Consider the following 54732-nt stretch of genomic DNA (forward strand, 5'->3'; position numbering starts at 1 on the left):
GCCGCCGGTGTCGTCGTCGATCTCCTCGATCGGCTTGCGACGGAACAGTGTGGCCCTCGGCGTCTCTGCCATGCGGACCACTCTGCACCTCGGTGGGGCGGCGCGTGCGTGCGGCCGCAGTTTCCGGGCTTGGGGCCGCGTGGGAATCTCGACACCGCAGAGGTCGATCGACGCCCGTGGTGTCGAACGATGCGGACGCAGTGGATGCGTGCCGCACTCTTCGACACCGCAGAAGTCGATCGACCGGCGCACTGTCGATCCGGACGCAGCGCTCCACCGCGGACCACCCCAGACGCAGCCCCCCGTCAGCGCGTGGAGTACGGCGACCAGAACGGAGCCGGCAGCGCGCCACCCGTCGCCATGAAGAGCACCTGGTAGAGCAACGCCACCAGCCCGATCCCACCGAGCACGATGCCGACCCACGCCCACACACGCGGAGCACGTCGACGCCCCGAGATCGCGATCGCCCGCCACCCGCTGAGCAGTCCCACGACGCCGAACACCACGGCCAGCACGACGTGCCGGACCGTCGACTCCGAGGGGATCACGAGCCCGAGGTACAGCGCGATGCACCCCAGCAGGACCGCCACGAACGCCGGGGCGGCCGGCGGTTCCTGGTCGCGGGTCCGGACTGCCATGCTCCGAACCTACCGAGGCGCCGAGATGTCCGGGAGACGCCGGTTCGAGGGCCAGCGCCGAACCTCGGTGCGCCCGGCCGGGCATGCTGGTGCCATGCGTTCGTTCGTCCGTGTCCTGCTCGGGCTCGCGCTGGTCTTCGCCGGCACGAGCCACCTCTCCTTCGCGCGACAGGACTTCCGCGCCCAGGTGCCGGACTTCGTCCCCCTGGACACCGACACCACCGTGCTGGCCTCGGGCGTCGCCGAGGTCGGCCTCGGGTCGGCGCTCGTCCTTGCCTCGCGCCGTCGTCGGCTCGTCGGGACGATCGCTGCCCTGTTCTTCGTCGCCGTCTTCCCCGGGAACATCTCGCAGTGGCTGAACCGCCGCAGCGCCTTCGGACTCGACTCCGACGAGAAGCGCATCGTCCGCCTGTTCGGGCAGCCCCTCCTCATCGCCGCGGCACTCTGGTCGACGCGCGGCGGCGCACGGCGCCCCTGATGGACGCGCGGGTGGCCGACCCAGACCCGCCCGGTGCGGTCCAGCCCGGCGGGTCCGGCCCGTCCGGCAGGTCCAGCCGGGAGGCTCGACACCCCCTGGTCGGCGGCCGTCGCGTCGCGGACATGGTCGCCACCATCGCCCTGCTCACGATCGCGACGGCGGCTGCGGTCCTCGCGGGGTGGGGGATCGTGTTCCTGTCGCTCGCGTTCCACTCGTGCATCGCTCCGGGGAACCGGTGCGACGAGACCCTCGGCGGCACCGTCGTCTACGCGGGGCCGACCGTCGTCGCGCTGGTCCTGGTGCTGACGATCGTGTTCTCGGTGCTGCGCCTCGTCCGACGGCGCATGGCGTGGCCGATCGCGGCGGTCGGGCTGGTCGCCGTCGTGGCGGCGTTCTTCGCGGCGCTGTTGCTGGTGGACAGCGCGATCAGCCACGGGATCTAGCCGGTTCCTCCACAGGCCGCTGTTCAGCGTGCGTTGTGCACCGATCGCGCTCGTCGCCCCGCTCGGGGGAAGGGTTCCGCGAGCGTTGAGGCATGCCAGACACCGACGTGCTCGACCGACTCGAGCAGACCACAGTCCGTACCGATGACGACGTCGTCGACCTCGTCGTCGCGCTCATCGAACGCCCGATCCGACGACAGTGCTGGGTGCTGTTCATCGGCCGCGACGGCGTCCCGATCCGCCTCGTGATCCCCATCGCCGACCTGCCCTACCAACCCGACGACCACGTCGAGGACTTCGCCGCGCTCGTCGCCGACGTCGTCGAACAGGTCGACGCCGCAGATGTCGTGCTCGCCTGGGAACGACCCGGCGCCACGGCCCTGTTCCCGGTCGACTGGGAGTGGGTCGATGCGATGGCGTGCGTCCTCGACGAGCACCACGTGCGGCTCCGCGGACAGGTCGTGGTGCACGACGCCGGCGCCGCGATGATCGAGTTCGACGAGGACGACGTCGTCGAGGCGGTGGCGTGACGTGCCACGCAAGCGCCGACTACCCCTGTGGCGCCGTGTCCGGGACGCTCTCCCCGGTGAGGCCCTCGACGACCTGCTTCGCGCTCGGCCAGAACTTCGCGTAGTGGTCCGGGTCGGCGTTCACCTGGACGGCGTGGGCCATCTGCGTCGGGGTCATCGACTTCCACCCGGGGATCTTCACGAGCTTCGCGTAGAACATCGACGCCGCCGTGTACGGGTCCATCCGCTGCTCGTACGTGCCCCACGCGCCGTTGTCGCGCTGCTGGAAGAGCCCTCGGCTGTCCGGGCCGACGGCGTCACCGTGGTCCAGGTTGACCAGGCCGGACTCGCCGATCGCCGTCATCACGCCGACGGCTTGCGTGTGGGGCCCGATGCCGAGTGCCTCCGCGGCCTCGATCACGTACGCCGCGTTCACCAGGCGGTCCTGGCAGTAGCCGGCGACGGGCCCCTCGGGGACGACGATCCCACCGATGGTCTTCGACGCCGCTGCCGGGCAGGTCACCGCACGCGGGGTCGAGGACGAGCCGGCGATCCCGGACAACGAGTTCACCGCGATGACCACGAGCACCACGACGCCGATCCCGACGGCCACGATGCCGGCGCCGAACACGGACGCCAGGGTGATGCCGACGCGGTGCATGCACGGGTCCTCTCGTCCGGGGTGCCAGGACGAGGGTACGAGGACTCGCTGAGAAGCACAGCACTCCCACGGCCCCAGTACGGGTCAGCACCGGACGTGTCAGCGCTTGTGCTCGTCCTCGTGCACCACCTTCGTCGGCTCCGTGACCAGGCCGGTCGGCGCCTTCTCGGTCTGCTTCCGGCCGTGCGTGAACCACGTGACGACCCACAGCAGGATCCCGAGCGCCAGCAGCGCGCCGGCGATCTGGTACTGCTCGATGTCGCGCCCGGACGAGAACGGCAGCACCAGCCACAGGCACGTGATCACACCGATGACCGGGATCACCACCCCGGCCTTGAAGTGCTTGTGGTCGACCTTGTCGCGTCGCAGCACCAGCACGGCCAGGTTCACGACGGCGAACACCGAGAGCAGCAGGAGCGACGTCGTCCCACCGAGGACGACCACGATGGGGGAGTCCGGGCTGAGCGACACCCAGCCGATCAGGGCCAGCGAGATCACGGTCGTGAAGACGATCGCGGTGGACGGGGTGCGGCGGGTGCGCGACACCTTCCCGAGGAACCCGGGCAGGACGCCCTGCTTGCTCATGCCGTAGAGCAGCCGGGACGCCATCATCATGTTGATCAGGGCGGTGTTGGCGACGGCGAACATCGAGATGAACGGCAGCAGGTCGGCGATCGGGAAGTCCGGCGCGGCGGTCTGCACCACGGTGACCAGCGGCGTCTCGTTGCCGGCGAGCTCACCGATCGGCACGACCGCGACCGCGCAGATGGACACCAGCACGTAGATGACGGCCGTGATGCCGAGGCCGGTGAGCATCACCTTGGGGAAGATCCGCGAGGGGTCCTTCGTCTCCTCGGCCATGTTCACCGAGTCCTCGAAGCCGACCATCGCGAAGAACGCCAGCGACGTCGCGGTGGACACCGAGAGCAGCAGGCTCTTCTCCTCCGGGGTCTCGAACATCACCACCCGCGAGAAGTCCGCGTTGCCGCCGGCGATCGCCCAGAAGCCGATCAGGATCACCATCACCAGACCGCTCAGCTCCACGAGGGTGAGCACGACGTTGGTCTTCACGCTCTCGCTGACACCACGGAAGTTGATCGCCATCACCGCGAGCATGAACCCCATCGCGATGAGCATCACCACGGCGTTCGGCAGCTCGAGGCCGAAGCCGGCGCCGAGGTTCGCGGCGAAGGCCCTGGACGCGGTGGACGCAGACGTGATGCCGGAGCACATCACGATGAAGGTGACGATGAACGTGACGAAATGGATCCCGAACGCCTTGTGCACGTACAGGGCAGCACCGGCCGTCTGCGGGTACTTCGTGACGAGTTCCAGGTACGAGAACGCGGTGAGCAGGGCGACCGCGAACGCGATGAGGAACGGGAGCCACGCTGCTCCGCCGACCTCGGCCGCGACCTGACCCGTGAGGGCGTAGACACCCGTACCGAGGATGTCTCCGACGATGAACAGCAGCAGGAGCTTGGGTCCGATGACGCGGCGGAGCTCGGGCTGCTCCGTGTCCGGCCGCTCGGTCTTGGTGGTGGTCATGCACCACCCTCTACCGAACCGGCTTCCCTGTCCGGGTTCTCAGGGTTCTCCCCGCCGATCGCAACATCTCCGTGTCCTGCCGGAAACCGGTCGCTCCGGGACGGGCACGGATACGATCCGCTGCATGTACGACGAGTCGAACACCACCGAGGAACCAGTCGAGTTCGCGGACTTCAACGCGAAGCTGCTCGTGCTCGACGTGCTCTGCTACGACCTGGACGTGATCGACCCGTACGACGGGGACTCCGCGGACGAGTCCGACGAGGACCTCGACGTCGAGGGGCAGGACGACCGGGCGCGCGAGTACTACGACGACCTCGACCTGTTGCCGTCGCAGCTGTCCCTCGTCACCGAGGTCACCGTCGACTCCGCGCTCGAGATCCTGCAGGACGTGCACCCCGGCTGGGAGGGCTCCGACGACCGCTACGACCCGCAGAACTGGGATGATGTGCTCGACCTCCCGGCGCTCCACACCGTGTACGTCGCCACACGCCTGCCCCCGCACGTCGCCGATGCCCTCGCCGCGAAGGGTGTCGACATCCAGTCCGCCTGACCTCGCGCCCGACCACGCAGGCGGGCTCAGCGGGACAGCGCCGCCAGCTGCTCCGTGAACTGCCGCGCCCCACCCTGCGCCGGGTGCCGCACCGCGATCGCGTCGATGCCCGCGGACGCCAACGCGCCCTGCGCCTTCCGCCCGACGGCGACCACACGGGACACCCCGAGCGCCGACAGCAACGCCAGTGCGACCGGAGCCCCGTCGCGCACCTCGGCCGGCCGGGGCGTCCGGTTCGTCAGCCGGTCCCCGGCGACGAACGGATGGTGCGGGAAGATCGCCCACGCCACGGGGAGCGGTCCGTGCCAGCCCTCGAGCGCTGCGTGCACGACCCGCGACGATGCCTCCCACGGCGCGGTCGGGGACGGCGGCGCGAGGTACTCAGGCCCGAGCTCGCGGACGCTGGTGAACGGCACGCCGGTGTTCGTCATGCCGCGCCACCCGGGAGCCTCGGCCACGAGCAGCGTGTCCGCCCCGGGCCCCACGGTGTCGAGGTACCGGGACAGGTTCGCCCGACGCAGCCGCCCCTCCGGGGTGCCCTCGGAGTACAGCGCCTCGGCATCGTCCGCGACCGGCACGGCGTCGAGCGCTGCCCAGAACCCGTCGAGCCCCGTCACGCCGCACCTCCACGTCCGCGAGACGTCCCGGTGCCCGCGAGACGCCGCGGAATCCGGCGGCGTCTCGTGCGGACGGCGGTGTCTCGCGACGGCCCCGGTGCCACGAGCCGAGTCACAGCCCCCGCCCGAGCACCCGGCGGTACACGTGCTCGAGTCCCGCAGCCGACCGCTCCCAGCTCAGCCGCTCGGCGTGCTCCCGCCCCGCTGCCGACAGTGCAGCGGCGTACGAGGGCTCCGTCAGGATCCGCTCGATCTCCGCCGCCCAGACCTCCGGCGACCGCGACTCGAGCACGACCCCGGTCTCGCCGTCGACCACGGCCTCCCGCAGGCCCCCGGCGGCCGCGGCCACGACGGGCACCCCGGAAGCGGAGCCCTCGAGCGCGACGAGCCCGTACGTCTCCGAGTGCGACGGGACCAGGACGGCGGCAGCGCCCCGGAACAGCAACGCCAGGTCGGCCCGCGACTGCGGGCCGATGAAGGTCACCCGGTCGGCCACGCCGTGCTCGGCGGCAAGCCGACGCAGTTCGGCGACGTAGTCACCGGCCTCGCTCGAGGAGTCGCCGGCGATGACCAGGGTGGGTCGGACCTCCGGCGCGATGCCCGCGATCGCCTCGATGGCCAGGTCGAGCCCCTTCAACGGCTGCACGCGCGCCGCCGCGACGACGTACGGGACGTCGGCCCGACGCGCGTCCGGCGCAGCCGGGCGGAACACGGAGCCGTCGACCCCCGGCGGCACGATCCACACCCGGGCCGGGTCGCCGCCGAGGCGCGTGCGGACCGTGTCGGCCTCGGCCTCGCTGACCACGACGACGGCGTCGGAGTCCCGCGCGAGCGTCGACTCGCCCGCCATCCGGCCCGCCGACTCTGGCCGCTCGCCCTCGGAGAGCGGCGACGCGGAGTCCGCAGCGATGGAGTGGAAGGACTGCACGTGCGGGATGCCGCGCTGCCGGGCCACGGGCAGGGCCGCGGCGCCGGAGAACCAGTGGTGCGAGTGCAGGACGTCGAACGGACCGAGCGCCGCGAGCTCGGTGCGGAACGGCTCGATGAACGCGTCGTGCTCGCCCTTCGGCACCGGCTGCGCAGGACCGGCGGAGAGGAACCGCAGGCAGACACCCGGCACGAGCGACACCGAGTCCGGCTGTGTCGGGGACGACCGGCGGGTGATGATCTCCACGTGGTGGCCACGGTCCGCGAGCGCCTCGGCCTGGTGCCGGACGACGACGTTCATGCCGCCGACCTCACCGGAACCGGGTTCGTCGCCGGGGGAGGTGTGCAGCGAGACCAGCCCGATGCGCAGGGGTTCGGAGGTCCTCGTCACACGCCCAACCCTAGCCTCGGGGCCGCCGCTGCGACCCGCGAGCCGGGGTGACGACGACCGGCTTGCGGCCCGCCTCGTCGACCGGATCGGACGGGAGGCCCGGGTCACCTCCCAGGATCTGCACGCGCTGGTCGCCGTGCCGGTCCCAGAACGCGGCCGTCCAGGCACACAGGACGCCGTCCAGCAGGTCCTCCCGGTGCTTGTGCGTGGGACCGTGGAGCACCGAAGGCTCCCGGAGCGCTGCGGTCAGCGGATGCGAGTCGAGGTCGAGGGGCGGGTCGAGCGGCGTCTCCCGGAGTCGCCGGACCAGGTCGTCGAACGCGACGGCACGCCGGGCCCTGGCCGTCGCCGCCGGGACGGACATGTCCAGGCGCTTGTAGCGCGGACGTTCGTCGTCGTAGCCGAGCTCCTCGACGCCGACGAGGGTCGTGTACGGGTAGCACTCGAACACCACGGACCCCTCGCGCTCCCGCATCGCCGCCGTGTCGCTGACGTACCCGACGCCGAGCGCCGTGAGCCGGTCGAGCAGCCGGGCCCCGGCGCTCGCCGCGGACGCGAGGTTCGTCGGGTTCGCCGCGACCTTCCACCTGCCGTAGCGCTGGCCGACCTGTCGCTCCGCCTCCCGGATGCCGGTCGGGTTCGTCACGACGAGCGACGCGTCGACGCCGATGAGCGTGCGCGGGCCGAGGTGCTGCACGATCCACTCGGTGACCTCGTCGACGCCGCGGGCCCAGCCGGCGTCGAGCACCCGTCCGTGCGCGTCGAGTGCTGCGAGCCCGGTCTCGTTCGGTCGCCGGGTCGCGGTCCCGAGCCCCCACGCCAGGTCCACTCCGAGGTACGCGCTCACCCACCCATCCTGCCTGCGCGCTCGAGCATCCGCAGACTCGGGACCTCGAGAACCATGATCGAGTGCGCAGACGACGCGCTCCGCTGGCCGCCCGCCCACGACTTCAGCTCACTCGCGGCCAACGTGAGGTCCAGTGTTCGCGAGGCATCGATGCGCCCAGGACGGGGGCTGTCGCAGATCTTGATCCTCACTCAGGATGAGGGGTCGATCTGGGGAGGAAGGGTGTCATGCGCTGGAGCGGGTTGACCACGAAGACGAAGGCGACTGTCGTGGTCGTCGTTGCTGGGGTGCTGTGGTTGGGCGGGGTCGGGTCCGCGGTCGGCGTGATCGGCGCCGTCGCCGGGAGCCCAGCGGCCGTCGTGGAGTCGACGGCCTCACCCTCTGCAACTGCCTCGCCGTCGCCAACGCGCACGGTCACCCCGTCGCCGACCCCTGTCGTGACCGTGACAGAGGTGGACGAAGAGTCGCCCATCCCGTTCGACACGGCGACGGTGGAGGACCCGAGCCTTGCGAAGGGTCAGACGAAGCTCCGGACTGCTGGCGTCAACGGGGTCCTGACGACGACGTACCGGATCACCGAAACCGACGGCGTCGAAATCCACCGTGAGAAGACCAACGAAACCGTCACCACGCCGCCCGTCACGGAGGTCACGGCCGTGGGCACCTATGTTGCTCCGGCAGCGGCCGACCCTTCGCCCGCCGACCCGCCTCCGGTCGCGCCCGAGCAGCAGAACCAGGGCACCATCACCCCGGGAGCCTTCTGCGCCGACGCACAGAGCGGCGCCGTGGCGCAGGCGGCGAACGGTCGTTCGTACCAGTGCGGGGGAAAGGGGCCGGACGCGAACGGCCATCTGCACTGGAACACCATGTGACGCGGGAGTAGGTTCCGCTGCATGGCGAGCGAAGCGACGACGCTGACCGTACCCGGCCCCCACGGCGACCGGGAGGTCCGGCTGTCGAGCCCGTCGCGGGTGCTCTGGCCGGACGCCGGCATCACGAAGCTCGACCTCGCGAACTACCTGGTCGAGGTCGGCGACGCCTTCGTCCGGGCCAACGGCGACCGTCCGGTCTCCCTGCAGCGGTTCCCGGGCGGCGTCGACGGCGAGCAGTTCTTCTCGAAGAACCCGCCGAAGGGCGCGCCCGACTACGTCCGCTCGGTCACGGTGACCTACCCGAGTGCCCGGAAGCACCCGCAGCTCGTGCTCGACGAGCCGGCCGTCGCGGTGTGGGCGGCGCAGATGAACACCGTCGTGTTCCACCCGTGGGCCTCCCGCGCCGAGGACAGCGACCACCCGGACCAGCTCCGCATCGACCTCGACCCGCAGCCGGGGACGGACTTCCACGACGCGGTCCCGGCGGCCGAGGAGCTGCGGAAGGTGCTCGACGAGGTCGGGCTGACCGCGTGGATCAAGACCAGCGGCAACCGCGGACTGCACGTGTTCGCGCCGATCCGGCCCGAGTACGAGTTCCTCGACGTGCGGCACGCGGTGATCGCGGCGGCGCGGGAACTCGAGCGCCGGATGCCCGACCAAGTGACGACGGCGTGGTGGAAGGAAGAGCGCGGCCAACGGGTCTTCGTCGACTTCAACCAGGCGAACCGGGACCGCACCATGGCCGGCGCCTACAGTCCGCGGGCGCTGCCGCACGCCTCGGTCTCGGCCCCGATCCGGTGGGAGGAGCTCCGGGACGCGGACCCGACGACGTACACGATCCTGACGATGCCGGTGCGCCTCCGGACGACCGGGGACCCGTGGGAGTCGATGGGCGCGGAGTCGGCCTCGATCGCACCGCTGCTGGCGTGGTGGGAGCGCGACGTCGAGAACGGGCTCGGCGAACTGCCGTTCCCGCCGGACTTCCCGAAGATGCCGGGGGAGCCCCCGCGCGTACAGCCGTCCCGCGCGAAGAAGCCGGAGCAGCCGACGAACCCGGAGCAGCCGGAGAAGAACGCCTAGCGCGTGGGGCGGTCCTGGCGACGATCAGCGTCGTCGACGTGCTTCGTGTGCATCGGGAGCACGATCGTCGCGTTGTGCAGCCGGTTCAGCTTGGACCAGGCCCCGCGGTGGGCGTCGGTGATGCCGTCGATGTTCATGCGCCGAGTCCCATCGTGACGAGGGCGAGTGCGGTCGCGGTCACGCCGGCGATGCCGCTGATGACCGCGCTGATCTGCAGCGCGCGCTGGTGACGCGCCTCGCGCACCTCGGTGAACGGGTGACGCTGCGAGTGTCGAACGAGAGTTGCGTTGCTCATGTCGATCCGCTCCGATCCGTCCGGCGCCCGCTGCGGGTGCCGATGGAACGATCATTCCACGGTATTACTAGTCCGTCTAACTACCGGCGGAGAACGGACAGGCGCACGCAGGTCAGCACGTCCCGCAGGTCGTACGCCGCCGGGACCTCGAGCTGCTCGAACCCGCACGACCGGGCGTCCCGGTCCGGGCGCCACCGCTCGAACTGCACCGTGTGCCGGAACCGCGCACCCTCCATCTGGTCGTAGCGCACCTCGAGCACCACCGAGGGCTCCAGGCGGACGAACGACGTGTCGCGACCCGACGAGAACCGCGACCGCTCCCCGTCACCGGTGACGGGCCTCCTGTCCGCGTTGCGCAGCACGACGGGGTCGAGCTCCTCGACCAACTGGACCCGACGCTTGTCGGAGAAGGCGGACACGCCGCCCACCTGCCGCAGCTCCCCGTCGTCGCCGTACAGGCCGACGAGCAGCGAGCCGACCCCGGTACCGCTCTTGTGGACGCGGTACCCGATCGCGACGACGTCCGCCGTGCGGTGGTGCTTCACCTTGAGCATCGACCGCTTGCCCGGTTCGTAGGGGCGGGTGCGGGGCTTCGCGACGACCCCGTCCAGGCCGGCGCCCTCGAAGGTCGTCAACCACTCGCGGGCCAGGTCGACGTCGAGCGTCGTCCGGGTCACGAACAGCGGGTCGGCGAGGTCGGCGGCCAGTGCCTCCAGGCGGGCACGCCGCTCGTCGAACGGCAGGTCCGTCAGCTCGGCACCGTCCGCCGCGAGCAGGTCGAACGCGACGAACTGCGCGGGCGTCTCGACACTGAGCTTCGCGATCCGCGACTCGGCGGGGTGGATGCGCTGCGACAGTGCCTCCCAGTCGAGGCGCTCGTCGCCCGGTTCGCCGGAGCGCAGCACGACCTCGCCGTCGAGGACCACCGGGTGGTCCCGTCCGCCGAACTGCGCGCGGAACGCCTCGACCAGCTCGGGGAAGTACCGGGTGAGCGGCTTCGCGCCGCGGCTGCCGATCTCGACGTCGTCCCCGTCCACGGTCACGATGCCGCGGAACCCGTCCCACTTCGGCTCGTACCGCAGCCCGCCCTTCACGCTGTCGGGTTCCGGGACGTCCGGCACGGCCTTGGCGAGCATCGGTGCGATCTCCATGGGTCCTGTCTACGCGGTCGCGTCCGACAGGCGCTCCGACCAGGACCGGGAGGCCCGGCGCGACTCCGCCCCGCTGGTCGCGTCGTTGGGGTTTTCTGGTCGGCACAGCCCGGGAGGCCCGGCTCGACTCCGCCCCGCTGGTCGCGTCGTTAGGGTGGCCGGGTGACGACGCCCCCCGCAGCTCCCGCCCCGGAGCCGATCAGCCCCGTCCAGGCACGCGCGCTCGCCGAGGGGGTGCTCCCACCGGTCGAGGAGGTCCGCCCCGGCATCTGGACCCTCGCCGTCCCGTTCCGCTTCGGCGTCCCGGACGCCACGCTCGTCTACGTCGTCGAGGGCACCGACGGCGTGCTGACCGTCATCGACCCGGGCTGGAGCGAGGACGGTTCGCTCGACGTCCTCGCCGACGGGCTCCGGCAGATCGGCCGGTCGGTGTCCGACGTCGGGCTCGTCGCCGTCACGCACCTGCACGCCGACCACCTCGGTGCGGCCGCCGCGCTCCGTCGCGCGTCGGGAGCCCGGATCGCGATGCACGGCCTCGAGGTCCGCGCGCTGGAGGACGAGCGTGCCGACGCCGCTCGGCACGAGGCCGACATCGCGACGTGGGGTGTGCCGCACGAGTTCCGGTCCGGCCTCAGCGACGCGTGGGGGATCGGACGGCGGATCGGCCTCGGGTCGACCGAGCCGCCGTACGCGGACGTGCTCCTCGACGACGGCGACCTGCTGCCCGTGGCCGGCCGGTCCCTCCGGGCGCTGTGGACGCCGGGGCACACCGCCGGGCACCTCTGCTTCCTCGACGAGCCGGACGGGCTGCTCTTCACCGGCGACCACGTGCTGCCGCGGATCAACTCCGGGATCGGTCTCGGCGGCCGTACGGCGTCGAACCCGCTCGGCGACTACCTGGCCTCGCTCGCGCGGTTGGACGGGTACGCGGCGCTCGAGGTGTGCCCCGGCCACGAGTACCGGTTCGCGGACGTGGTGTCCCGCGCGCGGACGCTCGCCCGGCACCGTGAGGAGCGGAGCCGGCACGTCGCCGCCGCCCTCGACACGCTGGACGCGCCGACGCTGTTCCAGGTGGCGTCCCGCGTGCCGTTCAGCGGCGGGATCGAGTCGATGCGGGGCTTCCTGCTCGCGAGCGCGCTGACGCAGACCGCTTTCCACGCGGACCTGCTCGGCCGCGGCGGCGAGGTCCGTCCCGCCTGACGCCCCGTCCGCGCGAGACGCCTCCGTCTGCTCGAGACGCCGCAGCTTTCGGCGGTGTATCGGCAACTCGGAGGCGTCTCGGCGGGTGTCGGCCGTCAGAGGGCGGCGGCGAGGCGCTCCAGGGTCGTCTTCGCGTCGGCGAACTCGGCGGCGGCGTGGTCGGCGAGCGGTGCCAGATCGGGCAGCCGGTCGGCGAGGGTCGCACTGACGGTGACCGGGTACTGCCGCATCCCGAGGGCGGTCCCGAGGACGAGCTCGAGGACGGGGGAGCCGTGGTCCCAGTGCTCGGTCGGGGTCCCGGCGTCGTAGGTGGCGCCGCGGCTGACGACGGTCACGACCGGGCGCCCGGCCAGGGGCTGCACGTCGCCGGCGAGCACCCCGGGGACGTGGATCCGGTCGATCCAGGCCTTGAGGCTCGAGGGCACCGTGTAGTTGTAGAGCGGAGCACCCACCACGACGACGTCGGCCGCGAGCAGCTCGTCGATGACGGCCTGACGCAGGGCCTCGGCCGCGGGGTCGACGGACTCCTCGTCGGTGCGGTCCCCGGCCGCCCAGTGCAGCGCCGAGGTCTCCAGGTGCGGCAGCGGCGACGTGTGCAGGTCGCGCGACACCACCGTGTACTCCGGACCCCGGGCACGCCAGGCATCGGCGAACGCGGCGGTCAGGGCGCGGGATCGGGAGTGGACGAGGTCGGCGGAGGAGTCGACGTGCAGCAGCGTGGGCATGGCGCCAACGCTACCGACGCCGCCGGACGCCGGTGGGCAGCGAAACGGCCCCGCCGGACCACGTGCGTGGTCTGGCGGGGCCGGGTCGAGCCTGCCGGGTGGCAGGACCGGTGTCAGCGCTGGGTACGTCGACGCACCGCGCGGATGCCGACCAGGCCGGCGCCGGCGGCGAGCATCGCGAGCGCCCAGGGCAGGGCGCCGGTGGCGTCCGATCCCGTGTAGGCGAGCTGCTGGCCCGACGTCGTGGTCGGCGTGACCGTGGCGACCGTGGTGGTCGCGGTCGGGACGACCGTGACGGGGAAGGAGACGGACTGGCCGGCCTCGGACACCGTCAGGACGTGGGTCGACGCGTGCGGGAAGGTGACCTTCGACGTCGAGCTGTCCTCGTCGATGCTGACCTGGTCGGTCGCGTGGTCGCTCGTCACGGTCGGCATCGGGTAGTCGCCCTCGCCGTCCCAGTCCACGGTCGAGTTGCCGTACTGGTCCACGGGGGACCCGTCGATCCAGAGCGAACCGCCCTGCTTGACGGTCGGCTTGCCACCGGGCGTGATGGAGAAGTCGTCGCTCTCGGGGTCGCTCGGGATGTCGATCTGGACGATCTCGCCGTCCCAGTTGATGATCCAGGCGGTGGCGGGCTTGCCGTTGGTGAACAGGTCCTCGGGGGAGGTGTCGACCGCCTGGGCGAGGACGCCGACCGGGGCGGCCGGGTCGACGACGATCTCGACGTACTCGGTCGCGGTCGAGGTGCCGTTCGTCGCGACGACCGTGAAGTCGTAGGCGCTCGCCATGGTCAGCGTGCCGCTCAGCGTCGCGGTGGAGGCGTCGAAGACCGACTCGTACGGCAGGTACGACTCGGGGGAGTCCTCCGGGTCGGTCGGGTCGGCGCTGTCCGGGTCGGCGTACCCGATCGAGTACGTCACGTCGCCGCTGCCGGCGGTGACCGCGAAGGACTCGTTCAGGGCGTCACCGGCGGTGATCTCGATGACGCGGGGCTCCTCGTACGAGGTCTTGCCGCCGAAGGCGACGTCCTCGGTGACCGCGTCCGTCGTGGCCGTCGCGGTGGCGTTGCCCGCGCCGGTGATGACCACGGTGATCGTCTTGCCGATGTCGGCCTTGGTGATCTGGTACGAGGTCTTGTCCGAGACGACGGGGCCGCCGTCGAGGGACCACGCGTAGGCGTACGGGCCGGTGAGCTCGTCGGCGCTGGCCTCGAGGCGGGTGCCCACCTTGGCGTCGCCCTTGAACGTGGCAGGGACGGGGGCCGGCGCGTCCGCGGTGGTCGCGCCGCCGTCGGTGCCGTCGGTGCCGTCGGTGCTGTCGGTGCCGGCGTCCGCCGGCGGGACGTTGCCGGGGGTGCCGGTGGTGCCGTCGCCGGAGTCCGGGACCGTTCCGGTGCCGCCGTCGGTGCTCGTGCCGGCCCCGCTGCTACCGTCGGTGGTGCCTTCGTCCGAACCGGTGTTCTCGGTGCCGGTGCCGGTGGTCGCGCCGGCGTCCTGCCCGGACGTGCCGGAACCGGTGTCGGTCGCGTCGGCGTCGTTCGACGTGCTCGTCGGCTGACCGTCGACGGAGTTCGTCGCGTTCGGGTCGGCCGAGACCGAGGTGGTGGCCGGCTCGACGGCGTACGCCGCGGTCGCGGTGAAGGCGCCGAGGCCGGTGGTCAAACCGATGAGCGCGATGGTGGTGCCGACGGCGCAGGCGCGTCGAACGCCGGAAGTGCTGCGGTGCACGGGTTCCCCCAGGTGTTCAGGTCCGGACGGGTACCGGATCATAAGAGTTCGCCGAGAATCCTCAGGCGTGCTCGGATCGTACTGATACTCGCGCGCCCGCAGGAGTCGCGTGACCGGAATGTGACCAGGGTTGGGGGTGCACGTCAGGCGCGTGACGCCGTCGCGGCCTGCTCGAGGGCGTCTCGGAAAGCCGTCAGCGCCGGGGACTCGGCACTCGCAAGACGCTGCGCCGTGAAGAGCGTCCGGCGCGCCGGGTCCGGCAGCTCCAGCAGGCGACACGTGGTGGTGCGGCCGGCCCACACCAGGTCGGGCATGAGCGCGACGGCGTTCCCCGACTCGATCAACCGGATCTGGGCCTGCAGGTCCGCGGTCTCGTACCGGACGTCGGGCTCGAAGCCCGCGCGGCGGCACGTCTGCTCGGCGAAGTGCCGGGACGCGGCACCCCGGGGCTCCATCACCCACGGCAGCCCGGCGGCCGACGCGAGCGAGTCGACGGGCCACAGCGCCGTCTCGACCGGGGGCAGGGCGAGCCGCACCGGGTCCGTCGTCAGGTCGCGGTGGTCGAGCCCGGGGAACCGCGGTGCCGCGTGTGCGGGGTACTGCTCCGCGATCACCATGTCGAAGTCCCGCGCCCAGGTCTCGTTGAGCGCGGTCTCCGGCTCGCGCTGCACCATCTCCACGCGCACGTCCGGGTGCTCCGTCGCCGTGATCCGCAGGGCGGTCGGCATGAGCGCGAGCGCCGCCGACTGGAACACCGCGACCCGGATGCGCCCCTGCACGCTGGTGAGCGTCGACTCCACCGACGCCTGCGCGCGGTCGAGTGTGTCCAGGACGTCGCCGGCCGCGGTCACGAGCACCTCGGCCTGCGGGGTGAGCTGCAGGCGGCGTCCGGCCTTCCGGAGCAGCTGCACGCCGGCCTCGCGCTCCAGCACGGCGAGCTGCTGCGAGACGGCCGACGGGGTGAGGTTCGCGGCCTCGGCGACCGCGGCCACCGTGCCGCGGATCGAGAGCTCGCGCAGGAGGACCAGGCGGCGGACGTCAAGCATGCGGAAAGCGTAGTTCAACTTCACGGTATGCGTCAGAACAATTCGCTTCCGCTACCGAAACCGCAGACGACACACTGATCCCATGACCGACGTCCAGCCGCGCTCCGACGCAGCCTCCTCGACCGACCACGACGACCTCGCCGATGCGTCCGTCGCCCTCGTCCGCCAGTGGCTGGCCGAGGCCGAGACCTACCCCGTCGACGGCTCCGCGAAGCAGCTCGCCGGGGTGCTCGCCGACCCCAAGGGCCTGGCGTTCGCGGTCGGGTTCGTCGACGGCGTCGTCCGCCCGGAGGACCTCGGCGTCGCGGCGCGCAAGCTGCGGGCCATCGCGCCGGACGCACCCGGGTTCCTGCCCAGCGCGCTCCGTGGTCTGGTGCGCCTCGGTGGCGGACTGGCACCGGTCCTCCCGTCCGTCGTCGTCCCCGTCGCCCGACGCGTGCTGCGGAACATGGTCGGCCACCTCATCGTCGACGCGACCGACGCGAAGCTCGGTTCCTCGATCGCGAAGATCCGCCAGGACGGCGTCCGGCTCAACGTGAACCTGCTCGGCGAGGCCGTGCTCGGCGAAGGCGAAGCCGCCCGCCGGCTCGAGGGCACGCACGCGCTGCTCGCGCGGGACGACGTCGACTACGTGTCGATCAAGGTGTCGTCGACCGTGCACCCGCACTCGCCGTGGGCGTTCGACCACGCCGTCACGGACATCGTCGACAAGCTGCGACCGCTGTTCCAGCGCGCCGCGGACGCGTCGCCGAACAAGTTCATCAACCTCGACATGGAGGAGTTCAAGGACCTCGACCTCACCATCGCGGTCTTCACGCAGCTCCTCGACGAGCCCGCGTTCCTCGGGCTCGAGGCCGGCATCGTGCTGCAGGCGTACCTGCCCGACGCCCTGTCCGCGATGCAGCAGCTGCAGGAGTGGTCCGCGGCCCGCCGTGCTCGCGGCGGCGCCGGCATCAAGGTCCGCCTGGTCAAGGGCGCCAACCTGCCGATGGAGCAGGTCGAGGCATCGGTGCACGGCTGGCCGCTCGCGACCTGGCACACCAAGCAGGACTCCGATACCAACTACAAGCGGGTGCTCGACTGGGCGCTGACCCCCTCCCGCATCGCCAACGTCCGCGTCGGCGTGGCCGGACACAACCTGTTCGACGTGGCGCACGCGTGGCTCCTCGCCGGACAGCGCGGCGTCCGGGACGGCATCGAGTTCGAGATGCTGCTCGGCATGGCGCAGGGGCAGGCCGCGGCCGTCCGCAAGACCGTCGGGTCGCTGCTGCTGTACACGCCGGTCGTGCACCCCGGCGAGTTCGACGTCGCGATCGCGTACCTGATCCGCCGGCTCGAAGAGGGCGCGTCGCAGGACAACTTCATGTCCGCGGTGTTCTCCCTGCAGTCCTCGCCGTCGCTCTTCGCCCGCGAGGAGTCGCGGTTCCGCGCGTCCCTCGCGCCGCTGGCGGAACCGGGCGGTCTCGCTGCTCCCGCCTCGCACCGGGTCGCCGACCGCTACGCGGCCGTCGGCCGGCCAACGCCCGGCCACTTCGAGAACACGCCGGACAGCGACCCGTCGGTCGCGGCGGTCCGGTCCTGGGGCGCCGCGATCACGGCCCGGGTCGCCTCCTCGACGCTCGGCGAATCGGGCGTCCGGGAGGCCCGGATCACCTCCGCGACGGCCCTCGACTCCGCGTTGACGCGCGTCCAGAGCGCCGGGGCCGTCTGGGGGACCTGGTCCGGTGCCGCGCGCGGCGCGGTGCTGCACGCCGTGGGCGACGCGCTCGAGGCGAACCGCGCGGCCCTCATCGAGGTGATGGCCGCCGAGACCGGGAAGACCATCGACCAGGCCGACCCCGAGGTGTCCGAGGCGATCGACTTCGCGCACTTCTACGGCTCGCTCGCGGAGGAACTCGACGACGTCGACGGTGCGGCGTTCTCGCCCGCTCGCCTGACGCTCGTCGCGCCGCCGTGGAACTTCCCGGTCGCGATCCCGGCGGGGTCGACGCTCGCCGCCCTGGCCGCCGGGTCGGCCGTGGTGCTGAAGCCCGCGCCGCCCGCCGCGCGCTGCGGTGCCGTGCTGGCGTCGATCATGTCCACCGCCTTCGACGCGATGGGTGCGCCCGCCGACGTGCTGGCGTTCGTCGACGTCGCCGAGGATGAACTCGGGTCGGCGTTGGTCGCGTCGCCGATGGTCGACCGGGTGATCCTGACCGGTGCGTACGAGACCGCATCGCTGTTCCGTTCGTTCCGCACGGACCTGCCGCTCCTGGCCGAGACCTCGGGCAAGAACGCGATCATCGTCACGCCGTCGGCCGACCTGGACCTCGCCGTCAAGGACGTCGTCGCCTCGGCGTTCGGGCACGCGGGGCAGAAGTGCTCGGCGGCGTCCCTCGTGGTGCTGGTCGGGTCCGTGGCGAAGTCGCGGCGCTTCCACTCGCAGCTCGTCGACGCGGTGTCCTCGCTCACGGTCGGCTACCCGACCGACCCGACGACGCAGATGGGACCGGTCGTCGCCCCGGCCGCCGGCAAGCTGCTCGACGGGCTCACCGTGCTCGAGCCCGGCCAGCGCTGGGCCGTGCAGCCGCGTCAGCTCGACGAGTCCGGCAAGCTCTGGAGCCCCGGTGTCCGCGGCGGTGTGCAGCGCGGCTCGGCCTTCCACACGACGGAGTACTTCGGCCCCGTCCTCGGCGTCATGACGGCGTCGTCGCTGGACGAGGCGATCGACATCGTCAACGAGGTCGACTACGGACTCACGTCAGGGCTGCACTCGCTCGACCCGTCCGAGATCGGCGCGTGGCTGTCCCGCATCGACGCCGGCAACCTCTACGTGAACCGCGGCATCACGGGGGCGATCGTCCGCCGGCAGCCGTTCGGCGGGTGGAAGAAGTCCGCCGTGGGTGCCGGTACCAAGGCCGGCGGCGTGAACTACCTGTTCGGGCTCGGGTCCTGGTCGACTGCGGCTGCGACCGCCGGCGCTCCCGTGTCCGCGCCGGTGTCGGCGTTCGTCCGGGCGTCAGGGGTCTCGTCGGCATCGCTCTCCCGGGCGATCGCGTCCGACGAGCTCGCGTGGACGTCGTTGTTCGGTGTCGCGACCGACGTGTCGGCGCTGTCGGCGGAGCGGAACATCGCGCGGTACCTGCCGTACCCGGGGGTGCACGTGCGGCTCGGGTCTGCTGCGTCCTCGTCTGCTGCGTCGTCGTCGGTCGAGTCGCTCGTCCGTGTCGTCGCAGCTGCGCTCCGTGCGGGGACGACGATCGACGTCTCGTCGTCCGGCGAGGTGCCCGCGGCGATCGCTGCGCTCGGGTGCGTCCGGTCGGTCGTGTCGTCGGAGTCCGATGCCGCGTTCGGCGCCCGGGTGGCCGCTGGTCCGTCGACCCGCGTGCGGCTCATCGGCGGATCGGCGTCGGCGCTGTACGCGGCGGTCGACGGTCGGCCCGACGTCGCGGTGTACGCGGAGCCGGTGACCGAGGCCGGGCGCATCGAGATGCTGCCGTTCCTCCGCGAGCAGGCGGTGTCGATCACGGCGCACCGCTTCGGCACGCCGAACCACCTGACGGACGCGCTGCTGTAGCGGCCGCGCGGCGGGGTGGGTGCCGACGACTCGCTCAACCAAAGTCAGCCCGAACCACGGGATCCCGTGGTTCGCGCTGACTTTGGTTGTGCGGGGTGTCGTGTCCGTTCTCCGCGCGGGCTCGGGGCGCTCGGAGACGGCCGGAGTTGTGTCGGCGGCATGACCGAACCGATCGCACGCCCGACCGCCCTGGCCCACGTCCGGGTCACCGTGACCGACATCGCCCGGAGCAAGGCGTTCTACCAGCAGCTGCTCGGCGCCGACCCGGTGATCGACTTCAGCGACCAGGCGGACGAGCCGGGCATCCGGCAGGATCGCGAGCGGTTCTACGGTGGCTGCGTGTTCCAGCTCGGCGACCAGGTGTTCGGGCTGCGGCCGGTGGCGCCCGCGGGGCAGCGGTTCGACCCGGACACCGTCGGGCTCGACCACGTCAGCTTCGTCGTCGGGTCCGTGGACGAACTGCACGACGCCGCGGCGCGACTCGATGCCGCCGGGGTCGAGCACGGTGAGGTCACCGAACTCGGCCAGGCCGGGATGACGATCCTGTCCGTGCAGGACCCCGACGACATCAACCTCGAGTTCGCCGCGGTCAGCAGCTAGGCGCCGCCCGGGTCACGCGCTGACGGCGACCATCGTGTCCGTCACGAGGGCGCGGAGGTCAGCCGGCAGGGGGATCGGTCGGCGTGCGCCCTCGCGGTCGATGATCACGTGCACGAACTCCCCGGTGGCGAGCAGGGCGCCGTCGGACTGCCGGAACAGCCCGAACTCCCACGACAGGCTCGTCGTCCCGAGGTGCTTCGAGCGCATCCCGACCTCGATCACGTCCGGGTAGACCGCCGACTCGACGAACCGGCAGCCCGAGGACACCACGACCGCGATCCACGACGACGTGAACGGGTCGAGGCCGGCACGGTGGCCGAACCAGTACGTCGCGGTGGTGTCCATCGCGGCGTAGTAGATCGTGTTGTTGACGTGGCCGAACATGTCGTTGTCGTTCCAGCGCGTCGGGAAGGTCCGGCGGAACGGGTACTCGTCGATGGTCGTGGTGCTGGTCATGGTGCTCCGGTCGATGGGGTGGAGGGGCGCAGCACGTACTCGAACGCCGCACGCGCCCGGACGGGGTCGGGGGTCTCGCCGGAGATCAGGTCGGCGTAGGTGAAGGACTCGGAGATCCGGACGAGCAAGCGGGCGAGTTCCTCGGCGGAGAGCGGTGCCGGGTCGAACTCGCCGGACATCTGCTCGGCCTCGACCATGACGCTCACCACGGAGACGAGCCGGCCCTGCACGTCGCTCGACGAGGTCGTGAGGAGCCGCAGCGCCCTGGCGGGCTCCCGCGTCAGGAACGCCCGGAAGTACGGCGCCGCGATGAGGTCCGCGGTGAACCGGTCGAGCACGTCGACGATGCGGGCAGCCCCGACGGACCCCGCGGCATCGGCAGCGCGGGCGGCCCCGTCGAGGGTCGGCACGGCCAGGGACCAGAGGATCTCGGAGAGCAACCGGTCACGGTTGCCCACCCAGCGGAACAGGGACGTCCGGTCCACGCCGAGTGACGCGGCCAACGCGCCCATGTCGATCCGTTCGCCGGCGATGAAGGTGTGTCGGGCCTCCTGGAAGGCGCGCAGCGCAGAATCCGCTGTCCTCATGGCGTTCCTCCCTTGCAACGTTTCCGAGAATGATGCATTGTGGTTCCCATGTCAACGTCGACGCCCACGACCACGCTCCTCGAGTCCGACTTCTACGGGTTCGCACTGCAGCTCTCCGACCAGGAGCGCGCGTCGATCGGGCGACTCCGGGAGTACCTCGAGCGCGAGGTCGCGCCCATCGCCGACGACTACTGGGCCCGTGCGGAGTTCCCGATGCAGGTCATCGCGCCGCTCGCGGAGCTCGGCATGTACGGTCCGGGCGTCCCGCTCGTGCGCCAGTTCGAGAACTCCGCCGTGTACCGCGGGTGGGCGGCCCTCGAGCTGGGGCGGGTCGACGCCAGCGTCGCGACGTTCATCGGCGTGCAGTCCGGCCTGGCGATGAACTCGATCGCGGTCGCCGGCAGCGACGAACAGCAGCGCGAGTGGCTGCCCCGGATGGCGGCGGGCGAGCTGATCGGTGCGTTCGGCCTCACCGAGCCGTACTCCGGCAGCGACTCCGCGAAGGGCCTGCGCACGACCGCTCGGCGTGAGGGCGACGAGTGGGTGCTCGACGGCGAGAAGCGCTGGATCGGGAACGCCACGTTCGCCGACGTCGTCGTCATCTGGGCGAAGGACGTCGCCGATGGTCAGGTCAAGGGCTTCCTGGTCACGACCGACACCCCGGGCTTCACCGCGACGAAGATCGAGGACAAGATCGCGCTCCGCGGGGTGCAGAACGCCGACATCGTGATGACCGACGTCCGCGTCCCCGAGTCCCGCCGGCTGCAGCGAGCGGACTCCTTCCGCGCCACCGCCGAGGTGCTCCGCCTGACCCGGACCGAGGTCGCGTGGCAGGCCATCGGCATCGCGGTCGGTGCCTACGAGGCCGCGCTGTCCTACGCCCGCGAGCGCATCCAGTTCGGCAAGCCGATCGCCGCGCACCAGCTCGTGCAGGACCTGCTCGTGAAGTCGCTCGCGAACATCACCGCTTCGATCGCACTCTGCACGCAGGCGTCCGCGATGCAGGACTCCGGAGCGGGCGGGGACGAGCACTCCGCGCTGGCGAAGGCGTTCGCGACGGCGAAGATGCGCGAGACCGTCGCGTGGTGCCGCGAGGTGCAGGGCGGCAACGGCATCGTGCTCGACAAGGGCGTCGCCCGGTTCTTCGCGGACGCCGAGGCGATCTACTCCTACGAGGGCACCCGCGAGGTGAACACCCTCATCGTCGGCCGCGCCATCACGGGCCAGGCCGCCTTCGTCTAGCCGGCGGCCCGGACCCGCGCCCGGCGTCAGCCGAGCAGTGCCGGTCGCTCCCACGCTGCACCGAGGACGTGCTGCCCGAGGAACGCGAACACCGTCTGGTACCAGACCACCGCGTGCTGCGGCCCCAACACCCAGTGGTTCTCGTCCGGGAAGTACAGGAACCGGTGCGGCATCGACCCGTCCGGCGCCGCGTGGTGCTCGGCGAGCTCGGCCCAGAGCCGGAGTCCCTCACCGATCGGCACCCGGTAGTCCTTGTCGCCGTGGATGACGAGCATCGGGGAGACGATGTCGGCCACGAAGCGGTGCGGGTCGTTCTCGTGCACGCCGTCGGCGTCGAAGATCGAGGACCAGTACTCCGGCGCGTCCGTCGTGCCGTTGAACTGATCGAGCGCCCACAGTGAGGCGTGCGTCACGACGGCGCGGAACCGGTCGGTGTGGCCGGCGACCCAGTTCGCCATGTACCCGCCGAACGAACCGCCCATCGCGCCCGTACGGGTCTCGTCGATGTCGTCCCGTGCCACGACCGCGTCGGTGATCGCCATCAGGTCGGTGTACGGCGCCTGGCCCCAGGCGTTCCAGCCGCGGTTCACGAAGTCGAGGCCGTACCCGGTCGAGAGCGCCGGGTCCGGGAGGAGTACGGCGTACCCCCGCGCCGCCGCGAGCATTGGGTTCCACCGCCACGACCACTGGTTCCAGGAGTTCAGCGGTCCACCGTGGATCCAGAGCAGGAGCGGGTGCGGCCCGTCGCTGTCGGGCAGCACCAACCACCCGCGGACACGAGCGCCGTCGGCCGCGGTCGTCTCGACCTCGGTCAGGTGGGCGGGGACCTCCGGCAGGGGCGCGGGGGTCGCGAGCGGGGTCACCGTGCCGTCGGTCGCGATCCGGACCGGGTGCAGTGGTGCCGCCCAGGAGGCCCGGAGCGCCACGACGACACCCGTCGCCGCCGACACACCCAGACCTGAGTACGCCCAGTCGTCGTCGGTCAGCTGCTCGACGGCGCCACCGTCGAGCGGGATCCGGAAGACCGGCGCACGGCCGTCCTGGTCGGCGGTGGCGAGCACCGAGGCGTCGTCCGCCGCGAAGACGAGTTCGCTCGGCCAGCGGTCCCAGTCGGTCGCGATGCGGTGCGCGTCCGAGCCGTCGATCGACGCCGTCCAGACCTCTTGCTGGTGCGCGCCGGCGGGCGTCGAGCGGACCGTGCGGACCCAGGCGATCGTGCGGCCGTCGTGGCTGAGGGTCGGCATCTCGTGGTCGACGCCGTCGTCGTCGAACAGCACCGTCCGGGAACCGGTCGCGACGTCGACGGTGACGATCGCGGTGCGCTGGCCCCGCGCTTCCTTCACCCCGACCTGCAGCACGAGCGTGGAGCCGTCCGGGGTGAGCGCTCCGGCCACGTGGTCGAGCGTCCGGCCGGGAGCGGGCGTGAGGTCCGTGGGCGCGGGGAGGTGCGCGGGGTACTGCTCGTCGTCGTCGTCGGTCTTGGGGGCTGCGCCGACGGTGTCGGTCAGCGCCGCGAGGTCGATGCCGAGCACGTGCGTCTGGTCCGGGCCGAGGTCGTGGTCCCAGTCCCGCACCGGCGACGTCTCGTGCAGGATCGCCCGGACCTTCTTGTCCTTGCGCTGCTTGCGGAGCTCGGCATCGCGCGCGATCGCCACCTGCGGGCCGTCAGCCGACGCCGCTGGCAGCAGGTCGGCGGTGATGGCGACCACGTCGGCGGCGCTGGCCGTCGCGAGGACGCCACCCGTGCCTCCAGGAAGGCGTGTGACGGGACGTGCCTCTCCACCGGTGGCAGGCAGCAGCCAGAGCTGTGGCGCGTCACCGTCTGCGGCGTCCGCGTCGGGTCGACCCGAGACGAACAGCAGGTCCCCGTCCCGTGTGAAGGTGATGCCGGACTCGCCCTTGGCCGATCGGGTGAGCCGCACCGGCGGACCGTCGCCCGTTACCGGCACGGACCAGACGGCACGCCGGTAGGCGGTGGCGTCCGGGTCCAGCGTGCTGACCGTCAGGGCGACACGATCACCGTCCGGGCTCAGCGCGATCCCGTCCACACGGGGGAGGGCGATGTACTGGTCGAGGTCCGAGAACGGGGTCGTCATGCCTCCACTATGCCCAGAAGTCCACGATCTGGGAGGCGCTTGCCGAGGCCTGTGCAAAACCTGCCTCGGCGGAGGGGCGCTGTGTGGAGAGCGAGAGCGAGTTCGTGCCGAAGGCCTGCTGCGCCGTGCTGTCGGCGACCACCACCTCGACCGAGGAACCGCCGGCGCGGAGGGACTCGACCGCCTGGTCGAGCCACGGACCGAGCGGCGACGGCGCCTCCGGGCCGCAGGCGATGACGAGCACCCGCTCGTACCCGGCAGCGACGTCGGAGTTCGTGCCGGAGCGGACACCGCCGTCGATGTAGGGGCGACCCTCGATGCTGACGGGCGACCAGACGAGCGGGACGGAGCAGCTCGCCGCGACGGCGCGGGGGAGCGGGACGCCGTCCGCCGCGGTGAGCACGCGGAAGGTGCCGTCGGTGGCGTCGACCGTGGTCACCGCCAGGGGCAATGCCGGCCACTCGGTGGAGGGCAGCGTCTCCGTGAAGGTCGCGACACGCTCCTCGTCGGTCTGCCCGGTGGTCACGGCCTGTGCCGCACGGCCGAGGCGTGCTCTGCCGTCCTGCTCCGAGGTCATGCCGACGAGCGCCTGGCCGAACTGCTCCTGCATCGCCTCGGCGTCGATGACGGCCGGCTCCTCGTAGGTCGTCGGGAGCGGGGAGATCTGCTGCTCGTACGCGGCCCGGACCGCTCCGTGCCGGACGAACGTGCCGACGACGCTGCCGGCGCTCGTGCCGACCACGAGGTCCGCCGCACCGAGGTCGACGCCCGCTTCCTCGAGTGCTGCGAGGACACCGAGCTCCCACGCGATGCCGGCGACCCCACCGCCTCCGAGGACGATCGCTCGGGTTCCGGCGGCGGGCGTGGCGAGTTGGCTCATGCACCATGCTTACCAGCCCGGTCCGACGGGCTGTGCTCAGCCGGTCGCGGGGCGTGCTGTCCGGACGGGCGCCGATGTCGAGGCCTTTGCTCCGAGGGCACGGAGCTTCCGACCCAGTTCGAACCGGCGCTCGTCGCGGACGTGGACCAGGTAGTCGGCGTGGACCAGGGCGTGCAGGAGCCGGTAGGCGGTGGGCAGGGGGAAGCCGAGTGCCTCGGAGACCTCCTTGGCCGTGGCGCTCCCGCGCTCGGCGACGACCTCGAGGATGGCGAGGGTCTTCGCGACGGTGTGCACGCTGGAGTCCCGAGGTGCCTTCGTCGGCGCGGGGCCCGGCGCGCGGTCGGACGCGCGATCCGACGCGGGGTCCGGCGCGGGGTCCGACGCGCGGTCCGTCGCGATCGCGTTCGTCGCGGCGGGGTGGAGCGGATCGTCACTGATGCGCATTGGACGATGGTCCTCCCATCGCACCCGTTGTGGCAATGGCGTCGTCGGTGGTCGGCCGTAGCGTCAGGGTGTGATCGAGGGGACCGAGCGGGGACGCCGCACGCACTACCGGGACATCGCGCTGCCCGTCGTGGCCGCCGCGGTGCCGACGGCCGCGTTCCAGGTGCCGAACCTGGTCGGGGCGCCCACCGCCAGGGTCGCGCTCATCGTCGCCGCGCTCCTGGTGTTCGTCGCCGTCGTGGTCTGGCAGGTGCTCCGAGCCCGACGCAGCGCGACGGTGCGCGCCGCCGCCGAGGAAGCCGGGGCATCGGCGCTCGCCGCGTACGAGGTCGCGGTGCAGTACGGCTTCGGCCAGATCGCCACGCGGCTCACCCGGTTCGCCGCACACGACCCCGTCGTCCGGCGCGGTGAACTCGGTGCCTTCGCCGACCGGGCCGCCGCCGCGCTGGCGTACTACCTGCTGCCGCACGTCCCCGACGTCCGGGCGAACGTCTACCTGCTCTCGAAGCGGCTCGACGCGCTCGAACCGATCGGGCACGGTGGCGCCGGGGACACGGCCGGCACCTTCCGCGCGGGGACGCCCTACGGTGACCGCAACCTGGAGTGGGTGCTGGACGGCGGGGCGCCGCGGGTCGTCGGCGACCGGGAGTCCGACGTCGACGCGGTGGACGACGCGCCGGACTTCGACCCGCGGTACCGGTCGTACGTCGCGGTGGTCATCCGGGGCGAGGGCTACTCGTTCGGCATGCTCACGGTGGACTGCCCGACGCCCGGGGCCTTCACGGACCTCGACGTCCGCAACATCGGTGTCGTCGCACAGTACGTCGCCGTCGCCTGCACGCTGACGTTCCCGGCGCGGCGTCGCACCGCGGGTACGCCGGCGGCCGTGTGAGCGCGCCGGCGCCTGTCGGTCGCTGGTCGTACGCTCACGGCATGACGAGCGTGCACCCGACGACGCCGCTGTTCGGCCGGGCCCCCATCCGCGCAGCGGGGCGACGTGGCGCGCCGGGCCTCCCGGTGGGTGACGCCTCCGACGCCGACTACGAGGACCCGCGTGTGATCGCCGCGAACCTGGAGCGGGCGCTCCGGGCAGCCCGCGCGCGGCTCGTGCGTCTCGTGCGCTGAGTCACTGGCGCTGCGCTCGACGTCCGCCCGCGGTTCCGAACCAGTGCGCACTGTCGCCGCACAACCGGGAGCGCTTCGAACCGCGGACTTCCGTGGTTCGAAGTGCTTTCCGTTGTGCGACGCCGATCGGCACCGCCACGCCAGCGGCGCGGCCGCCGCTCGCCCGCGGCCCGCGCCTACGCCGGCTGCACGTCGATCAGCACCTTGCCGACCGTGTCGTGCTCGACCGCGTCGTGCGCCGCCGCCGTGTCCGCCAGGGCGAAGCGGGTGATCGGCAGCCCGGCCTCGGCGCCGACGGGCAGGACCCCGTCGTGCAGCGCCTCGGTGACGTCCTCCGCGGCAGCAGCCAGGGCCTCGTCGCCGATCGTGTACAGCAGCAGGAACTGGTACCGCGCGTTCACGCTCATGTTCGGCCGGATCGGCAGTGCGGCCGAGTCCCCGCCGTTGTTCGCGTAGATCGACACGACGCCGTGGTTCGCGAGCACCTCGGCGACCAGGTCGGCGTTCTGCGGGATGGACACCTCGACGACGATGTCGACGCCGTCCGGTGCGACGGACCGGATCGCAGCCGCGGCGTCGTCGGAGCGGTAGTTCACGGTGTGGTGGGCGCCCGCCGCCGTGGCGAGCGCTGCCTTCTCGTCGGAGCTGATCGTGGAGACGACGGTCGCACCGGCCCACCGCGCGAGCTGGATCGCCGCGTGCCCGACCGCACCGGCACCACCCGCGACCAGGACCGTCATGCCGTCGAGGGCACCGGGCCCCAGGCGTGCCGGCCCCTCCTCGTGCGTGGTCAGCGCCCGGTGGGCCGTCATCGCGGGGACGCCAAGCGAGGCGCCGACGTCGAACGAGACGCCGTCCGGCAGCGGGACGACGCGGGACACCGGCACGACGGTGTACTCCTGCGCCGTGCCGGTCGGGCGCGAGGCGGCGGCCATGAACAGCCAGACGCGGTCCCCGACGGCGACCTCGTCGACGCCGGGTCCGACGGCGTCGACCACGCCGGCGCCGTCCTGGTTCGGGGTGATCTCCGGGAACGGCAGGCCGTCGCCGTACGTGCCGCCGGCGCGGGCCTTCCAGTCGGTCGGGTTCACCCCGGAGACGACGACGCGGACGCGGACCTCGCCGCTGCCGGGCTCCTGCACGTCGCGGTCGACGAGGGAGAGGACGGACGAGTCACCGGGCTGGGAGTAGACGATCGATCGCATGCCTCCACGCAACCACGTCGGACCCGGACGGATTCCGAACGGGCCGACGAGCCCCCGGGAACCGAGGAGCCCGAACGCCCCGAAGCGCCCGGAACCGGATCAGCGTGCCGCGTCGTACTCCTGCCGCGCGACCGCGACGTCGCCCATGTGCGAGGTCGCCCAGTCCTCCAGGGGCTCCAGCACCCTGCGGAGCGACCGGCCGGCGTCGGTGAGCTCGTACTCGACGTGCGGCGGGATCTCGGGGAACACCGTCCGCGTCACGAGGCCGTCCCGCTCGAGCGCCCGGAGCGTCTGCGTGAGCATCTTCTGCGACACGCCCTGCACGCGGTTCGCGATGACGGAGTACCGCTGGGGTCCGTCCGCCAGGGTGCCGATCGTCAGCACGCTCCACCGGTCGCCGATGCGGTCGAGCAGCTGCCGGGACGGGCAGTCCGCGGCGTACGGGCTGTACTCGAGCGCAGTCATGGGTCCTCCGGGAGCCGAGAGTCACGCACCGCGAGGTGCCTACTTACCAAAAGAGAGTAACGCCCCTATGGTGAGTCAAGCAAGCACGCACCGCCACGAAAGGAACACGCATGTCCACCATCGTCGTCTTCGGAGGCACCGGGTACGCCGGCTCCGCCATCACCCGTGAAGCGCTCTCCCGTGGTCACCAGGTCGTCGCCGTCGCGCGCGACACCACGAAGCTCGAGCCCGCCGAGGGCCTGACCCTCGCCCAGGGTGACGCGTTCGACGCCGCCTTCGTCGCCGACGTCACGAAGGGCGCCGACGTCATCGTCGTCGCGCTGCACGCCGTCCAGGCCGACGGCAGCGAGCTCAAGGACCGCTTCCAGCCGTTCGTCGACGCGGCCGCGGCCTCCGGGGCGCGCCTCGGCATCGTCGGAGGCGCGGGTTCGCTGCTCGTCGCCGAGGGCGGCCCCCGCCTGTTCGACTCCGCCGACTTCCCGGACGCGTTCAAGGGCGAGGCGAAGAGCCACGCGCAGATCCTCGACGCACTCCGTGCCGGCGACTCCGAGGTCGACTGGTTCTACGTCAGCCCGGCCGCCGCCTTCGGCGGCTACAACCCCGGCGAGCGTCGCGGCACGTACCGCACCACCGACGAGGTGCTGCTCACCGATGCCGAGGGCAACTCGGACGTCTCCGGCGCGGACTACGCGCTCGCCTTCGTCGACGAGATCGAGACGCCGCAGCACCACCGCGCGCGCTTCGGCGTCGCGTACTGACGTTCGCCGCACGACCGAGAACACCCCGGACCACGGACTCCCGTGGTCCGGGGTGTTCTCCGTTGTGCGGGTTGGGTGCGCCGGGTGCGGTCGCGACCACGGTCGGACGGGAGGCCCGGTGCGGGCCCGGCGACGGCCTCCCGTCCGTCAGCGGTGACCGACGATCGCCGGGAGCGGCATGTGGTGCCGCATCCGGACCGCCAGGTGGAACCCGCCACGGCGGGCGAGCACCAGGCCGATGACGGCCGCCGCGGCGGCCGGCACGCCGCCGGCGACCATCATCCCGACGTGGGCGCCGAAGTGGTCGACGACCTGGCCCATGAGCGGTCCGCCGATCGCCTGGCCGCCGAGCAGCACGAGGATGTAGAGCGACATCACGCGGCCTCGGATGGCGACGTTCGAGGACAGCTGTACGAGTGAGTTCGAGGCCGTCTGGAACAGCAGCTGCGACATCCCGACCGCGACGAGCATCACCGTGAACGGGGCGATCACCGGGATGCTGCCGCTGATCACGAGCAGGATCCCGGTCCAGAACACGCCGCCGACGATGGTCCGCAGCCGGACCACCGCTCGCCTGGTCGAGAGCAGCGCACCGACGAGCGCTCCGACCGCGACGGCGGAGTTGAACAGGCCGTAGCCGCCGGCGCCGACGTCGTACACCTCGGAGGCGAACGCGGACAGCAGCACGGGCATGGTCAGCGCGAACACCGAGAAGAACGCCACCAGGATGACCGGCACGATGATCGTGGGTTTCCCGACGGCGTAGCGGAGGCCCTCGACGAGCTGCCCCTTGCCGCGTGGCGTGGGTGGTGTCCGGTGCAGCTCCGAGACGCGCAGGAACCCGAGCGTCACGACCACGGCTGCGCAGGCGATCGCGTTCACCCCGAACGACCAGCCCGCCCCGACCGCGACGAGCAGTGCGCCGGAGAGCGCCGGCCCGATCATGCCGCCGAGCTGGAAGACCGACGAGTTGACGCTGATCGCGTTCCGCAGGTGCTCGTGGCCGACGATCTCGGTGACGAACACCTGGCGCGCCGGGTTGTCGATGACGGTGACCATGCCGACCACGAAGGCGATCGCCCAGATGTGCCACGCCTGGACCACACCCGACAGCGTCAGCACCGCGAGGAGTGCGGAGAGCAGTGCGAAGGCGCCCTGCGTGATCATCATCAGCGCGCGCTTGGAGAACCGGTCGACGATCACCCCGCCGAACAGGCCGAAGAAGAGCATCGGCGCGAACTGGCACGCCACCGTGATGCCGACCTGCGCGACCGAGCCGGTCAGCTGCAGCACGAGCCAGTCCTGGGCGATGCGCTGCATCCAGCCGGCGGTCATCGCGACCAGGTTCGTCGCCGTGAAGAGCCGGAAGTTCGGCACCGAGAGCGCGATGAGCGTGTGGCGCCACGGCGGTCTCGTGGCCTGGATCGGGAGTGGTTCGGTGGGCGGGTAGAGGGTCGTCGATGACGCGCTCACGGGGTGGGGTCTCCGGCTGTCGGTGGCGGAATCGGTACCCCATCGAAACTACTTGCGGCAAACCCATTCGATCCCCCTATGGTTGCTATCAGTCCATTGCGATGTCGAATGAGGTGCACGTGCTCGATCCCGTCCTGCTCCAGACCTTCCTCGCCGTCGCCGAGACGCAGAGCTTCACGCAGGCGGGCGCGCGCCTCGGCATCAGCCAGCCGACGGTGTCCCAGCACGTCCGCCGCCTGGAGACCGCGGTGGCCAGGACCCTCGTCGCGCGGGACACCCGCGGGGTCTCCCTGACCGACAACGGCGACGCGATGGCCGGGTTCGCCAGGACGATCCTGGCGGCGCACGCCACCGCCGACGCCTACTTCTCCGGCTCGGCGACACGTGGTCGGCTCCGTTTCGGCGCCGCGGACGACCTGGCGATCACGCAGTTGCCGCGGATCCTCCGGGACTTCCGCCGACTGCACCCGCAGGTGAACCTCGAGCTGACGGTGAACCAGTCGTCCCCGCTGCTGCGTCGGGTGCACGCGGGGCAGCTCGACCTGGTCTTCATCAAGCAGACCGCGGGGGAGTCCGCCGAGGGCACCCGCGTCGCGACGGACCAGATGGTGTGGATGGCGCAGGACGGCATCGCGGTGGAGCGGGACGAGCCGGTGCCGCTCATCGCGTACCAGGCGCCGAGCATCAGCCGGCAGATGGCGATCGACGCGCTCGAGGCAGCGGGCCGCACCTGGCGCATCACCTGCAACACGAGGGACGTCAACGGGGTGCTGGCGGCCGTCCGCGCCGGCATCGGCGTCGCGGTGTTCCCGCACTCGCTGATCCCGGCCGACCTGGTGAAGGTGTCGCAGCGGCTCGGGCTGCCCGACCTGCCGGCCGTCGACTACGTGCTCATCGCCAACCCGACGGTGCAGCGGGAGCCGATCGATGCCCTGACGAACGCGATCCTCTCGCGCGGGGTGGTCCGAGCCGTCTGAGGCGCCCCACCCCGGCCGAAACGCCCCCGGGTTTCCAAGTCGCCCCGGAATGCGGCGGTGTCTCGGCCGGACCGCGGCGTCTCAGGGGAACGGCGGCGCCACGGCGGACGCGGGGAACGGCGCCACGGGCTGCCGCGGGCGCCACAGTGCCGCGCCGGTTGCCGGCGGCGGTACCGGAGCGCGGCGCCCCTCCGCGGCCGAAACGCCCCCGGGTTCCCGAGACGCCCCGGAATTCGGCGGTGTCTCGGCCAGACCGCGGCGTCTCAGGGGAACGGCGGCGCCACGGCGGACACCGGGCCGCAGCGGACACCGACGGGCTGGCGGCGCCGCGCGTCAGGGCGCGAGCGACGGGACTGTGCCGGAGCCGGTGAGGTCCGGGAGCGTCACGCCGGCCATCGGCAGCGCCGCACTCGCGACGGCCCAGAGCAGCACCAGGGTGCCGACCGCACCGAGCACCGCGCCGAGGAGCGCCACCGACCGCTGCCACGTCGCCGCCCGGTTCCGCAGCGTCGCGATCGAGCACACGAGCGCGACCGCACCGAGCGCCAACCCGACGACGTGCACGGTCGCCGGGGCCGTGAACCACCACGCGGCGAGACCGAGCGTCACCAGTGCGGCGACCGCGCCGAGCACGGCCCCCGGGGTCGCCCCGAGCGCACGGCGCGGGGCAGCGGACGCAGCAGTTGCGCCGGCCTGGAGGCCCGGCTCGCCCTGGGCGGGATCGGGAGCCTCCGCCTCGGGTTGCGTCGGCAGCTGTCGGGTCGCGGTCGCGGACGGAGCGCCGAGCACCGCGTCGAACGACGGTGCCGGTGCGGGAGCCGGGGCCGCCACGGCCTGCTGGTGGGCGAACCGGGCGGGCGTCCGGTAGCCGACGGGGCCGGTCGGCTCGGGCTCGGTGCCCTCGACGACGACGTGTTCCAGGCCGGGGACCGAGAACCTCGGCTGGCCGGCCCGGGGAACGACCGGCCCCGAGTGCGCGGGTGCTGGAGCGGCCGCCGGCGACGCGGCCGCTGCGACGAGGGTCGGGGCATCGACGGGGGAGACGGGTGGGAGAGCCGAGGCGTCGCCGACCCGGTCGAGCGGTGTGGTGTGCACGACGGGCGACATCGGCGCGGGCGGCAGGTGCGCCTCGGTCGGCGGGTAGTCGGGGACCACGGCATCCGGGTCGAGCGCGTGCTGCGCGGCCGGACCGGGAGCGCTGGCCGGAGCCGGGCCGCTGCCGGGCGAGAGCGGTGCGGTACCGGACGCGACCGGCTCAGGGAGGGGAGCGGACACGGCGGGGGTGAGGTCAGCCTCCAGGCCGGTGACCGTTCCGTCGCCTGTCGTGTCGACGGGACCGTCGACGAAGGGAGCCGTCACCCACGCCGGAACGGGCCGACGGGGTCGATCGGAATCGTGCATGCGATGCGACGCCACGTGCGCTGCTCCCTCCGGTGTCCTGATCCATCGTCAGTTGTAACGGGAACCCGTGCGGCCGATGCAGCCCCAGTTCCGGGGTGATCGGTACGGTCGAGGCATGGCAGACATCGAACACCGTCCACTCGGCCCTTCGGGGCTGGTCGTGTCCACCGTCGGCCTCGGCTGCAACAACTTCGGCCGGGTCGGCACGGTGACCGAGACGCAGGCGGGCACCGACAGCGTCGTGCACGCCGCACTCGACGCCGGGGTCACGCTCCTCGACACCGCCGACATCTACGGCGGCACTCCCGGGCAGTCCGAGTCGATGCTCGGGAAGGCGATCGCCGGGCGCCGCGACCAGGTCGTCCTGGCGACGAAGTTCGGCATGGACATGCGCGGCGTCAACGGGCCGGACTGGGACGTCCGCGGCTCCCGGCGCTACGTGCGGCTCGCCGTCGAGTCGTCGCTGCGGCGCCTCGGCACGGACTGGATCGACCTGTACCAGATGCACCGTCCCGACCCGGTGACGCCGATCGAGGAGACCCTGTCGGTCCTCGACGACCTGGTGCGCGAGGGCAAGATCCGCTACATCGGGCACTCGAACTTCGCCGGGTGGCAGGTCGCCGAGGCCGAGCTCACCGCGTCGATCGCCGGCACCACGGCGTTCGTCTCCGCGCAGAACGAGTACAGCCCGCTGTCCCGCGGCGTGGAGGCCGAGGTGCTGCCGGCAGTCCGGGCCTACGCGCTCGGGTTCCTGCCGTTCTTCCCGCTCTACAACGGGCTGCTCAGCGGCAAGTACACGCGCGAGGGCGGACCGGCGGACGGACGGCTGTCGAAGCTCAAGCCCGAGCTGCTCGAGAGCGCCCCGTGGGACGCGCTCGAGGAGTACCAGCGGTTCTGTGACGAGCGTGACGTGACGATGCTGCAGGCGACGTTCGCGTGGTTGCTGGCGCAGCCGGGGCTGACGAGCGTGATCGCGGGGGCGACGAAGCCCGAGCAGATCGTGCAGAACGTCGAGGCCGGCGCCACGTGGGTGCCGAGCGAGGACGACCTCGCCGAGATGACGGTCATCTTCGACGAGGCCTGAGCAGACGCGGCGAGCGTGCGCCTGACACGCGCCTGACGGGCGTGCGCCTGGCACGCGCTTGGCGGGCGTGCGCCTGGCACGCCCCTGGTGGGCGTGCGCGTCGCACGCTCACCGATGCGCTCACATGTCGCGGTAGCGCTTGGCGTCCGCGACGGCGAGCTCGAGGTCGAGCGCCGCGTACGGCTTGACGTAGCCGGGGGTGTCCCGCTGGATGCGCCAGCCCTCGGCGAGCGGACCGATGTCGACCGCGTCGAACCCGAACTCGTCGAGCAGGTCGGACACGGTCCGCTTGGCGTCGGCGTCGTCCCCCGCCACGATCAGCGCCCGGCGACCCTCGGTGCCCGTCGGCGTCCCCGCGGTGGTCAGGTCCGAGGCCATGATGTGGTTGAACGCCTTGACGACCTTCGCCCCGACCAGGTGGTCCTGCAGCAGCTCCGCCGTGGTCGTCGTCTCGTCGTCGAGCGCGGCGATGTGTCCGTCGCGCTGCGGGTAGTAGTTGTTCGTGTCGATGACGACCTTGCCGACGAGCGGCTCGACGGGGATCGTCTCGATGGCGGCGAGCGGCGTGGTGACCACGACCAGGTCGCCCGCGGCGGCCGCCTCGTCGCGGGTGACGGCACGTGCGTGCTCGCCGAGCTCGGACACGAGGTCCTGCAGGGTCTCCGGGCCGCGTGAGTTCGCGATCGCGACCTGGTACCCGTTCCGGACCGCGAGCCGTGCGAGCTGCGATCCGATGTTGCCTGCGCCGATGATGCCGATCGTGGTGATGTCGTCAGTGCTCATGGTGACCACACAACGCCGTGCCGCTTCGTGCATTCCGAGGCATGATGGCGACATGGCACACGAGTTCCGTGACGAGACCGACCAGAGTCGGTACGCGATGTACGTCGACGGTGAACTCGTGAGCGTGCTCGACTACCGCGAGAACGTCGACGCCGTCGCGTTCCCGCACACACACGGTCCCGAAGCACCGCGGGCACGGCTACGCCGCCGAGCTCGTCGCGTACGCCGTGGACGACGTCGAGGCGAAGAACGACAAGCGCATCGTCCCGATGTGCTGGTTCGTCGGCACGTGGTTCGACGAACACCCCGAGCGAGCAGCTCTGCTCAGCCGCAACGTCGCGGACTGAGTCACCCGAGGAGGCACCACCGTGCGACAGATCGTCCCCTTCATCTGGTACGACGGGCAGGCCGAAGAGGCAGCCACCTTCTACACGTCGGTCATCCCGGACTCCTCCGTCCAGCACGTCGAGCGCATGCCGGACGGCTCGACCCTCGTCGTCGAGTTCGTGCTCGGCGGGAAGCCGTACCGCGCCATGAACGCCGGGCCCGGGCACCCGCACTCCGACGCGATCTCGTTCCAGGTCGACGTGGACGACCAGGACGAACTCGACCGGATCTGGGACGCGTTCCTGGACGCTGGTGGGACGCCGTCGATGTGCGGCTGGCTCACCGACGCGTGGGGCGTGTCGTGGCAGGTGACCCCGGCGAACTGGGCCGAGCTGATGGGCGCCGGCGGCGACGCGGACGGCCGGGCACGGGCCTACGCGGCGATGATGCAGATGGTCAAGCTGGACATCCCCACGCTCGAAGCCGCGATCCGCGGCGAGTAGCCGCGGTCCGGGGGCCGCCGGTATGGTGACCGGCACACGAAGACCGCCGTCGCCCCACGAGGTGACCGGCACAGGAAGACCGACGTCGACCCGTGGGGAGGCGGCAGGAATGGCTGGAGGCACGATGGACCACCCGAGGTCCGACGTCCGCAACGCTGACATCGGACGCGCCTACACCGAGCTCTCACGCATCACCCGGCGCGCGAGCATCCGCGCACGGGGTACCGAGTCCGTGCTCAGCGTCGTCGACCAGTCGCTCGTCGACTTCATCGTCCAGCACGAGGGGTGCATGGCGATCGACATCGCCAGGTACCTGCGGCTGAACCGTTCGACGATCTCCCGGCAGCTGTCCGGACTCCTGGCCGCCGGACTCATCCGCACCACCGACGGCGGCACCGGCAACGCCAAGCCCCTGGCGGCGACCGAGGCGGGGTGCGCTGCCCTCGAACGCTCCGTGCAGCTGCACCGCGACGCCCTCGACGAGCGGATCGCGAGCTGGTCCGACGACGACATCGCACTGCTCGCCGGGCTGCTCGAACGGCTCGGCGCCTCGGACGAGGCCGGGCTCCCGATGCCGAACGGGGCGAACGTGGCGAACCGCCAGCCCGAGGCGCGGTGACCACCTCCGTCGTCCTGCTCTCGGACACACACCTGCCGAAGCGCGCGAAGGACCTGCCGGCAGCGCTGTGGGCCGACATCGACGCCGCGGACCTCGTGGTGCACGCCGGCGACTGGGTGGACCTGGCGACGCTCGACGCGATCGAGACCAGGAGCACCGCGTTCGTCGGCGTCCGGGGGAACAACGACGGCCCGGAGTTCGACGACCGGCTGCCCCTGGTCGCTCGCTTCGCGGTGGACGGGCTCCGCGTCGCGCTCGTGCACGAGACGGGTGCGGCCACCGGACGCGAACGGCGGGCGGCCGCGGCGTACCCGGACGCGGACGTGCTCGTCTTCGGGCACTCGCACATCCCGTGGGACACGACGGCCCCGGGAGGGCTGCGGTTGCTCAACCCGGGGTCGCCGACCGACCGGCGTCGTCAGCCCGACTTCACCTGGATGCGCTGCACGGTGTCCGACGGGGCACTCGACGTCGTGCTCGTCCGACTGGCCCCAGGAGCGGCGTCGCCGACCCCCGCGGCGTCGCCGACCCCCGCGGCGTCGCCGAGCGCGACGGCGTCGCCGACCCCCGCGGCGTCGCCGACCCCGGCGGCGTCGCCGACCCCCGCGGCGTCGTCGACCCCCGCGGCGTCGCCGACCCCCACGACCCCGCCGACGCCGAGCGCGTAGGGCATCCGGAAGAACGCCAGCTCCCACCGCGTCGAGGCGCGGAACGCCCGCGCCATCGCACCCCGCACCGCCGGGCTCGCCGCCCGCGCCATCGTCTCCACGTGCTCCGTCGCCGCAGCACTCGACGCCGCGAACCCGGGGTCGCCGTACGCCGTGATCCAGTCCGCGTACGGGTGCCCGACCGGCGCGACCCCGAGCTGCGATCCGACCCACGCGTACACCCGGAAGCACGGCAGCACCGCGGCGGCGAGGACCGCGACGTCGCCGGAGTCCGCGGCCGCCCGCAGGTGCGCGAGGTACCCGGCGCACGTCGGGTGCACGGGGTCGTTGGCGTGCGTCCCGGCGAGCCGGCGGTGGTGCAGGCTCGCCGCCTCCTCCGCGCAGCCGGCAGCGGCGGTCGCCCAGAACGCGGCCTGGTCGGACCCCACGGGTGCGGCGCTCCCGATCGCGGCGAGGTGCTCCTCGTAGGCCCGCAGGTAGTGCACGTCCTGCGCGAGGTAGCCCGCGAACACGTCGGGCTCCAGCGTGCCATCGGCCATCCGCACCAGGAACGGCGCCCGGATCGTCGCGTCGAGCACCGGCCGGACGTCCTCCCACCACACGTCCGTGTACCGCGGCTCCGGCAGCGCCGCCCGGACCACCGCCCCGTGGTCGATCGGCCCGTTGCCCGTCCCGACCCCGAGGGCGTCCGCCCCGCGGAGCGCCGCCGTCAACCACGCCTTCGCCTCGCCGACCGCGACCTCCCAGTCACCGTGCCGCGCCATCAGCGTCGCGACCGCACTCGACAGCGAGCACCCCGTCCCGTGCGTGTTCGCCGTGTCGACGCGCGGCGCGGAGAACACCCGGGCGCTCCCGTCCGGCGCGACGAGCACGTCGTCCGAGGTCGGCCCGTCCGCGTGCCCGCCCTTCGCGAGTACCAGGACGTCCCACCGCTCCGCGACCGCACGAGCGGCATCGAGCGGATCCGCCGGCTCCGCACCGGCGGACGCGGCCAGCACCGCGAGCTCCGCCCGGTTCGGCGTCACGAGGTCGACGAGCACGAGCAGCTCGGTCATCGCCTGCTCCGCGTCCGCGTCGAGCAGTCGGTCGCCACTCGTCGCGACCATCACCGGGTCCACGACGACGACCGGCGGCCGGGTCGTACGGAGCCAGTCGGTCACCTCGCGGACGACGGCCGCGGTCCCGAGCATCCCGGTCTTCACCGCGTCCACGACCACGTCGTCCGACACGGCGTCGAGCTGGTCGCGCAGGACGCGGACGTCCGGCACGTGCACCGACCGCACGCCGTGCGTGTTCTGCGCGACGACGGCCGTCACGACCGCCATCCCGTACCCGTCGTGAGCCGCGATCGCCTTGAGGTCAGCCTGCAGCCCGGCGCCGCCGGTCGGGTCGGTCCCGGCGATGCTCAGCACCCGCACCGGCCCGCTCACCGCGCGTCCTCCGATCCGGACGGGAGGCCGGGCTCGCCTCCGTCACGTCGGCCCACGTCGTGCGGGCGCTCGGCTCCGGAGCCGGCCCACGCCGCCACGTACGCCGCGGCCGCCGAACCGGGGTCCGGCGCAGCGCAGATGCCGGACACCACGGCGATGCCCGCCGCACCGGAGGCACGCAGGGGCGCGACGTCGTCGAGGTCGACCCCGCCGATCGCCACGCACGGCAGGTCCGTCGCCGCAGCGAGCCGGGCGAACCCGTCGTGCCCGAGCGCCGGTGGGTGGTCCGGCTTCGTCGACGTCGGGTGCACGACCCCGACGCCGAGCAGGTCCACGGTCCCGCGGGGGAGCCGGTCGAGGGCCGCGAGGTGCGCCGGGGTGTTCGCGGTCAACCCGACGTGCGCGTCCGGCCCGAGGAGCGCCCGCGCCGCGGACACCGGCACGTCGGACTGCCCGAGGTGCACGCCGGCGACCCGGTGCCCGGCGTGCCGAGCGGCCAGGGCGACGTCGAGCCGGTCGTCCACGACCACCTCCGCCCGGTCGCCGACCGCGTCCGCGACCGCGGCGGTCAGCGCCAGCAGGTCCCGGGCGCTCGCCTGCTTGTCCCGCACCTGCACCATCCGGACCCCGGCGTGCACCGCGGCCCGGACGACGCCGAGCACCCCGTGCCCGTGCCGGTCCGCGAGCGCCCCGTCGGTGACCAGGTAGACGCCGACGTCCCTCATGCCGCCGTCTCCTCGGAGATCCGTGCCTCGCGGACGACGTCGTCCGGCGTGAGCGACGCCAGGCGGTCCAGGAACAGCGGCTGGAACGTGCCCGGCCCGCCGGCATCCCGCGCGGCGAGCTCCGCCGCGATCGTGTGCACGGCCGTACCCGCGACGGCAGCGGCGACCGGGTCCCCGGGGGCCACCGACGCGAACGCGGCGATCACCGCCCCGAGCGCACAGCCGCCGCCCGTGATCCGCGTGAGCAGCTCCGTGCCGTTCGCGACCCGAACCGGCACGCCGGCGTCGCCGGGCCCGACCACGAGGTCGACGGGACCCGACACGGCCACCGCGCCCAGCAGCCTCCCGGCGGTCGCATCGACGGCGGACGCACGCGCGTCGTCGGTGCCGGCCGTGCTGTCCACGCCGCGCCCACCGGCGGAGGACCCGAGCAGGGCGAGCACCTCGGACGCGTTGCCCCGCAGGACGGTCGGGCGGAGCGCGAGCAGGTCACGGGCCAGGGCCGTGCGCACCGGCAGCGAACCGACCGCGACCGGGTCGAGCACCCACGGCGTGCCGGACCCGGCGGCAGCGGCGGCGGCCTCGAGCGACGCCGCCCGCGGTTCGGCGTGCGGCGTGCCGGTGTTCACCAGCAGGGCGTCGGCGACGTGGGCGAACGGGCCGGCCTCGGTCGGCACGTCGACCATCGCGGCCGAGGCGCCGAGGGCGAGCAGCACGTTCGCCGTGACGTTCTGCACCACCGTGTTCGTGATGCACTGCACCAGGGGGCTCCTGGCCCTGACGGCCTCGAGGAGTGCAGCGGTGCGTTCCGGCCATGCGGGCGCAGGAGTTTCCATGGACGATCCCTTCGCGAGTACGAGCTCGAGCAGGTTCGACGGGTGTGATCTCAGCCGCTGGATGCGGCACCCCGTGTCTCGATCAGCACCGTACACGACGCCCGCGGTCACATGACGGCCCGTCCACGGCAGCGTGTGGAAGGGTGGGTGCGTGCCCGATGACCTGCCTCCCGGTCCGCCGCCCGGCCCCCGCGATCCCGGCGACGCCTGGGCGTACGGACCCGACGGCACCAAGGCGTGGGGCGTGTTCGGCGCCGCCGGACTGCTCGTCGACGACGGCCACGGCCGCGTGCTCCTGCAGCACCGCGTCGAGTGGAGCCACCACGGCGGGACCTGGGGCATCCCCGGCGGCGCACGGCACCAGCACGAGGACGCCGTCACGGGGGCGCTCCGGGAGTCCGCGGAAGAGGCCGGGGTGCCGCTCGACGGCATCGACCTCCGGCACACCTCGGTGCTCGACCTCGGGTTCTGGACCTACACGACCGTGGTCGGACGGGCCAGCGCGCCGTTCGAGCCGGTCATCAGCGACCGCGAGAGCCTGGCGCTCTCCTGGATCCCGCTCGCCGAGGTCGACGCGCTGCCGCTGCACCCGGGCTTCGGGGCGTCCTGGCCCGCGCTGCGGGACGCGATCGGCACCACGCCGCACGTCGTCGTCGACGCGGCGAACGTCGTCGGGAGCGTGCCGGACGGGTGGTGGAAGGACCGGGCGGGGGCCGCGTCGCGGTTGATCACAGAGGTGACGGCGCTCGCCGCGGTGGGGCTGCCCGCCGACGCGCTCGAGCTCGGGTTCACGCAGTGGTGGCCGCGCTGGACCGTGGTGCTCGAGGGCCGCGCGGTGGATGCGGCCGACGCCGCCGGTGCCCCTGCCGCCGCCGGTGGTGCCGCTGGTGGTGCCGCTGGTGCCGCCGATGTCGCCGGTGCCGGGTCGCGCGTCGGCGGGCTCGTGTCGGTGGAGCGCGCGGCGGGGTCCGGGGACGACGCGATCGTCGACGCTGCCGCAGCGGCGCTCGACGCCGGGCACGCCCCGGTCGTCGTCGTCACGGCGGACCGGGAGCTCCGGGAGCGCGTGACGGCGCTCGGCGCTGCCGTCTCCACGCGCGGCCCGAGCTGGCTCCGCGACCGGCTGTAGCGCGGCGCGCCGCCGCTGCGCGCGCCGCCGCGCGCCGCTTCCCGCAGTGTGCGAGGTTCCGGACACGGTGCGAGGCCCAGGGCGTCGCACCGTGTCCGGAACCTCGCACCGTAGGTCGCACCGTAGGTCGCACCGTACGTCGCACCTCGCACGGTGCGAGCCCGGGCGCCCTACGCCGCCGGGATGTGCCGCCGGGACGACACCAGGACGCCGACCCACGACACGAGCCCGAGCGCCACGATCACCGCGATGATGACGGGCAGCGCCACGACGCTCGCGACCGCGGCGATCACCGCCGGCGCCAGGAACCCGGCGTACGCCGCCGCGTAGAACACTCCCGTCAGCCCGGCGAGGTCCCGCGGCCCCGCGATCCGCTGCACCTCGAGCAACGACGACACGAGCGCGAACCCGATCCCGACGCCGATCACCACGTTCGCGGCGAGCCCGACCCACACCGACTGCAGCACGATCGCGACCCCGACGACCGCGATGCCGAGCGTCATCAGGAACACCGCCCACGCCAGACCCCGGGCCGACGTGACCGAGTGCACGCGCTTCGCGATCGGCTGCACGGCGCTCGACACCCCGAGGGCCACGACCGTGGCGGCGGTGGCGAACACGAGCCCCCACGTGCCGGTGGCTCCCTCGAGCCGGGTCGGCAGGTACCCGTACCCGATCGCGGCCGAGCCGAAGATCCAGGGTGCCGCGACGAGCACCACACGGGTGAACCGCCGGTGTCCGGCACTCGGGACCCGGAGCTGCCGCCACCACGGCCCGGCGACGCCGCCCGAGGTCTGCGTCTCCGGTGTCCGCCACACGATCACGGCGAAGGGCAGCGCGACCGCGATGTGGATGAGGAAGGGCAGCACCTCGGGGATCGGACCCCACTGCGCGATGAGCCCGGCGACGAGCGCACCGGACGCCGAGCCGAGCGTGAACGCCAGCGACGCACGACGGGCACCGGCCCCGGCGTCGGCACGCCGGTCGAAGCGGCCCTGCGAGAGCTCCTTCACCCAGCTGTTCCCGACTGCCATGGCGATGCCGACGGTGATCCCGGCGAACAGGCGCCCGGCCATCAGGAACCCCGGGCCGAGCGGGCCGAGGGCGAGCAGTCCGCTCCCGACGACGGCGGAGGCGATGCCCGCGAGCATCAGCGGGCGGCGGCCGTGCCGGTCGGACAGGGACCCGGCGACGAGGAGCGCCGGCGCGAGCCCGAGGACGTAGACCCCGAGGAAGACGTTGACGAGCACCGAGGAGTAGTGCGCGCGCTGTTCGTACATGAGCAGCAGCGGGCTGAACTGGTTGCCGCCCCACGAGCAGACGAACACCGCTCCCCACACGGCCACCCAGGGCATGACGCGGGCCCGCGGCAGCGCCACCGAGCCCGTCGTGGGGATCGACCCGGTGGCGCTCACAGGGCACCCCGGTGCGATGCGACGTGGGCGCTGAGCACCTCGGCGTAGCGGGCGGCGTCCCCGTCCCGGAGTGCGTCCGCGAGCGCGCGGTGGTCGTCGAGCGACGCCTGCAGCTGGGACGGCTGCACCCGCATCAGCTGGTGCCGGAGCCGCTGCTGCCGATCGCGCAGGGTCCGCGCGAAGAGCACGGCGACGGCGTTCCGCGATGCGCCGATCACGGCACCGTGGAACTCGGCGTCCACTTCGATGAACCGGTCGACGTCCCCGGCGGCGACCGCGGTCGCCTGTTCGTCGAGCATCGCCGCGAGGCTCGGGGCGAGATCGGCCACGCGGCCGTCCGCGACGACCCGGCGGGCGGCGGTGCTCTCGATCGCCTCGCGCATCTCCAGCACGTCCGCCGCCTCGTTCGGGGACATCGGGCGCACGACGGCGCCCTTCCGGGACTCGAGCGTCAGGAGTTCCTCGGACGCCAGGCGCAGGAACGCCTCGTGCACGGGCGTCCGGGACACCCCGAGGTCCTGGCACAGGGCGTTCTCGCTGATGGCGGCACCGCCGGGCAGGTCGCCGCGGATGATCGCGCGCTTGACGTGGTCGTAGGCCCGGTCCGACGCGGCCTGGGCGTTGGTCGTGCTGTTCACGGGACCGATCCTACGCCTTGCATGCAACGGTGCATGCGAACGAATGTCCGCTCATGCGTGCGAATGGATCGCGACATCACCAGGTCCTGGCCGATACGCTTGCCCACACGCCGGAAGCACGTCAACGGAGACGACCGCGACAGGAGGGCTCCCATGGAGCGCATCACCAGGGCAGATGACCGAGTCCACCGGCCTGCCGGGCCGTGGACGCCCACCGTCCACCGCCTGCTCGGGCACCTCCACGAACAGGGGTTCGTCGCGGCACCGGAACCCATCGAGCTCGGGGACAACCTCGAGACGGTGTCCTTCGTGCCCGGGGTCGCGGGGGAGTACCCGTGGACCGAGGACATCGCGAGCGAGGCAGCCCTCGTCACCAGTGCCCGGATGCTCCGGCACTACCACGACGCCGCGGCCACGTTCCCGCTCGACGAGCACCGCGACGTCTGGTCCCAGTCGGTTCGCGCACCGGTCGAGACCGTCGTGCACGGCGACTTCGCCCCGTACAACTGCGTCTACGACGGCATCGCCGCGGTCGGCATCATCGACTTCGACACCGCGCACCCCGGCCCCCGCGTCTGGGACGTGGCGAGTGCGGTCTACCGCTTCGCACCGTTCACCACGGGCGAGGTCGAGGGCTCGACGGCCCCCGCGCTCGACCAGCGTCTGGCGCGGGCCGCGGAGTTCTGCCGCGCGTACGGCCTCGACGAGCCGTCCCGGGCCCGCCTGGCGGACACCATGGTGGCCTCGATCGTCGCCCTCGTGACGACGCTCGAGTCCGAGGCGGCAGCGGGCAACCCGAAGTTCGTCAGCGACCTGGCGCACGGGCACGCCGAGCTGTACCGCGCCGACGTGGCGTACATCGAGCAGCACGTGGACGACATCTCCGCCGCGGTGGCCTGAGCGCGCCGGGGTCTCCAGCGTGACCACCCCAGCCCAGCTCCGCGCGATGCGACTCGCCGCGCAGCGGATCGGGGTGCGCGGTGGTCCCGGCGTCGTCGGCGGGTCGGCGCTCGACGTCGTCACGCACATGACGGCGCTCCAGGCGCAGGACCTCGGGCAGTCGCTCTGGGCGATCGGGTCGCGCGCGCTCGGCCTCACGCGCGCCGACGTCCGCGCCGCGTTCGACCGCGGGGAGTTCGTCCGGTCGTGGCCGATGCGGGGCACCCTGCACGTGCTCCGACCCGACGACCTCAGAACGCTCCTGTCACTGACCGCCTCGCGCACGCTGCGGGCGCTGACCCGCCGCGCGGCCGAGCTCGGCATCGACGACGCGGTCGTCGCCCGCGCCCGTGACACCACCGTCGAGGCGCTCGGCGGGGGCCGGTCCCTCGACCGCGACGGGATGCTCGGGCGCTTCCGGGACGCCGGCATCGACCCCGCGGGCGGCCGCGGCTACCACCTGCTGCTCCACCTGGCGCAGGAGGGCCTCGTCGCCTGGGGGCCGACCGGCCGCGTCGGCCAGGAACTCGTGCTGCTCGACGAGTGGGCGCCAGCAGCCGAACCCGTGCCCGACCGGGACGAAGCGCTGCGGCGGACGCTCCTCGGCTACCTCCGCGGTCGGGGCCCGGCGACCGAGGCCGACGCCGCGAGCTGGACGAAGCTGCCCCTCGGGGACGTCCGCCGCGCCCGGGCCGCTGCCGGCGACGCCGTGGAGGACCTCGGCGATGGACTCATCGCCCGCGTCGACCGTCCGGAGCCCGGCGGCATCGCGACCGGGCAGCTGCTCCCGGGCTTCGACGAGTACCTGCTCGGGTACGCGGACCGCAGCGGGCACCTCGACGCCGTGCACGCGGACCGGGTCGTCCCCGGCGGCAACGGCATGTTCCTGCCGATGGCCGTGCACCGCGGGCAGGTCGTCGGCACGTGGAAGAGCGTCGAGCGCACCCGGGACGTCCGCACCACCGTGACGCCGTTCGAGCCGCTCGCCGCGCCGGTGGTCCGCGCGCTGCAGTCGGCTGCCGTCCACCACGCGCGGTTCCTCGGCCTGCCGTCGGCGTCCGAGCTCGCCTGACCTCCCGCCCAGACACTGCCCAGCGCACGTGCGGCGGATGCATACGCGCCGTCGGGTACTGTGCCAGTGCCATGACCGACAGCCCGGCCGACGCCACCCCGTACGAAGTCCTCGGCGTCGCCGCGACCGCCGACGACGAGGAACTCCGTCGCGCCTACCGGCGTGCCGCCCGCGAGACGCATCCCGACCTCGGCGGAGACGCCGTGCGGTTCCGCCGCGTGCAGGTCGCCTGGGAGCGCGTCGGCACGCCGACCGCGCGTCGCGCGTACGACTCCGGATCGCGCCCCACGTCCGCCCCGTCCGGCGCGTCCGGCAGCTCGGCCTGGAGGCCCGGGTCGGGTCGCGACGAGTACGCACCACCCACGGCGCGCCGCGACTCCCGCCCCCGTGCCCGGTCCCACGGACACCCCGGCGGTCGGTCGCGTGAGGTGTTCCTCGCGGCGGAGCGCGAGTGGGTCGGACTCGGCGACCCCATCGAGGACCCGTACGACCCGAAGCTCATCCGGTCCGCCCCGCGGTACATCCGCCGGCTGCTCGGCGAGGCCCTCGCCGAAGAGGCCACCGCGTCGATCGTCGCGGACATGGGCATCGGCGTGACGGTGTGGCACGACCTCGACGCCGGCGCCGAGGGCAAGCTCGACCACGTCGTGCTGATGCCGAGCGGGCTCTGGGCGCTGGAGTCGATCGACTGGGGCGGCCCGGTCAGCATCGACCACGGCGAGATCGTGGGGGAGACCCTCGAGCCGGGGGAGCGTCCCGTGAAGGAACTCGTCCGGGCGGCCCGCGCCGTGCAGAAGCAGACGCGGGTCCGCTTCACCGGCCGGTTGCTCGTCGTCCCGGACTCCGCGGTCGACCACGACGTGCAGGTCGTCGGGCCGCAGCGGAAGCCCACGGCGCTCGTGGTCCGGCGGAGTGCGCTCGGGCAGGTGCTCAACGGCGTCTGGTCACCCGAGGGCGCCGTCGACGTGTTCGAGATCCGCGATCGTCTGCAGCAGACCGTCCGCTTCATCTGAGGTCGGCCTGGCTCGGGGTCAGTAGCCCCGGAGCTTCTCGAGGTCCCGGCGCTCCCGCTTGCTCGGTCGTCCGGCCCCGCGCTCGCGCATCGGGACGAACCCGGCCTCTTCCTTGGGGAGCCGCGGCGGCGTCTTGTCCTCGAGGTGCTTCGCCGCCTTGGTGGCTCCGACGCGCTTGAGGATGATGCTCTTCACGACGACGATCCGGTCGAACCCGGCCTGTCGCACGCGGACCTCGTCCCCGGGGCCGACGGGCTGCGACGGCTTCGCCCGTTCGCCGTTCACCTTGACGTGCCCGGCCTTGCACGCGGTCGTCGCCGCGGACCGGGTCTTCGTGATCCGGACCGCCCAGATCCAGCTGTCCACCCGGGCCTTGTCCATGCCCCCACCCTAGGCGCGCCCGCCCGCCCGCGCCGAGCGGGCGAAATACCCGGGTCACATGCCGCCCGAGCCTGCCATCCCGCCCGCTCGCCCGCCCCCACCCGCCCCCACCCGCCGAGCGGGCGAAATGCCCGGGTCCCATGCCCGCCCGAGCCTGGTATTTCGCCCGCTCGACTGTCGTCGGGGCGAACACGTACGCTCGGGGGCATGGACGCGAGCGAGCAGGCGCGGGTCGCCCGGGCCCTGGCCCTCGGGGTCCTGACCGAGGTGGCCCTCGGGGAGCGTGTCGTCGTCCGGGCACACCACGACGCCGGAGCCCGGGACGCCCTCGGCGAGATCACCGCGCGCACGCCGCACTCCGTCACGATCGACACCCGCCGCGGCCCGGTCGAGGTCGCCCTCGCCGACGTCGTCGCCGCGAAGCGCGTCCCGCCGCCCCCGGCACCCCGTCCGCGCTGACCCGGCGGGCCTCGCACCGTGCGAGGCCCGTCCGCACCGTGCGAGCTTCCGGACACCGTGCGACGCCCGAACCCCCGCACGCTGTACGGAACCTCGCACACTGCACCAAGCCCGCGCCCGCCCGGCCTCGGCCGCGCGCGGCGAGCCGCCGCCGCCCGACCCCTCGGGCCGTCGTAGCCTCGGGCCATGCCCGTCCCCGTCCCGCTCGGCACCGAGGACCGCACCGCCCGCGTCACCCTCCGCCGCCCCGACTCGTGGCAGCGCGAGGACGTCGCCCAGGCGGACCTGCGCGTCACCGGCGACGACGTCGTCATCACCGTCCGGTCCCGCCCGAGCGACCGCACCATCGGCGACGAGAACGGCTCGCTCCTCGACCGGCTCCCGGGCTCGGTCGAGGGACTGCTCCTCGTCGGCTGCGACGTCTGGGGAACCGTCGGCGCGCCGGCACGTCTCGTCGAGTACGTCCGCCCGGACGCCGGCAACGAGCACGAGCACGACGACCCGGACGGCCCCGGCGACATCGTCGGCGCGCACCTGCTCTTCGTGACCGGACGGCACCGCGTCGACGTCACGGTCGAGCGCCCCCTCGCCCGCCTCGACGACACCGACGACGTCGTGTTCGCCGTCCTCGAGTCCGTCCGTGCCGTCGGCCCGGTCTCGGCGAGCTCCCCGCGCGACCTCGAAGCACTCCCGGCCGCAGCAGCCCCCGCCGAGGTCAGCGGCGCACACCTCGGCCACGAGGCCCTCACGACCCTGACGAGCATGGCCGGCAAACGCTGGAGCCCGACGCTCCTGCGCACCCCGGGCGGCCGCGCCCTCGTCGAGGCCGGACTCGTCAGCCGCTTCGGCACGGTCCCCGCGAGCACCCAGGAACTGCTCGAGCCGTGGGGCGGCGATGCCCAGCCGACCACGCTGGAACAGCACCTGCCCGACGGGCGCGTGTCGCGCCTCCAGGCCTGGTCCGGAACGGTGGTCGACGCACCGGACGACACCACGTCCGTCGTCACGCGGCTGGCGGCCGAACGCGTGGTCGCCGTGGCCGCCGGGAGGCTCGGTGTCGGCCCGGCATGGACCTTCCCGTTCCGGACTGCGACGCTCCGGGCCGACCTGCTCGGCCGGCGCGTCGCCGGAGGCGACGACGCTCCCGACCTGCCCGCGGACATCGTCGAGGCGGATCCCCGCCTGGCCCGGTTCTGGGCAGCGCCCTGGACGGTCTCGTACCTGCGCCGACCCGGGAAGCCCCGGCCGATCACGATCGTGCACGCTGAGGGCATCGGCTTCGCCCGCGTCGGACGCACGGAGGCCGGCGCCTCCGCGTTCAGTGCGGAGTCGCCGGCCAACGTGTACCGGTCGCTCGTCCGGGCGTTCCTGGTCCCCGCCGACGATGCCTCAGGCGCGGGGTCCCGCTGACGCTCCCTAGAGCGCGGGACCGGCGGTGAGCGTCACCGTCACGGTGGCCGCGGTGCCGGCGCTGTTCGTGTAGCCGACGGAGACCTTGTCGCCGACCGACTTCGACTGGATGACCTGCGTCAGCTGGTCCGACGTCGTGATGGCGGTGCCGTCGATCGAGGTGATCGTGTCACCGGCGGCCAGTCCGGCCGTCGCCGCACCCGAGCCGTCGACGGTGCCGGCGACGGCGACGCCGCTCGTGGTACCGGTCGCGGTGCTGCTGATCTCGACCCCGAGGAACGCCGGCAGTCCGATCGTGATGGTCGAGGAGGACTCGCCCGCCAGGATCTTCTCCGCGATCGACTTCGCCGTGGTGATCGGGATCGCGTACCCGGTGACGTTCGCCGTGCCCGAGGATGCCGCGGTCGCCATGCCGACGACCTCGCCCTCGGAGTCGAGCACCGGACCGCCGGAGTCACCGGAGACGATGTTCGCCGCGACCTCGATGAGCCCGGTGAGGGACTCGGTCCCGGTCCCGGACTCGCTCTGGACCTGGATGTCCTGGTCGGTCGCCGTGACGGTGCCCTCGGCGGCGACCAGGTTGCCCGTGCCCTCGGCGTTGCCGACGTCGGTGACGGTGTCGCCGGTGCTCGGCTCGCCGTCGTCGTCGAGCGTGACGGTGGACAGACCCGAGGCGTTCTCGAGCTTCAGGACCGCGACGTCGTTCGTCGCGTCGGCCCCGACCACGTCGGCCTTGTACTCCTTGCCGGTTGTCTCGTCGGTGACGGTGATGCTCGTCGCGCCCTGGATGACGTGGTTGTTCGTGAGGATCGTGCCGTCGGAGGTCAGGATCATCCCGGTCCCGGCGGCCTGCGAGGACTCGTCGTAGTTCAGGACGGTGTTGATCGTGACGACGCCCTTCTTCTGGGCTGCCGTCGCGGCCGTGGCGGCGGACTCGGTGCTCGTGCTCGACCCGCTGCTGTCGCTGCCGTCACCCGGGACGGTGAAGCCGTTCGTGCCGCTGCCGTCGGTGCCGCTCCCGCTCCCGGTGTCCGGCGTGGTCGTGGTGCCCTGCGACTGGCTCGAGGTGGTCTGCGTGCTCTGCGAGGAGAGCCCGAGTGCCGTGCCGCCCGCGGCGCCGACGATGGCGAGTGCCGCGATGCCGGAGCCGATGACCAGACCGAGCTTGCGCTTCTTCGTGCCGGGACGGGTGCCGAACGCGCCGCTCCATCCCTGGTGCCCGGGGGCCGCCGCGCCGTACGGCTGACCGTACGGAGCACCGTGCCGGGTGCCGGAGGTGTCGCCGTGCTGGGCGGCGTGCGTCCAGGCGCTGGCGGTGCCGGCGAGGGCCGGGCTCCCGACCAGGTACGGGCCGCGACCGTCCGCCGCGTAGGCGTAGGGGCCGGAGCCGTCGGGTGCGTAGAGGTACGGACCAGAGCCGTCGAACGCGTAGGCCGGGCGGAGCGTCGAAGCGTCCGCGTGCGGGGCCTCCCACGTCGAGCGGGGGGCGGTGTCCTGTGCGTCGATCGGCGTCGTGCCCGGTTCGGCGTCGGGGTTCGGGGTCTCGTTCATCGGTGCTCTCCGGTCGCTCTCGACGTCCCGGTCGGGCGTCGATGGATACGAGTACAAGCCCGTTCCCAATGACGAACCTATGAGCGACCCCTGCGCCCGCTCATGACTCGCTCGGCGATCGCCGTGGACCGTCGCACGTTAGGGTTGCCTCACCTCTCATGCGTTCCCCGTCGCCAGCGCCTCCCGCGCCCAGCTCCGTGCCCCGTCTCGTCGGGGCGACCGTCCTGGCGGTCCTCGTGCTCGCCGTCGCCGTGGCGCTCAGCATCGCCTTCGGGTCGCGCCCGATCCCGTTGGCCACGGTGTTCGACGCGGTCACGCACCCCGGGCGGAACGACGAGGTCGGGCTGATCGTGCTCGGCAACCGGGTCCCGCGGACCGTCGTCGGGCTCCTCGCCGGAGCGGCGCTCGGGGTCGCGGGCGCGGTCATGCAGGGCGTGACCCGGAACCCCCTCGCGGACCCGAGCATCCTCGGCATCAACTCCGGCGCCGCCCTCGCCGTCGTCACCGGCATCGCGCTGTTCGGCATCAGCGGCACCGCGGCGTACCTGCCGTTCGCGTTCGCCGGCGCGGCACTGGCGGCGCTCCTCGTGTACGGCATCGCCGCGGTCGCACGGCGTGGCCTGACCGCGGTCGGCCTGGCGCTGTCCGGCGCCGTGGTCGCCGCGGCGCTCGGGTCGATCACGACCGCGGTCCTCGTGACGAGCCAGAGCCTCCTCGACCAGCTGCGCTTCTGGCAGGTCGGCGCGCTCGCGGGGAAGGACCTCGGCACCGCCAGCGTCGTCACGATCCCGGTGCTCGTCGGGCTCGTCATCGCGTTCGCCCTCGGCCGCTCGCTGAACACCCTGGCACTCGGCGACGAGCTCGCGGCCTCGCTCGGACAGCGCGTCGTGCTCGTCCGTGCCGTCGGGGGACTCGTGACCGTGCTCCTCGCCGGGTCCGCGGTCGCCGCCGCCGGTCCGATCGCGTTCATCGGGCTCGCCGTGCCGCACGCCGTCCGGCGCCTGAGCGGGCCGGACCACCGCTGGACGATCCTGCTGTCCGCGATCGTCGCCCCCGCGCTGCTCCTCGTCGCGGACGTCATCGGCCGGGTCGTCGCGTACCCGGGGGAGCTGCAGGTCGGGATCGTCACGGCGCTGATCGGCGCGCCGGTGTTCATCGCGCTCGTCCGCTCGAAGGCGGTGAAGGGGCTGTGACCGGGGTGGTCGTGCGCGTGCGCGCCGCCGTCCACGGACTCCGGCGTGAGCTCGTCGTGCTCGGATCCGTCGTCGTGGTGCTCGTGGCGCTGGTGCTCGTCGGGCTCGGCGTCGGCGAGATCCCGCTCTCGCCCGGTCAGGTCGTCGCGGCCATGTTCGGCCACGGCGACACCGTGTCGGACTTCGTGATCGGGCAGCTCCGCGGTCCCAGGACCCTGGCGGCGCTGCTCGTCGGCGCGAGCCTCGGTGTCGCGGGCGGCATCGTGCAGAGCGTCGTCCGGAACCCCATCGCGAGCCCGGACGTCATCGGCATCACGTCCGGTGCGAGCGCGTCCGGCCTCACCGCGATCGTGCTCTTCGGTGCCTCGGGCCCCTCGCTCTTCGCCGTGGTGCTGGTCGGGGCGATCGTCGTCGCGATCGTCATCGGTGGGCTCGCCTGGCGCCGGGGGATCACCGGCAACCGGGTCGTGCTCGTCGGGATCGGCGTCGCGGCGATGTCGCTCAGCGTCACCGGGTGGATGCTCACGAGCGGCACGGTGCAGCAGGCCGGCACGGCGCTCCTCTGGCTCTCCGGCAGCCTGAACGCGGTCGACCGCGGGGTCGTCGGACTCCTCGGTGTGGCCTTCGTCGTGCTCGCGGTGGCGGCGCTCCTGCAGTCGCCGCGGCTCACGGTGCTGACCCTCGGCGACGAGGTCGCGTCGTCCCTCGGACTCCGGCCGAACCGCGCGAAGGTGCTGCTGCTCCTCACCGCGGTGCTGCTCACCGCCGCTGCCGTCGCGACCGCGGGGCCGGTGTCGTTCGTCGCGCTGATGGCGGCGCCGATCGCGCGGCGGCTCGTCGGCGGAGGGCGGGTGGCGCTCGGGGTGTCGGCAGCGGTCGGGGCGACGATCGTCCTGGCGAGCGACCTCATCGCGCAGTTCGCGATCCCGGGCAACGCGCTGCCGGTCGGTGTCGTGACGGGCGTCGTCGGCGCCCCGTACCTCCTCTGGCTCCTGGCCCGAGGCCGCTGACGCGGCGCGCCGCGCCGCGCCGCGCGCCGCGCGCGCCGCTGCCGCACCCGGTGAGATCGCACTCCGTGTCGGTCGCCCGCGCCGGCGGCGACACCAACTGCGATCTCACGGACGCCGGACGGACGCCCGGACTGCGCCGGGCGGACGCCGGCCGGACGCCAGGCGCGTGCCGCGCACCCGGCGCGAGCCGGACGCGCGCCGCGCGCCGCGCGCCGGGGGCGACCCCGGCCTCCCGTCCGGGGTGGGACGCGACACGCCTGCGGACGCGCCGTTACGGGGATCCGCGCGGGATTGCGGGATCCCGCAAGGCACGCTCAGAACCCCCCTTCCGGGTGTCCACGCCCCCCGTGGTGTCCCCCTAACGTCGGACACGACCCCGGACTCCCGACAGTGCCCCGACCCGAGCGAGCGCTGGTCCGGTCGAACGAAGGACACCCATGCCCGAACAGCTCGACGACGCGCCCGTGCGCCGTCGGCAGTGGAGATCCGAGCGACGGACCGACCCGCTCGACACCCTGCACGCCCGCCCCTCCGACCGGAAGCTCGTCTCCGGCCGCATCGCCATCATCCTGACGATCGCGTTCTGGCTCGCCTACGTGGTCTACACGGTGATCCGCCAGTTCCTGGACTACGGCACCGAGAGCTTCCGGTTCACCACCGAGGCGCTGTCGTACCTGGTCGTCGTCACCTTCCTGACGTTCTCCGCGCTGATGCACCTGGTCGCTCGGCAGGGGGCGCTCGAGCGCTTCGCCACCCACGTCCGCGTCCCGCGCGCCGAGCTCGACCGGCACTTCGGCGAGGGGCACGAGTCGCCGCTGACGGTCCTGGTACCGAGCTACGCCGAGGAGCCGGACGTCGTCGCCACGACGCTCTGGTCCGCGGCGCTGCAGGAGTACCCGTCGCTCCGCGTGGTGCTGCTCGTCGACGACGCGCCGTTCCCCACCGACCCGGAGACGCTCGACAAGCTCCAGCGCACCCGGGCCGTCGCCGCCACCATCCAGAACCAGCTCGCCCCCGCGGCCGAGCGGTTCCAGGAGGCGCTGCTCTCCGCCGAGGTGGAGGCGTCGCACACGCCCGTGGCGACCGTCGACTCGCTCCGCACCCTCGTCGAGCACCACCGCTGGGCGGACGCCTGGCTCCGTCGGCACGCCCGCGAGCACGACGTCGTCGACCACGTGGACCACTTCTTCCACGACCAGGTCCTCGTGGCACTGGCGGACGAGCTGCGGCTGACCTCCGAGGCGCTCGAAGCGGCGATCGTCGACGCGCTGGACGCCGACGCCAACGACGGCGCCAACGACGGCGCCAACGCCACCGCCACCGCCGGCGCCGGCGCCGGCGCCGGGCAGGGTGCGCTGCTCACCGAGATCCCGTCCACCCGCGTCGTGGAGCTCCAGCGCCGCCTGGCCTGGACCTTCACCGCCGAGATCACCACGTTCGAGCGGAAGCGCTTCGCGAACCTCTCGGACGAGGCGAACAAGGCGATGAACCTGAACTCGTACATCGGGCTGCTCGGCGGCGCGTACGCGTTCGACGAGACCGCGTCGGGCACGATCCTCCGCACGGTCAGCGACCCGGCGGACGCCGACCTGGTCGTCCCCGCCTCGGACTACGTCCTGACGCTCGACGCCGACTCGGTCCTGCTCCGCGACTACTGCCTGCGCCTGGTGTACTTCCTCGAGCAGCCGGAGAACGCCCGCGTCGCCGTCACGCAGACCCCGTACTCGTCGTTCCGCGGCGCCGCGACCCGCATCGAACGGCTCGCCGGCGCGACCACCGACATCCAGCACATCCTGCACCAGGGCATGTCCCGGCACAACGCGACCTTCTGGGTCGGCGCGAACGCCGTCATCCGCACCCGTGCGCTCCGCGACATCGAGGAGGTCGAGACCGTCGGCGGCTTCGAGGTGAAGCGCTACGTGCAGGACCGCACGGTCATCGAGGACACCGAGTCGAGCGTCGACCTCGGCATGCACGGCTGGTCGCTCGTGAACTACCCGGAGCGCCTGTCCTACAGCGCGACCCCGCCGGACTTCGGCTCCCTGATCGTGCAGCGGCGCCGCTGGGCCAACGGCGGGCTGCTCATCCTGCCGAAGTACCTGCGCCAGGTGCGGGAACGTCGTGCCCGCGGCGAGCGGGTCGGCATCGTCGAGATGTCCCTGCGCGTCAACTACATGGCGTCGATCGCCTGGGCGTCCTTCGGCCTGATCTTCCTGCTCGCCTACCCGTACGACTCCCGACTGCTCAGCCCGATGGTGCTCCTCGCCGCCCTGCCCTACTTCTGGCTCCTCGGCAGCGACCTGCGGTACTGCGGGTACAAGCGCACCGACGTGCTCCGCATCTACGGCTTCAACCTGATCCTGATGCCGGTGAACGTGGCCGGCGTGCTGAAGAGCATCCAGCAGGCACTGACCGCGAAGAAGATCCCGTTCGCCCGCACGCCGAAGGTCCGGGACCGGACCGCCTCCCCGGCGCTGTACGTCCTCGCGCCGTACGCGATGGTCGTCTTCTCGGTGTTCACGTTCGTGCGGGACTTCCACGCGGGCAACTGGGGCAACGCGGTCTTCGCCGCGT

Annotated in this window: 56 protein-coding genes, 2 pseudogenes and 1 riboswitch (2 of these 59 running past the window's edge); of the genes and pseudogenes, 28 read left to right on the forward strand and 30 right to left on the reverse strand. The window is 72.7% G+C overall.

What is annotated here, in order from left to right; translation table 11 throughout:
• A protein-coding gene (locus ACIPJY_RS00230; protein ID WP_400460766.1) for an amino acid permease crosses the window boundary here: on the reverse strand, positions 1 to 72 show its start. It extends 1374 nt beyond the left edge of the window; the window shows 72 of its 1446 coding nt (coding positions 1–72); it begins with the start codon at positions 70 to 72; the stop codon falls past the left edge of the window.
• A gap of 233 nt (positions 73 to 305) precedes the next feature.
• Positions 306 to 638 carry a hypothetical protein gene (locus ACIPJY_RS00235; RefSeq protein WP_400460764.1) on the reverse strand — a complete coding sequence of 111 codons (333 nt, stop codon included), beginning with the start codon at positions 636 to 638 and terminating at the stop codon, positions 306 to 308.
• 94 nt (positions 639 to 732) lie between these two features.
• Here ACIPJY_RS00235 and ACIPJY_RS00240 point away from each other — a divergent pair, with 94 nt between their 5' ends.
• The 3 genes from ACIPJY_RS00240 to ACIPJY_RS00250 all read left to right on the forward strand — a co-directional run bounded on the left by ACIPJY_RS00240 (position 733) and on the right by ACIPJY_RS00250 (position 2089).
• A complete protein-coding gene (locus tag ACIPJY_RS00240; RefSeq protein ID WP_400460762.1) occupies positions 733 to 1116 on the forward strand; it encodes a hypothetical protein in 384 nt (127 codons plus the stop codon).
• The gene (locus ACIPJY_RS00245; protein ID WP_400460760.1) at positions 1116 to 1559 is read left to right on the forward strand and encodes a DUF6264 family protein; all 444 of its coding nucleotides are present in this window, start codon (positions 1116 to 1118) and stop codon (positions 1557 to 1559) included. Before ACIPJY_RS00240 ends, ACIPJY_RS00245 begins: the two co-directional genes overlap by 1 nt.
• 92 nt (positions 1560 to 1651) lie before the next feature.
• Entirely contained in the window at positions 1652 to 2089 is a 438-nt protein-coding gene (locus ACIPJY_RS00250; protein ID WP_400460758.1) for a hypothetical protein, read from the forward strand.
• Positions 2090 to 2108: 19 nt separating this feature from the next.
• On the opposite strand, the gene ACIPJY_RS00255 is transcribed toward ACIPJY_RS00250, so the two are convergent.
• Positions 2109 to 2729: a hypothetical protein gene (locus ACIPJY_RS00255; protein WP_400460756.1), complete on the reverse strand. Its 621-nt coding sequence runs from the start codon at positions 2727 to 2729 to the stop codon at positions 2109 to 2111.
• Positions 2730 to 2828: 99 nt separating this feature from the next.
• A complete protein-coding gene (locus ACIPJY_RS00260; RefSeq protein ID WP_400460754.1) occupies positions 2829 to 4277 on the reverse strand; it encodes an APC family permease in 1449 nt (482 codons plus the stop codon).
• A 124-nt stretch (positions 4278 to 4401) separates the two neighbouring features.
• Between ACIPJY_RS00260 and ACIPJY_RS00265 the strand changes: the two genes are divergently transcribed.
• Positions 4402 to 4830, forward strand: coding sequence for a DUF6892 domain-containing protein (locus ACIPJY_RS00265; RefSeq protein ID WP_400460752.1), 429 nt, complete (start codon positions 4402 to 4404; stop codon positions 4828 to 4830).
• A 26-nt stretch (positions 4831 to 4856) separates the two neighbouring features.
• Here the strand turns inward: ACIPJY_RS00265 and ACIPJY_RS00270 are convergent, their stop codons facing one another.
• The 3 genes from ACIPJY_RS00270 to ACIPJY_RS00280 all read right to left on the reverse strand — a co-directional run bounded on the left by ACIPJY_RS00270 (position 4857) and on the right by ACIPJY_RS00280 (position 7612).
• Positions 4857 to 5447: a uracil-DNA glycosylase gene (locus tag ACIPJY_RS00270; protein WP_400460750.1), complete on the reverse strand. Its 591-nt coding sequence runs from the start codon at positions 5445 to 5447 to the stop codon at positions 4857 to 4859.
• A 112-nt stretch (positions 5448 to 5559) separates the two neighbouring features.
• Positions 5560 to 6765 carry a glycosyltransferase gene (locus ACIPJY_RS00275; protein ID WP_400460749.1) on the reverse strand — a complete coding sequence of 402 codons (1206 nt, stop codon included), beginning with the start codon at positions 6763 to 6765 and terminating at the stop codon, positions 5560 to 5562.
• A gap of 10 nt (positions 6766 to 6775) precedes the next feature.
• The gene (locus tag ACIPJY_RS00280) at positions 6776 to 7612 is read right to left on the reverse strand and encodes a DUF429 domain-containing protein (protein WP_400460747.1); all 837 of its coding nucleotides are present in this window, start codon (positions 7610 to 7612) and stop codon (positions 6776 to 6778) included.
• 452 nt (positions 7613 to 8064) lie between these two features.
• On the opposite strand from ACIPJY_RS00280, the gene ACIPJY_RS00285 reads away from it, so the two are divergent.
• Positions 8065 to 8484, forward strand: coding sequence for a G5 domain-containing protein (locus ACIPJY_RS00285; protein WP_400468118.1), 420 nt, complete (start codon positions 8065 to 8067; stop codon positions 8482 to 8484).
• A 21-nt stretch (positions 8485 to 8505) separates the two neighbouring features.
• Complete coding sequence (gene ligD, locus ACIPJY_RS00290) at positions 8506 to 9564, forward strand: non-homologous end-joining DNA ligase (protein WP_400460743.1); 1059 nt, start codon at positions 8506 to 8508, stop codon at positions 9562 to 9564.
• On the opposite strand, the gene ACIPJY_RS00295 is transcribed toward ligD, so the two are convergent.
• From ACIPJY_RS00295 to ACIPJY_RS00305, 3 genes are all read right to left on the reverse strand, one after another.
• A complete protein-coding gene (locus ACIPJY_RS00295; RefSeq protein WP_400460741.1) occupies positions 9561 to 9701 on the reverse strand; it encodes a hypothetical protein in 141 nt (46 codons plus the stop codon). The genes ligD and ACIPJY_RS00295 overlap by 4 nt on opposite strands.
• The gene (locus ACIPJY_RS00300) at positions 9698 to 9859 is read right to left on the reverse strand and encodes a hypothetical protein (RefSeq protein ID WP_400460739.1); all 162 of its coding nucleotides are present in this window, start codon (positions 9857 to 9859) and stop codon (positions 9698 to 9700) included. Before ACIPJY_RS00300 ends, ACIPJY_RS00295 begins: the two co-directional genes overlap by 4 nt.
• Positions 9860 to 9939: 80 nt before the next feature.
• Positions 9940 to 11010, reverse strand: coding sequence for an ATP-dependent DNA ligase (locus ACIPJY_RS00305; protein WP_400460737.1), 1071 nt, complete (start codon positions 11008 to 11010; stop codon positions 9940 to 9942).
• 162 nt (positions 11011 to 11172) lie between these two features.
• On the opposite strand from ACIPJY_RS00305, the gene ACIPJY_RS00310 reads away from it, so the two are divergent.
• On the forward strand, positions 11173 to 12210 hold the full coding sequence (locus ACIPJY_RS00310) for an MBL fold metallo-hydrolase (protein ID WP_400460735.1): 1038 nt from the start codon (positions 11173 to 11175) through the stop codon (positions 12208 to 12210).
• A gap of 95 nt (positions 12211 to 12305) precedes the next feature.
• Here ACIPJY_RS00310 and ACIPJY_RS00315 read toward each other — a convergent pair whose 3' ends face one another.
• The 3 genes from ACIPJY_RS00315 to ACIPJY_RS00325 form a co-directional block, all read right to left on the reverse strand.
• Positions 12306 to 12935, reverse strand: coding sequence for an FMN-dependent NADH-azoreductase (locus tag ACIPJY_RS00315; RefSeq protein WP_400460734.1), 630 nt, complete (start codon positions 12933 to 12935; stop codon positions 12306 to 12308).
• A gap of 113 nt (positions 12936 to 13048) precedes the next feature.
• Positions 13049 to 14662 (reverse strand): hypothetical protein, encoded by a 1614-nt coding sequence (locus ACIPJY_RS00320; protein ID WP_400460732.1) that lies wholly within the window; start codon positions 14660 to 14662, stop codon positions 13049 to 13051.
• A 143-nt stretch (positions 14663 to 14805) separates the two neighbouring features.
• Positions 14806 to 15708: a LysR family transcriptional regulator gene (locus tag ACIPJY_RS00325; RefSeq protein ID WP_400460730.1), complete on the reverse strand. Its 903-nt coding sequence runs from the start codon at positions 15706 to 15708 to the stop codon at positions 14806 to 14808.
• Between the two features lie 82 nt (positions 15709 to 15790).
• Here ACIPJY_RS00325 and ACIPJY_RS00330 point away from each other — a divergent pair, with 82 nt between their 5' ends.
• Positions 15791 to 19264 carry a proline dehydrogenase family protein gene (locus tag ACIPJY_RS00330; RefSeq protein WP_400460728.1) on the forward strand — a complete coding sequence of 1158 codons (3474 nt, stop codon included), beginning with the start codon at positions 15791 to 15793 and terminating at the stop codon, positions 19262 to 19264.
• A gap of 159 nt (positions 19265 to 19423) precedes the next feature.
• On the forward strand, positions 19424 to 19864 hold the full coding sequence (locus ACIPJY_RS00335) for a VOC family protein (RefSeq protein ID WP_400460726.1): 441 nt from the start codon (positions 19424 to 19426) through the stop codon (positions 19862 to 19864).
• Between the two features lie 12 nt (positions 19865 to 19876).
• Here the strand turns inward: ACIPJY_RS00335 and ACIPJY_RS00340 are convergent, their stop codons facing one another.
• Both ACIPJY_RS00340 and ACIPJY_RS00345 read right to left on the reverse strand, forming a co-directional pair.
• On the reverse strand, positions 19877 to 20320 hold the full coding sequence (locus tag ACIPJY_RS00340; protein ID WP_400460724.1) for an acyl-CoA thioesterase: 444 nt from the start codon (positions 20318 to 20320) through the stop codon (positions 19877 to 19879).
• A complete protein-coding gene (locus ACIPJY_RS00345) occupies positions 20317 to 20907 on the reverse strand; it encodes a QsdR family transcriptional regulator (RefSeq protein WP_400460722.1) in 591 nt (196 codons plus the stop codon). Before ACIPJY_RS00345 ends, ACIPJY_RS00340 begins: the two co-directional genes overlap by 4 nt.
• Positions 20908 to 20955: 48 nt before the next feature.
• On the opposite strand from ACIPJY_RS00345, the gene ACIPJY_RS00350 reads away from it, so the two are divergent.
• The gene (locus ACIPJY_RS00350; RefSeq protein WP_400460720.1) at positions 20956 to 22149 is read left to right on the forward strand and encodes an acyl-CoA dehydrogenase family protein; all 1194 of its coding nucleotides are present in this window, start codon (positions 20956 to 20958) and stop codon (positions 22147 to 22149) included.
• 26 nt (positions 22150 to 22175) lie between these two features.
• On the opposite strand, the gene ACIPJY_RS00355 is transcribed toward ACIPJY_RS00350, so the two are convergent.
• From ACIPJY_RS00355 to ACIPJY_RS00365, 3 genes are read right to left on the reverse strand one after another with little or no spacing between them, the layout of a single operon-like run.
• Complete coding sequence (locus ACIPJY_RS00355; protein WP_400460718.1) at positions 22176 to 24245, reverse strand: alpha/beta fold hydrolase; 2070 nt, start codon at positions 24243 to 24245, stop codon at positions 22176 to 22178.
• 7 nt (positions 24246 to 24252) lie between these two features.
• Entirely contained in the window at positions 24253 to 25125 is an 873-nt protein-coding gene (locus ACIPJY_RS00360; protein WP_400460716.1) for a patatin-like phospholipase family protein, read from the reverse strand.
• A 36-nt stretch (positions 25126 to 25161) separates the two neighbouring features.
• Positions 25162 to 25569, reverse strand: coding sequence for a helix-turn-helix domain-containing protein (locus ACIPJY_RS00365; protein ID WP_400460714.1), 408 nt, complete (start codon positions 25567 to 25569; stop codon positions 25162 to 25164).
• Positions 25570 to 25639: 70 nt separating this feature from the next.
• On the opposite strand from ACIPJY_RS00365, the gene ACIPJY_RS00370 reads away from it, so the two are divergent.
• A complete protein-coding gene (locus ACIPJY_RS00370; protein WP_400460712.1) occupies positions 25640 to 26461 on the forward strand; it encodes a GAF domain-containing protein in 822 nt (273 codons plus the stop codon).
• 41 nt (positions 26462 to 26502) lie between these two features.
• A complete protein-coding gene (locus ACIPJY_RS00375) occupies positions 26503 to 26694 on the forward strand; it encodes a hypothetical protein (RefSeq protein ID WP_400460710.1) in 192 nt (63 codons plus the stop codon).
• Positions 26695 to 26870: 176 nt separating this feature from the next.
• Here the strand turns inward: ACIPJY_RS00375 and ACIPJY_RS00380 are convergent, their stop codons facing one another.
• Both ACIPJY_RS00380 and ACIPJY_RS00385 read right to left on the reverse strand, forming a co-directional pair.
• On the reverse strand, positions 26871 to 27899 hold the full coding sequence (locus tag ACIPJY_RS00380) for an NADPH:quinone reductase (RefSeq protein ID WP_400460708.1): 1029 nt from the start codon (positions 27897 to 27899) through the stop codon (positions 26871 to 26873).
• Positions 27900 to 27998: 99 nt separating this feature from the next.
• Entirely contained in the window at positions 27999 to 28364 is a 366-nt protein-coding gene (locus ACIPJY_RS00385) for a winged helix-turn-helix transcriptional regulator (protein ID WP_400460707.1), read from the reverse strand.
• 110 nt (positions 28365 to 28474) lie between these two features.
• Here ACIPJY_RS00385 and ACIPJY_RS00390 point away from each other — a divergent pair, with 110 nt between their 5' ends.
• A complete protein-coding gene (locus ACIPJY_RS00390; protein WP_400460705.1) occupies positions 28475 to 29122 on the forward strand; it encodes an NAD(P)-dependent oxidoreductase in 648 nt (215 codons plus the stop codon).
• A 147-nt stretch (positions 29123 to 29269) separates the two neighbouring features.
• Here the strand turns inward: ACIPJY_RS00390 and ACIPJY_RS00395 are convergent, their stop codons facing one another.
• The gene (locus tag ACIPJY_RS00395) at positions 29270 to 30595 is read right to left on the reverse strand and encodes an MFS transporter (protein WP_400460703.1); all 1326 of its coding nucleotides are present in this window, start codon (positions 30593 to 30595) and stop codon (positions 29270 to 29272) included.
• Positions 30596 to 30714: 119 nt separating this feature from the next.
• On the opposite strand from ACIPJY_RS00395, the gene ACIPJY_RS00400 reads away from it, so the two are divergent.
• The gene (locus tag ACIPJY_RS00400) at positions 30715 to 31572 is read left to right on the forward strand and encodes a LysR substrate-binding domain-containing protein (RefSeq protein WP_400460701.1); all 858 of its coding nucleotides are present in this window, start codon (positions 30715 to 30717) and stop codon (positions 31570 to 31572) included.
• Between the two features lie 333 nt (positions 31573 to 31905).
• On the opposite strand, the gene ACIPJY_RS00405 is transcribed toward ACIPJY_RS00400, so the two are convergent.
• The gene (locus ACIPJY_RS00405) at positions 31906 to 32847 is read right to left on the reverse strand and encodes a hypothetical protein (protein ID WP_400460699.1); all 942 of its coding nucleotides are present in this window, start codon (positions 32845 to 32847) and stop codon (positions 31906 to 31908) included.
• A gap of 241 nt (positions 32848 to 33088) precedes the next feature.
• On the opposite strand from ACIPJY_RS00405, the gene ACIPJY_RS00410 reads away from it, so the two are divergent.
• Entirely contained in the window at positions 33089 to 34057 is a 969-nt protein-coding gene (locus tag ACIPJY_RS00410; protein WP_400460697.1) for an aldo/keto reductase, read from the forward strand.
• Positions 34058 to 34177: 120 nt separating this feature from the next.
• Here the strand turns inward: ACIPJY_RS00410 and ACIPJY_RS00415 are convergent, their stop codons facing one another.
• The gene (locus tag ACIPJY_RS00415) at positions 34178 to 34825 is read right to left on the reverse strand and encodes an NADPH-dependent F420 reductase (RefSeq protein ID WP_400460905.1); all 648 of its coding nucleotides are present in this window, start codon (positions 34823 to 34825) and stop codon (positions 34178 to 34180) included.
• Between the two features lie 239 nt (positions 34826 to 35064).
• Here ACIPJY_RS00415 and ACIPJY_RS00420 point away from each other — a divergent pair.
• The 4 genes and pseudogenes from ACIPJY_RS00420 to ACIPJY_RS00435 all read left to right on the forward strand — a co-directional run.
• Positions 35065 to 35187 (forward strand): annotated as a pseudogene (locus tag ACIPJY_RS00420) (N-acetyltransferase); the annotation flags it as partial.
• 21 nt (positions 35188 to 35208) lie between these two features.
• On the forward strand, positions 35209 to 35670 hold the full coding sequence (locus tag ACIPJY_RS00425) for a VOC family protein (RefSeq protein WP_400460695.1): 462 nt from the start codon (positions 35209 to 35211) through the stop codon (positions 35668 to 35670).
• Positions 35671 to 35779: 109 nt separating this feature from the next.
• Positions 35780 to 36289, forward strand: a complete 510-nt coding sequence (locus ACIPJY_RS00430) for a MarR family winged helix-turn-helix transcriptional regulator (RefSeq protein ID WP_400460693.1) — start codon at positions 35780 to 35782, stop codon at positions 36287 to 36289.
• Positions 36286 to 36780, forward strand: a pseudogene (locus tag ACIPJY_RS00435) (metallophosphoesterase family protein); the annotation flags it as partial. The gene ACIPJY_RS00430 and the pseudogene ACIPJY_RS00435, both read left to right, overlap by 4 nt.
• Here ACIPJY_RS00435 and thiD read toward each other — a convergent pair.
• The 3 genes from thiD to thiM form a co-directional block, all read right to left on the reverse strand.
• A complete protein-coding gene (gene thiD, locus ACIPJY_RS00440; protein WP_400460691.1) occupies positions 36708 to 38387 on the reverse strand; it encodes a bifunctional hydroxymethylpyrimidine kinase/phosphomethylpyrimidine kinase in 1680 nt (559 codons plus the stop codon). The pseudogene ACIPJY_RS00435 and the gene thiD sit on opposite strands and share 73 nt — an antisense overlap.
• Positions 38384 to 39112, reverse strand: coding sequence for a thiamine phosphate synthase (gene thiE, locus ACIPJY_RS00445; RefSeq protein ID WP_400460690.1), 729 nt, complete (start codon positions 39110 to 39112; stop codon positions 38384 to 38386). Before thiE ends, thiD begins: the two co-directional genes overlap by 4 nt.
• Positions 39109 to 39948, reverse strand: a complete 840-nt coding sequence (gene thiM, locus ACIPJY_RS00450) for a hydroxyethylthiazole kinase (protein WP_400460688.1) — start codon at positions 39946 to 39948, stop codon at positions 39109 to 39111. The genes thiE and thiM overlap by 4 nt, the downstream gene beginning before the upstream one ends.
• A riboswitch (TPP riboswitch) is annotated at positions 39937 to 40032 on the reverse strand. Its footprint overlaps the gene before it by 12 nt.
• A 67-nt stretch (positions 40033 to 40099) precedes the next feature.
• Here thiM and ACIPJY_RS00455 point away from each other — a divergent pair.
• Positions 40100 to 41077, forward strand: a complete 978-nt coding sequence (locus tag ACIPJY_RS00455; protein WP_400460686.1) for an NUDIX domain-containing protein — start codon at positions 40100 to 40102, stop codon at positions 41075 to 41077.
• A gap of 170 nt (positions 41078 to 41247) precedes the next feature.
• Here the strand turns inward: ACIPJY_RS00455 and ACIPJY_RS00460 are convergent, their stop codons facing one another.
• Together ACIPJY_RS00460 and ACIPJY_RS00465 are read right to left on the reverse strand one after the other, a co-directional pair.
• Positions 41248 to 42492 (reverse strand): MFS transporter, encoded by a 1245-nt coding sequence (locus tag ACIPJY_RS00460; RefSeq protein WP_400460684.1) that lies wholly within the window; start codon positions 42490 to 42492, stop codon positions 41248 to 41250.
• Entirely contained in the window at positions 42489 to 43130 is a 642-nt protein-coding gene (locus tag ACIPJY_RS00465; RefSeq protein WP_400460682.1) for a GntR family transcriptional regulator, read from the reverse strand. Before ACIPJY_RS00465 ends, ACIPJY_RS00460 begins: the two co-directional genes overlap by 4 nt.
• A gap of 153 nt (positions 43131 to 43283) precedes the next feature.
• Between ACIPJY_RS00465 and ACIPJY_RS00470 the strand changes: the two genes are divergently transcribed.
• The 3 genes from ACIPJY_RS00470 (at position 43284) to ACIPJY_RS00480 (ending at position 46154) form a co-directional block, all read left to right on the forward strand.
• Positions 43284 to 44030, forward strand: a complete 747-nt coding sequence (locus tag ACIPJY_RS00470) for a phosphotransferase (RefSeq protein WP_400460680.1) — start codon at positions 43284 to 43286, stop codon at positions 44028 to 44030.
• A gap of 19 nt (positions 44031 to 44049) precedes the next feature.
• Positions 44050 to 45141, forward strand: coding sequence for a winged helix DNA-binding domain-containing protein (locus ACIPJY_RS00475; RefSeq protein ID WP_400460678.1), 1092 nt, complete (start codon positions 44050 to 44052; stop codon positions 45139 to 45141).
• Between the two features lie 71 nt (positions 45142 to 45212).
• On the forward strand, positions 45213 to 46154 hold the full coding sequence (locus ACIPJY_RS00480) for a DnaJ domain-containing protein (protein WP_400460676.1): 942 nt from the start codon (positions 45213 to 45215) through the stop codon (positions 46152 to 46154).
• Between the two features lie 18 nt (positions 46155 to 46172).
• Here the strand turns inward: ACIPJY_RS00480 and ACIPJY_RS00485 are convergent, their stop codons facing one another.
• On the reverse strand, positions 46173 to 46535 hold the full coding sequence (locus ACIPJY_RS00485; protein WP_400460674.1) for an RNA-binding S4 domain-containing protein: 363 nt from the start codon (positions 46533 to 46535) through the stop codon (positions 46173 to 46175).
• A 207-nt stretch (positions 46536 to 46742) separates the two neighbouring features.
• On the opposite strand from ACIPJY_RS00485, the gene ACIPJY_RS00490 reads away from it, so the two are divergent.
• The gene (locus ACIPJY_RS00490; RefSeq protein ID WP_400460672.1) at positions 46743 to 46994 is read left to right on the forward strand and encodes a hypothetical protein; all 252 of its coding nucleotides are present in this window, start codon (positions 46743 to 46745) and stop codon (positions 46992 to 46994) included.
• A gap of 186 nt (positions 46995 to 47180) precedes the next feature.
• A complete protein-coding gene (locus ACIPJY_RS00495; RefSeq protein ID WP_400460670.1) occupies positions 47181 to 48404 on the forward strand; it encodes a hypothetical protein in 1224 nt (407 codons plus the stop codon).
• 6 nt (positions 48405 to 48410) lie between these two features.
• On the opposite strand, the gene ACIPJY_RS00500 is transcribed toward ACIPJY_RS00495, so the two are convergent.
• A complete protein-coding gene (locus ACIPJY_RS00500) occupies positions 48411 to 49955 on the reverse strand; it encodes a trypsin-like peptidase domain-containing protein (protein WP_400460668.1) in 1545 nt (514 codons plus the stop codon).
• Positions 49956 to 50113: 158 nt separating this feature from the next.
• Between ACIPJY_RS00500 and ACIPJY_RS00505 the strand changes: the two genes are divergently transcribed.
• The 3 genes from ACIPJY_RS00505 to ACIPJY_RS00515 form a co-directional block, all read left to right on the forward strand.
• A complete protein-coding gene (locus tag ACIPJY_RS00505) occupies positions 50114 to 51148 on the forward strand; it encodes a FecCD family ABC transporter permease (protein WP_400460666.1) in 1035 nt (344 codons plus the stop codon).
• Positions 51145 to 52158 (forward strand): FecCD family ABC transporter permease, encoded by a 1014-nt coding sequence (locus ACIPJY_RS00510; protein WP_400460664.1) that lies wholly within the window; start codon positions 51145 to 51147, stop codon positions 52156 to 52158. Before ACIPJY_RS00505 ends, ACIPJY_RS00510 begins: the two co-directional genes overlap by 4 nt.
• Positions 52159 to 52595: 437 nt before the next feature.
• Positions 52596 to 54732: the 5' portion of a glycosyltransferase family 2 protein gene (locus tag ACIPJY_RS00515; RefSeq protein ID WP_400460662.1), read on the forward strand. The gene runs 353 nt beyond the window's last position; only the first 2137 of its 2490 coding nucleotides appear in the window; the start codon lies at positions 52596 to 52598; its stop codon lies beyond the right edge, outside the window.

The sequence above is a fragment of the Curtobacterium sp. NPDC090223 genome, from assembly GCF_044746585.1.
In the GTDB taxonomy this organism is placed as follows: domain Bacteria; phylum Actinomycetota; class Actinomycetes; order Actinomycetales; family Microbacteriaceae; genus Curtobacterium.

What these genes read in the sequence shown, in the direction of transcription:
- ACIPJY_RS00235 (WP_400460764.1), bottom strand. Translation starts at nt 638, where the DNA reads ATGGCAGTCCGGACCCGCGACCAGGAACCGCCGGCCGCCCCGGCGTTC.
- ACIPJY_RS00240 (WP_400460762.1), top strand. Translation starts at nt 733, where the DNA reads ATGCGTTCGTTCGTCCGTGTCCTGCTCGGGCTCGCGCTGGTCTTCGCC.
- ACIPJY_RS00245 (WP_400460760.1), top strand. Translation starts at nt 1,116, where the DNA reads ATGGACGCGCGGGTGGCCGACCCAGACCCGCCCGGTGCGGTCCAGCCC.
- ACIPJY_RS00250 (WP_400460758.1), top strand. Translation starts at nt 1,652, where the DNA reads ATGCCAGACACCGACGTGCTCGACCGACTCGAGCAGACCACAGTCCGT.
- ACIPJY_RS00255 (WP_400460756.1), bottom strand. Translation starts at nt 2,729, where the DNA reads ATGCACCGCGTCGGCATCACCCTGGCGTCCGTGTTCGGCGCCGGCATC.
- ACIPJY_RS00260 (WP_400460754.1), bottom strand. Translation starts at nt 4,277, where the DNA reads ATGACCACCACCAAGACCGAGCGGCCGGACACGGAGCAGCCCGAGCTC.
- ACIPJY_RS00265 (WP_400460752.1), top strand. Translation starts at nt 4,402, where the DNA reads ATGTACGACGAGTCGAACACCACCGAGGAACCAGTCGAGTTCGCGGAC.
- ligD (WP_400460743.1), top strand. Translation starts at nt 8,506, where the DNA reads ATGGCGAGCGAAGCGACGACGCTGACCGTACCCGGCCCCCACGGCGAC.
- ACIPJY_RS00295 (WP_400460741.1), bottom strand. Translation starts at nt 9,701, where the DNA reads ATGAACATCGACGGCATCACCGACGCCCACCGCGGGGCCTGGTCCAAG.
- ACIPJY_RS00300 (WP_400460739.1), bottom strand. Translation starts at nt 9,859, where the DNA reads ATGAGCAACGCAACTCTCGTTCGACACTCGCAGCGTCACCCGTTCACC.
- ACIPJY_RS00305 (WP_400460737.1), bottom strand. Translation starts at nt 11,010, where the DNA reads ATGGAGATCGCACCGATGCTCGCCAAGGCCGTGCCGGACGTCCCGGAA.
- ACIPJY_RS00315 (WP_400460734.1), bottom strand. Translation starts at nt 12,935, where the DNA reads ATGCCCACGCTGCTGCACGTCGACTCCTCCGCCGACCTCGTCCACTCC.
- ACIPJY_RS00325 (WP_400460730.1), bottom strand. Translation starts at nt 15,708, where the DNA reads ATGCTTGACGTCCGCCGCCTGGTCCTCCTGCGCGAGCTCTCGATCCGC.
- ACIPJY_RS00330 (WP_400460728.1), top strand. Translation starts at nt 15,791, where the DNA reads ATGACCGACGTCCAGCCGCGCTCCGACGCAGCCTCCTCGACCGACCAC.
- ACIPJY_RS00335 (WP_400460726.1), top strand. Translation starts at nt 19,424, where the DNA reads ATGACCGAACCGATCGCACGCCCGACCGCCCTGGCCCACGTCCGGGTC.
- ACIPJY_RS00340 (WP_400460724.1), bottom strand. Translation starts at nt 20,320, where the DNA reads ATGACCAGCACCACGACCATCGACGAGTACCCGTTCCGCCGGACCTTC.
- ACIPJY_RS00345 (WP_400460722.1), bottom strand. Translation starts at nt 20,907, where the DNA reads ATGAGGACAGCGGATTCTGCGCTGCGCGCCTTCCAGGAGGCCCGACAC.
- ACIPJY_RS00350 (WP_400460720.1), top strand. Translation starts at nt 20,956, where the DNA reads ATGTCAACGTCGACGCCCACGACCACGCTCCTCGAGTCCGACTTCTAC.
- ACIPJY_RS00355 (WP_400460718.1), bottom strand. Translation starts at nt 24,245, where the DNA reads ATGACGACCCCGTTCTCGGACCTCGACCAGTACATCGCCCTCCCCCGT.
- ACIPJY_RS00360 (WP_400460716.1), bottom strand. Translation starts at nt 25,125, where the DNA reads ATGAGCCAACTCGCCACGCCCGCCGCCGGAACCCGAGCGATCGTCCTC.
- ACIPJY_RS00365 (WP_400460714.1), bottom strand. Translation starts at nt 25,569, where the DNA reads ATGCGCATCAGTGACGATCCGCTCCACCCCGCCGCGACGAACGCGATC.
- ACIPJY_RS00375 (WP_400460710.1), top strand. Translation starts at nt 26,503, where the DNA reads ATGACGAGCGTGCACCCGACGACGCCGCTGTTCGGCCGGGCCCCCATC.
- ACIPJY_RS00380 (WP_400460708.1), bottom strand. Translation starts at nt 27,899, where the DNA reads ATGCGATCGATCGTCTACTCCCAGCCCGGTGACTCGTCCGTCCTCTCC.
- ACIPJY_RS00385 (WP_400460707.1), bottom strand. Translation starts at nt 28,364, where the DNA reads ATGACTGCGCTCGAGTACAGCCCGTACGCCGCGGACTGCCCGTCCCGG.
- ACIPJY_RS00390 (WP_400460705.1), top strand. Translation starts at nt 28,475, where the DNA reads ATGTCCACCATCGTCGTCTTCGGAGGCACCGGGTACGCCGGCTCCGCC.
- ACIPJY_RS00410 (WP_400460697.1), top strand. Translation starts at nt 33,089, where the DNA reads ATGGCAGACATCGAACACCGTCCACTCGGCCCTTCGGGGCTGGTCGTG.
- ACIPJY_RS00430 (WP_400460693.1), top strand. Translation starts at nt 35,780, where the DNA reads ATGGCTGGAGGCACGATGGACCACCCGAGGTCCGACGTCCGCAACGCT.
- thiE (WP_400460690.1), bottom strand. Translation starts at nt 39,112, where the DNA reads ATGAGGGACGTCGGCGTCTACCTGGTCACCGACGGGGCGCTCGCGGAC.
- thiM (WP_400460688.1), bottom strand. Translation starts at nt 39,948, where the DNA reads ATGGAAACTCCTGCGCCCGCATGGCCGGAACGCACCGCTGCACTCCTC.
- ACIPJY_RS00470 (WP_400460680.1), top strand. Translation starts at nt 43,284, where the DNA reads ATGGAGCGCATCACCAGGGCAGATGACCGAGTCCACCGGCCTGCCGGG.
- ACIPJY_RS00480 (WP_400460676.1), top strand. Translation starts at nt 45,213, where the DNA reads ATGACCGACAGCCCGGCCGACGCCACCCCGTACGAAGTCCTCGGCGTC.
- ACIPJY_RS00485 (WP_400460674.1), bottom strand. Translation starts at nt 46,535, where the DNA reads ATGGACAAGGCCCGGGTGGACAGCTGGATCTGGGCGGTCCGGATCACG.
- ACIPJY_RS00490 (WP_400460672.1), top strand. Translation starts at nt 46,743, where the DNA reads ATGGACGCGAGCGAGCAGGCGCGGGTCGCCCGGGCCCTGGCCCTCGGG.
- ACIPJY_RS00495 (WP_400460670.1), top strand. Translation starts at nt 47,181, where the DNA reads ATGCCCGTCCCCGTCCCGCTCGGCACCGAGGACCGCACCGCCCGCGTC.
- ACIPJY_RS00500 (WP_400460668.1), bottom strand. Translation starts at nt 49,955, where the DNA reads ATGAACGAGACCCCGAACCCCGACGCCGAACCGGGCACGACGCCGATC.
- ACIPJY_RS00505 (WP_400460666.1), top strand. Translation starts at nt 50,114, where the DNA reads ATGCGTTCCCCGTCGCCAGCGCCTCCCGCGCCCAGCTCCGTGCCCCGT.